The sequence below is a fragment of the Fluviibacter sp. genome (genome assembly GCF_057744235.1).
In genome coordinates this window covers 169,890-225,120 of record NZ_JBIJFP010000002.1, presented here as the reverse complement: position 1 = coordinate 225,120, position 55,231 = coordinate 169,890, and the positions used below count along the sequence as shown (strand labels likewise).

At 57.3% G+C, this 55,231-nt stretch carries 56 protein-coding genes and 2 tRNA genes (2 of these 58 only partly in view); 33 read left to right on the top strand and 25 right to left on the bottom strand.

Translation table 11 applies throughout. The features are described 5' to 3' along the window. Positions 1-1,688 carry the 3' portion of an aminodeoxychorismate synthase component I gene (gene pabB / locus AC3GOJ_RS02670; protein WP_488235916.1) on the top strand. 217 nt of this gene lie to the left of the window's left edge, so 1,688 of the gene's 1,905 nt are visible here — the last part of the coding sequence; its start codon lies off the left edge, out of view; the stop codon is at positions 1,686-1,688. Position 1,689: 1 nt separating this feature from the next. On the opposite strand, the gene AC3GOJ_RS02665 is transcribed toward pabB, so the two are convergent. Genes AC3GOJ_RS02665 through AC3GOJ_RS02655 form a run of 3 tightly spaced genes read right to left on the bottom strand, consistent with a single transcriptional unit; the run spans position 1,690 to position 6,470 of the window. Next, complete coding sequence (locus AC3GOJ_RS02665) at positions 1,690-4,506, bottom strand: valine--tRNA ligase (RefSeq protein WP_488235915.1); 2,817 nt, start codon at positions 4,504-4,506, stop codon at positions 1,690-1,692. A 20-nt stretch (positions 4,507-4,526) separates the two neighbouring features. Continuing rightward, positions 4,527-4,943 (bottom strand): DNA polymerase III subunit chi, encoded by a 417-nt coding sequence (locus tag AC3GOJ_RS02660; protein ID WP_488235914.1) that lies wholly within the window; start codon positions 4,941-4,943, stop codon positions 4,527-4,529. Between the two features lie 33 nt (positions 4,944-4,976). Then, positions 4,977-6,470 (bottom strand): leucyl aminopeptidase, encoded by a 1,494-nt coding sequence (locus tag AC3GOJ_RS02655; protein ID WP_488235913.1) that lies wholly within the window; start codon positions 6,468-6,470, stop codon positions 4,977-4,979. 149 nt (positions 6,471-6,619) lie between these two features. Here AC3GOJ_RS02655 and lptF point away from each other — a divergent pair, with 149 nt between their 5' ends. Together lptF and lptG are read left to right on the top strand one after the other, a co-directional pair. Continuing rightward, positions 6,620-7,726 (top strand): LPS export ABC transporter permease LptF, encoded by a 1,107-nt coding sequence (gene lptF, locus AC3GOJ_RS02650; RefSeq protein WP_488235912.1) that lies wholly within the window; start codon positions 6,620-6,622, stop codon positions 7,724-7,726. Between the two features lies 1 nt (position 7,727). After that, the gene (gene lptG / locus AC3GOJ_RS02645) at positions 7,728-8,798 is read left to right on the top strand and encodes an LPS export ABC transporter permease LptG (protein WP_488235911.1); all 1,071 of its coding nucleotides are present in this window, start codon (positions 7,728-7,730) and stop codon (positions 8,796-8,798) included. Here the strand turns inward: lptG and AC3GOJ_RS02640 are convergent. From AC3GOJ_RS02640 to AC3GOJ_RS02625, 4 genes are read right to left on the bottom strand one after another with little or no spacing between them, the layout of a single operon-like run. After that, the gene (locus AC3GOJ_RS02640) at positions 8,795-9,238 is read right to left on the bottom strand and encodes an RDD family protein (RefSeq protein WP_488235910.1); all 444 of its coding nucleotides are present in this window, start codon (positions 9,236-9,238) and stop codon (positions 8,795-8,797) included. The two genes, lptG and AC3GOJ_RS02640, sit on opposite strands and share 4 nt — an antisense overlap. Continuing rightward, entirely contained in the window at positions 9,225-9,953 is a 729-nt protein-coding gene (locus AC3GOJ_RS02635; protein WP_488235909.1) for a DUF3106 domain-containing protein, read from the bottom strand. The genes AC3GOJ_RS02640 and AC3GOJ_RS02635 overlap by 14 nt, the downstream gene beginning before the upstream one ends. Then, positions 9,917-10,354 carry a DUF3619 family protein gene (locus AC3GOJ_RS02630; RefSeq protein ID WP_488235908.1) on the bottom strand — a complete coding sequence of 146 codons (438 nt, stop codon included), beginning with the start codon at positions 10,352-10,354 and terminating at the stop codon, positions 9,917-9,919. Before AC3GOJ_RS02630 ends, AC3GOJ_RS02635 begins: the two co-directional genes overlap by 37 nt. Continuing rightward, positions 10,351-10,920 (bottom strand): RNA polymerase sigma factor, encoded by a 570-nt coding sequence (locus AC3GOJ_RS02625; protein ID WP_488235907.1) that lies wholly within the window; start codon positions 10,918-10,920, stop codon positions 10,351-10,353. The genes AC3GOJ_RS02630 and AC3GOJ_RS02625 overlap by 4 nt, the downstream gene beginning before the upstream one ends. A gap of 186 nt (positions 10,921-11,106) precedes the next feature. Between AC3GOJ_RS02625 and AC3GOJ_RS02620 the strand changes: the two genes are divergently transcribed. The 11 genes from AC3GOJ_RS02620 (at position 11,107) to AC3GOJ_RS02570 (ending at position 19,043) form a co-directional block, all read left to right on the top strand. After that, positions 11,107-12,825 carry an acetolactate synthase 3 catalytic subunit gene (locus tag AC3GOJ_RS02620; RefSeq protein ID WP_488235906.1) on the top strand — a complete coding sequence of 573 codons (1,719 nt, stop codon included), beginning with the start codon at positions 11,107-11,109 and terminating at the stop codon, positions 12,823-12,825. A gap of 10 nt (positions 12,826-12,835) precedes the next feature. Then, a complete protein-coding gene (gene ilvN, locus AC3GOJ_RS02615; RefSeq protein WP_488235905.1) occupies positions 12,836-13,327 on the top strand; it encodes an acetolactate synthase small subunit in 492 nt (163 codons plus the stop codon). Between the two features lie 37 nt (positions 13,328-13,364). Further along, a complete protein-coding gene (gene ilvC, locus AC3GOJ_RS02610; RefSeq protein WP_488235904.1) occupies positions 13,365-14,381 on the top strand; it encodes a ketol-acid reductoisomerase in 1,017 nt (338 codons plus the stop codon). A gap of 9 nt (positions 14,382-14,390) precedes the next feature. Continuing rightward, positions 14,391-15,029 (top strand): phosphatidylserine decarboxylase, encoded by a 639-nt coding sequence (locus AC3GOJ_RS02605; RefSeq protein ID WP_488235903.1) that lies wholly within the window; start codon positions 14,391-14,393, stop codon positions 15,027-15,029. A 9-nt stretch (positions 15,030-15,038) separates the two neighbouring features. Further along, on the top strand, positions 15,039-15,797 hold the full coding sequence (gene pssA, locus AC3GOJ_RS02600) for a CDP-diacylglycerol--serine O-phosphatidyltransferase (protein WP_488235902.1): 759 nt from the start codon (positions 15,039-15,041) through the stop codon (positions 15,795-15,797). Position 15,798: 1 nt separating this feature from the next. Continuing rightward, a complete protein-coding gene (locus AC3GOJ_RS02595) occupies positions 15,799-16,236 on the top strand; it encodes a type IV pilin protein (RefSeq protein ID WP_488235901.1) in 438 nt (145 codons plus the stop codon). 6 nt (positions 16,237-16,242) lie between these two features. Continuing rightward, the gene (locus tag AC3GOJ_RS02590) at positions 16,243-16,899 is read left to right on the top strand and encodes a prepilin-type N-terminal cleavage/methylation domain-containing protein (RefSeq protein WP_488235900.1); all 657 of its coding nucleotides are present in this window, start codon (positions 16,243-16,245) and stop codon (positions 16,897-16,899) included. Then, positions 16,896-18,005, top strand: a complete 1,110-nt coding sequence (locus AC3GOJ_RS02585) for a hypothetical protein (RefSeq protein ID WP_488235899.1) — start codon at positions 16,896-16,898, stop codon at positions 18,003-18,005. The genes AC3GOJ_RS02590 and AC3GOJ_RS02585 overlap by 4 nt, the downstream gene beginning before the upstream one ends. Further along, positions 18,002-18,445, top strand: a complete 444-nt coding sequence (locus AC3GOJ_RS02580; protein WP_488235898.1) for a type IV pilus modification PilV family protein — start codon at positions 18,002-18,004, stop codon at positions 18,443-18,445. The genes AC3GOJ_RS02585 and AC3GOJ_RS02580 overlap by 4 nt, the downstream gene beginning before the upstream one ends. A gap of 25 nt (positions 18,446-18,470) precedes the next feature. Continuing rightward, positions 18,471-18,546, top strand: a tRNA-Thr gene (locus tag AC3GOJ_RS02575). A gap of 50 nt (positions 18,547-18,596) precedes the next feature. Continuing rightward, positions 18,597-19,043 carry a YaiI/YqxD family protein gene (locus AC3GOJ_RS02570; RefSeq protein ID WP_488235897.1) on the top strand — a complete coding sequence of 149 codons (447 nt, stop codon included), beginning with the start codon at positions 18,597-18,599 and terminating at the stop codon, positions 19,041-19,043. A 6-nt stretch (positions 19,044-19,049) separates the two neighbouring features. Here AC3GOJ_RS02570 and AC3GOJ_RS02565 read toward each other — a convergent pair whose 3' ends face one another. Further along, entirely contained in the window at positions 19,050-21,035 is a 1,986-nt protein-coding gene (locus AC3GOJ_RS02565; protein WP_488235896.1) for a peptidase U32 family protein, read from the bottom strand. A gap of 38 nt (positions 21,036-21,073) precedes the next feature. On the opposite strand from AC3GOJ_RS02565, the gene AC3GOJ_RS02560 reads away from it, so the two are divergent. After that, positions 21,074-21,388, top strand: a complete 315-nt coding sequence (locus AC3GOJ_RS02560; RefSeq protein WP_488235895.1) for a thioredoxin family protein — start codon at positions 21,074-21,076, stop codon at positions 21,386-21,388. Positions 21,389-21,392: 4 nt separating this feature from the next. Here the strand turns inward: AC3GOJ_RS02560 and AC3GOJ_RS02555 are convergent, their stop codons facing one another. Further along, on the bottom strand, positions 21,393-21,935 hold the full coding sequence (locus AC3GOJ_RS02555; protein WP_488235894.1) for a hydrolase: 543 nt from the start codon (positions 21,933-21,935) through the stop codon (positions 21,393-21,395). A gap of 314 nt (positions 21,936-22,249) precedes the next feature. Here AC3GOJ_RS02555 and AC3GOJ_RS02550 point away from each other — a divergent pair, with 314 nt between their 5' ends. Together AC3GOJ_RS02550 and aroG are read left to right on the top strand one after the other, a co-directional pair. Beyond that, on the top strand, positions 22,250-23,794 hold the full coding sequence (locus tag AC3GOJ_RS02550; protein WP_488235893.1) for a 2-isopropylmalate synthase: 1,545 nt from the start codon (positions 22,250-22,252) through the stop codon (positions 23,792-23,794). 16 nt (positions 23,795-23,810) lie between these two features. Further along, on the top strand, positions 23,811-24,902 hold the full coding sequence (aroG, locus tag AC3GOJ_RS02545) for a 3-deoxy-7-phosphoheptulonate synthase AroG (protein ID WP_488235892.1): 1,092 nt from the start codon (positions 23,811-23,813) through the stop codon (positions 24,900-24,902). 71 nt (positions 24,903-24,973) lie between these two features. Here aroG and AC3GOJ_RS02540 read toward each other — a convergent pair whose 3' ends face one another. Beyond that, entirely contained in the window at positions 24,974-25,534 is a 561-nt protein-coding gene (locus AC3GOJ_RS02540; RefSeq protein ID WP_488235891.1) for a cob(I)yrinic acid a,c-diamide adenosyltransferase, read from the bottom strand. Between the two features lie 10 nt (positions 25,535-25,544). Further along, complete coding sequence (locus AC3GOJ_RS02535) at positions 25,545-27,125, bottom strand: DEAD/DEAH box helicase (RefSeq protein ID WP_488235890.1); 1,581 nt, start codon at positions 27,123-27,125, stop codon at positions 25,545-25,547. Between the two features lie 136 nt (positions 27,126-27,261). Between AC3GOJ_RS02535 and AC3GOJ_RS02530 the strand changes: the two genes are divergently transcribed. The 4 genes from AC3GOJ_RS02530 to AC3GOJ_RS02515 all read left to right on the top strand — a co-directional run bounded on the left by AC3GOJ_RS02530 (position 27,262) and on the right by AC3GOJ_RS02515 (position 32,113). Continuing rightward, a complete protein-coding gene (locus tag AC3GOJ_RS02530) occupies positions 27,262-28,551 on the top strand; it encodes an extracellular solute-binding protein (RefSeq protein WP_488235889.1) in 1,290 nt (429 codons plus the stop codon). Between the two features lie 78 nt (positions 28,552-28,629). Then, positions 28,630-31,254: an alanine--tRNA ligase gene (gene alaS / locus AC3GOJ_RS02525; RefSeq protein ID WP_488235888.1), complete on the top strand. Its 2,625-nt coding sequence runs from the start codon at positions 28,630-28,632 to the stop codon at positions 31,252-31,254. Position 31,255: 1 nt separating this feature from the next. Then, on the top strand, positions 31,256-31,579 hold the full coding sequence (locus tag AC3GOJ_RS02520) for a hypothetical protein (RefSeq protein WP_488235887.1): 324 nt from the start codon (positions 31,256-31,258) through the stop codon (positions 31,577-31,579). A gap of 6 nt (positions 31,580-31,585) precedes the next feature. Beyond that, positions 31,586-32,113, top strand: a complete 528-nt coding sequence (locus AC3GOJ_RS02515; RefSeq protein WP_488235886.1) for a DNA-deoxyinosine glycosylase — start codon at positions 31,586-31,588, stop codon at positions 32,111-32,113. An 8-nt stretch (positions 32,114-32,121) separates the two neighbouring features. On the opposite strand, the gene AC3GOJ_RS02510 is transcribed toward AC3GOJ_RS02515, so the two are convergent. Genes AC3GOJ_RS02510 through AC3GOJ_RS02485 form a run of 6 tightly spaced genes read right to left on the bottom strand, consistent with a single transcriptional unit; the run spans position 32,122 to position 37,287 of the window. After that, the gene (locus AC3GOJ_RS02510; RefSeq protein WP_488235885.1) at positions 32,122-33,519 is read right to left on the bottom strand and encodes a phosphomannomutase/phosphoglucomutase; all 1,398 of its coding nucleotides are present in this window, start codon (positions 33,517-33,519) and stop codon (positions 32,122-32,124) included. A 31-nt stretch (positions 33,520-33,550) separates the two neighbouring features. Beyond that, positions 33,551-34,549: a hydrolase gene (locus AC3GOJ_RS02505; RefSeq protein ID WP_488235884.1), complete on the bottom strand. Its 999-nt coding sequence runs from the start codon at positions 34,547-34,549 to the stop codon at positions 33,551-33,553. Between the two features lie 17 nt (positions 34,550-34,566). After that, the gene (locus AC3GOJ_RS02500) at positions 34,567-35,061 is read right to left on the bottom strand and encodes a YybH family protein (RefSeq protein WP_488235883.1); all 495 of its coding nucleotides are present in this window, start codon (positions 35,059-35,061) and stop codon (positions 34,567-34,569) included. After that, positions 35,058-36,098 carry a lipopolysaccharide heptosyltransferase II gene (waaF, locus tag AC3GOJ_RS02495; RefSeq protein WP_488235882.1) on the bottom strand — a complete coding sequence of 347 codons (1,041 nt, stop codon included), beginning with the start codon at positions 36,096-36,098 and terminating at the stop codon, positions 35,058-35,060. The genes AC3GOJ_RS02500 and waaF overlap by 4 nt, the downstream gene beginning before the upstream one ends. A 33-nt stretch (positions 36,099-36,131) precedes the next feature. Further along, a complete protein-coding gene (locus AC3GOJ_RS02490) occupies positions 36,132-36,338 on the bottom strand; it encodes a zinc-finger domain-containing protein (protein WP_488235881.1) in 207 nt (68 codons plus the stop codon). A gap of 28 nt (positions 36,339-36,366) precedes the next feature. Next, positions 36,367-37,287 (bottom strand): branched-chain amino acid transaminase, encoded by a 921-nt coding sequence (locus tag AC3GOJ_RS02485; RefSeq protein WP_488235880.1) that lies wholly within the window; start codon positions 37,285-37,287, stop codon positions 36,367-36,369. Positions 37,288-37,461: 174 nt separating this feature from the next. Here AC3GOJ_RS02485 and AC3GOJ_RS02480 point away from each other — a divergent pair, with 174 nt between their 5' ends. The 3 genes from AC3GOJ_RS02480 to mnmA are packed head-to-tail and all read left to right on the top strand — an operon-like array spanning position 37,462 to position 39,744. After that, on the top strand, positions 37,462-37,923 hold the full coding sequence (locus tag AC3GOJ_RS02480) for an NUDIX hydrolase (protein WP_488235879.1): 462 nt from the start codon (positions 37,462-37,464) through the stop codon (positions 37,921-37,923). Between the two features lie 4 nt (positions 37,924-37,927). Then, positions 37,928-38,539, top strand: a complete 612-nt coding sequence (locus tag AC3GOJ_RS02475; protein ID WP_488235878.1) for a hypothetical protein — start codon at positions 37,928-37,930, stop codon at positions 38,537-38,539. A gap of 11 nt (positions 38,540-38,550) precedes the next feature. Further along, positions 38,551-39,744, top strand: coding sequence for a tRNA 2-thiouridine(34) synthase MnmA (gene mnmA / locus AC3GOJ_RS02470; protein ID WP_488235877.1), 1,194 nt, complete (start codon positions 38,551-38,553; stop codon positions 39,742-39,744). A gap of 15 nt (positions 39,745-39,759) precedes the next feature. On the opposite strand, the gene AC3GOJ_RS02465 is transcribed toward mnmA, so the two are convergent. Next, positions 39,760-40,374: a glutathione S-transferase N-terminal domain-containing protein gene (locus AC3GOJ_RS02465; RefSeq protein ID WP_488235876.1), complete on the bottom strand. Its 615-nt coding sequence runs from the start codon at positions 40,372-40,374 to the stop codon at positions 39,760-39,762. Positions 40,375-40,505: 131 nt separating this feature from the next. On the opposite strand from AC3GOJ_RS02465, the gene purB reads away from it, so the two are divergent. The 3 genes from purB to AC3GOJ_RS02450 are packed head-to-tail and all read left to right on the top strand — an operon-like array spanning position 40,506 to position 42,814. Further along, positions 40,506-41,879 (top strand): adenylosuccinate lyase, encoded by a 1,374-nt coding sequence (gene purB, locus AC3GOJ_RS02460; protein ID WP_488235875.1) that lies wholly within the window; start codon positions 40,506-40,508, stop codon positions 41,877-41,879. Positions 41,880-41,901: 22 nt separating this feature from the next. Next, positions 41,902-42,240, top strand: coding sequence for a DUF2322 family protein (locus tag AC3GOJ_RS02455; protein ID WP_488235874.1), 339 nt, complete (start codon positions 41,902-41,904; stop codon positions 42,238-42,240). A 37-nt stretch (positions 42,241-42,277) separates the two neighbouring features. Beyond that, the gene (locus tag AC3GOJ_RS02450; RefSeq protein ID WP_488235873.1) at positions 42,278-42,814 is read left to right on the top strand and encodes a glycoside hydrolase family 108 protein; all 537 of its coding nucleotides are present in this window, start codon (positions 42,278-42,280) and stop codon (positions 42,812-42,814) included. Positions 42,815-42,861: 47 nt separating this feature from the next. Here the strand turns inward: AC3GOJ_RS02450 and AC3GOJ_RS02445 are convergent, their stop codons facing one another. Then, positions 42,862-43,608, bottom strand: a complete 747-nt coding sequence (locus AC3GOJ_RS02445; RefSeq protein WP_488235872.1) for a hypothetical protein — start codon at positions 43,606-43,608, stop codon at positions 42,862-42,864. A gap of 138 nt (positions 43,609-43,746) precedes the next feature. On the opposite strand from AC3GOJ_RS02445, the gene AC3GOJ_RS02440 reads away from it, so the two are divergent. The 3 genes from AC3GOJ_RS02440 to brnA are packed head-to-tail and all read left to right on the top strand — an operon-like array spanning position 43,747 to position 44,545. Then, entirely contained in the window at positions 43,747-44,025 is a 279-nt protein-coding gene (locus tag AC3GOJ_RS02440; protein WP_488235871.1) for a helix-turn-helix domain-containing protein, read from the top strand. 42 nt (positions 44,026-44,067) lie between these two features. Next, complete coding sequence (locus AC3GOJ_RS02435) at positions 44,068-44,331, top strand: BrnT family toxin (RefSeq protein WP_488235870.1); 264 nt, start codon at positions 44,068-44,070, stop codon at positions 44,329-44,331. Then, the gene (gene brnA / locus AC3GOJ_RS02430; protein ID WP_488235869.1) at positions 44,321-44,545 is read left to right on the top strand and encodes a type II toxin-antitoxin system BrnA family antitoxin; all 225 of its coding nucleotides are present in this window, start codon (positions 44,321-44,323) and stop codon (positions 44,543-44,545) included. Before AC3GOJ_RS02435 ends, brnA begins: the two co-directional genes overlap by 11 nt. A gap of 65 nt (positions 44,546-44,610) precedes the next feature. On the opposite strand, the gene secF is transcribed toward brnA, so the two are convergent. From secF to AC3GOJ_RS02400, 6 genes are all read right to left on the bottom strand, one after another. Continuing rightward, positions 44,611-45,555 carry a protein translocase subunit SecF gene (secF, locus tag AC3GOJ_RS02425; protein WP_488235868.1) on the bottom strand — a complete coding sequence of 315 codons (945 nt, stop codon included), beginning with the start codon at positions 45,553-45,555 and terminating at the stop codon, positions 44,611-44,613. A gap of 14 nt (positions 45,556-45,569) precedes the next feature. Further along, the gene (gene secD / locus AC3GOJ_RS02420) at positions 45,570-47,450 is read right to left on the bottom strand and encodes a protein translocase subunit SecD (RefSeq protein ID WP_488235867.1); all 1,881 of its coding nucleotides are present in this window, start codon (positions 47,448-47,450) and stop codon (positions 45,570-45,572) included. 76 nt (positions 47,451-47,526) lie between these two features. Next, positions 47,527-47,862, bottom strand: a complete 336-nt coding sequence (yajC, locus tag AC3GOJ_RS02415) for a preprotein translocase subunit YajC (RefSeq protein WP_488235866.1) — start codon at positions 47,860-47,862, stop codon at positions 47,527-47,529. Between the two features lie 67 nt (positions 47,863-47,929). Continuing rightward, positions 47,930-49,039, bottom strand: coding sequence for a tRNA guanosine(34) transglycosylase Tgt (tgt, locus tag AC3GOJ_RS02410; RefSeq protein ID WP_488235865.1), 1,110 nt, complete (start codon positions 49,037-49,039; stop codon positions 47,930-47,932). Further along, positions 49,036-50,124, bottom strand: a complete 1,089-nt coding sequence (queA, locus tag AC3GOJ_RS02405; RefSeq protein ID WP_488235864.1) for a tRNA preQ1(34) S-adenosylmethionine ribosyltransferase-isomerase QueA — start codon at positions 50,122-50,124, stop codon at positions 49,036-49,038. Before queA ends, tgt begins: the two co-directional genes overlap by 4 nt. Positions 50,125-50,172: 48 nt before the next feature. Next, positions 50,173-51,558 (bottom strand): TAXI family TRAP transporter solute-binding subunit, encoded by a 1,386-nt coding sequence (locus AC3GOJ_RS02400; RefSeq protein ID WP_488235863.1) that lies wholly within the window; start codon positions 51,556-51,558, stop codon positions 50,173-50,175. Positions 51,559-51,772: 214 nt separating this feature from the next. Between AC3GOJ_RS02400 and AC3GOJ_RS02395 the strand changes: the two genes are divergently transcribed. The 3 genes from AC3GOJ_RS02395 to AC3GOJ_RS02385 all read left to right on the top strand — a co-directional run. Further along, positions 51,773-53,551, top strand: coding sequence for a carboxylesterase/lipase family protein (locus AC3GOJ_RS02395; protein WP_488235862.1), 1,779 nt, complete (start codon positions 51,773-51,775; stop codon positions 53,549-53,551). Between the two features lie 41 nt (positions 53,552-53,592). Next, positions 53,593-53,677: transfer RNA gene (locus AC3GOJ_RS02390), tRNA-Leu, on the top strand. An 80-nt stretch (positions 53,678-53,757) separates the two neighbouring features. Further along, positions 53,758-55,231, top strand: partial view of an SLC13 family permease gene (locus tag AC3GOJ_RS02385; RefSeq protein ID WP_488235861.1) — the 5' portion only. 365 nt of this gene lie beyond the right edge of the window; 1,474 of the gene's 1,839 nt are visible here — the first part of the coding sequence; its start codon is at positions 53,758-53,760; its stop codon lies off the right edge, out of view.

Genomic DNA, 55,231 nt, shown 5'->3' with positions numbered 1-55,231 from the left:
CGGTTGTAGCTAATGAGGCAGGAGTCCACCAGCCGCTTGGTTATATCTGGGTATTTGATGATGCCGTTTGGCTGACCTGTGCCGAAGCCGATGCGTGGTTGCTGGCCAGGGGTACTCACAGTCTGGAGTCGACAGACCAGGTTGTTGAAGCAGCGGGTTTTGCAGGTTGTCTCCGTGGTCAACCGTCGCTGTCTCCGGCACAGTACGCCGAGAAGGTGGCAGAAATTCGCCAAACTATCGCCGAGGGCGGTGTGTATCAGGTGAATTTTACCTGGCCGCTGGATGTGACCCTGGTTGGCCACCCTGCGCGTGTTTTTCTGAATCTGGCACGGGCGCAGCCCACGTCTAATGCGGTCTATGTCGATCTGCCTGAATGTCAGGCGCTGTCACTATCACCCGAGTTGTTTTTCACGGTTAATGGTGACCAGATCACCGTAAGGCCAATGAAGGGCACCGCCCCACGTGCCGCTGAGGTCGGCGCTGATGTCCGCGCAGCAGCTGCATTGCGTGCCTCTGAAAAAAACCGTGCGGAAAACCTGATGATTGTGGATCTGCTGCGCAATGATCTGGGCCGCGTGGCCGTGCCCGGTTCAGTTCAGGTCGAGACCTTGTTCGAAATCGAACCCTATCCGACGGTGCACCAGATGACCTCGACAATCTCGGCGCAGGCGCAGGATCCCTCCCTGTCTGCGCTCATACCAGCCTTGTTTCCCTGCGGTTCGGTAACGGGGGCGCCGAAAGTCGCCGCCATGCAGAAAATCAATGCGCTGGAAATCGCGCCGCGCGGTTTGTATACAGGGAGCCTGGGCTGGGCGACCCGGGATAGGATTCATGCCAATGTGGCGATCCGCACGCTGGTGCTGGATCCTCCGTTGGATGAGAGAGAATATGAAGCTCGCACAGCGGTTCTCGGTGTCGGTAGCGGCATTGTCTGGGATTCGGATCCCACCGAAGAATATGCCGAATGCCTGCTGAAAAGCGCCTTCATCACGAAGCATGATCCCGGCTTCTCGCTTTTCGAAACCCTACGGCTTGAGCTGCCGGCGGAAGACCTGGCAGCGACCTTGCCGCTAGTTGAGCTCTTTCCACGTTACCGTCTGCATCGGGATCGTTTGCAGGCATCTGCCGCCGCTTTGGGCTTCGGTTATGACGAGGCCGCATTCGAAGCCATCCTCTGGCAAGTGACAGCGGAGATCCGTCAGAAACTGGCCGAGAGTCGGGAGAGCCGGCTTTATCGCGTTCGTGTTGATCTGTCGCATGGTGGCGGCTTGCGTGTCACCTGGTCCGCTTTGCCGCCGTTAGCAGATCGTGTGGCGCTGATCTGGTCAACAGAGGTCCTTGAAGCCACCAATCCGTTACTGCGACATAAAATTTCTGCACGTACCCGCTACGATGCCGCCGTCGATAGGGCCATCAGTCAACAGGCATTTGATGCGCTGTTCTGCAACACCACCGGTCAGGTGTGTGAGGGTGCGCGTAGCAATGTGTTTGTGCGCGAGGGCCAGCGTTTGCTGACACCACCGCTACGCTGTGGCTTGTTGCCGGGTGTGCTGCGCACGGAATTGCTTGCTCGCGGTGCTGCCTGTGAGTCCTTGCTGACGGTGGCGGACGTCAAGGCGGCGTCGCGAGAGGGCCGGCTCCGCGTAGGTAATGCGCTGCGCGGTTTGATGCCGGCCTATCTCAAGTAGCTCATTGCGCCTGGAGTTTGGCCAGTTGGGGCTTCAGGATGCCGAGCGTGTTGCCAAAATCGGCCATGCGCTGACGTTCCTGTTCCACCACCGCCGGCGGCGCACGATCAACAAACGAGGCGTTGCCCAGTTTGCTTTCGGTCTTTCTGATTTCGCCTTCCAGACGGGTAATTTCCTTTTCCAGGCGGGCGATTTCTGCCGGAACATCGATGGCCACTTCCAGCATCAGCTGGATGTTGCCAATCACGGCCACGGGTGCCAGCGCATCCGCCGGCAGTGCTTCAACGAAGCGCACATCCGCCAGTTTGGCCAGCGCCTTGAGGACGGGTGCAGCTTCGCTCAGTGAGGTTTGTTCGGTCAGGCTCGCCGCGATCATCAGCGGTACCTTCGTGGCCGGTGACAGGCTCATCTCACCGCGCAGGTTACGGCAGGCCGAGACCAGGCCCTTCAGGCGTTCGATCTGGGCTTCGGCGGCGGCATCCACGCGCTCTTCATTGCACATGGGGTAGCCGGCCAGCAGAATCGTCTCGTGGGTCTTGCGACCTGCCATCGGCGCTATTGTTTGCCAGAGCTCTTCCGTGATGAACGGTACGAAGGGGTGGGCTAGACGCAGCATGGTTTCGAGCACACGCAGCAGGGTGCGGCGGGTTGTCCGTTGTTCTTCGGGTGTGCCGTTCTGAATCTGGGTCTTGGCGATTTCGAGGTACCAGTCACAGTACTCATCCCACACCAGGTGATAGAGCGCCTGGGCCGCCAGGTCGAAGCGGTATTCATTGAGCTGCTGACCGATTTCGGCTTCGGCACGTTGCAGCAGGCTGATGATCCAGCGATCCGCTGTGGAATAACGCAACTCGCACTCGGCCGCCGCAATGCCGCAGTCCTGATCTTCGGTATTCATCAGTACAAAGCGGGTGGCGTTCCATAGCTTGTTACAGAAGTTGCGATAGCCTTCACAACGCGACAGATCGAATTTGATGTCGCGGCCGGGGCTAGCCAGCGAGGCGAATGTGAAGCGCAGGGCATCGGTGCCAAAGCTCGGAATACCGTCGGGGAACTCTTTGCGCGTTTCTTTTTCGATGCTCTGTGCCTGCTTCGGATTCATCAGGCCGAACGTGCGCTTCTTGACGAGCTCATCCAGCGTGATGCCGTCGATCAGGTCGATAGGATCAAGCACGTTGCCTTTGGACTTGCTCATTTTCTGACCCTTGCTGTCGCGGATCAGGCCATGCACGTAGACGTCTTTAAAGGGAATATGGCCGGTCAGATGCTGGGTCATCATCACCATGCGGGCAACCCAGAAGAAAATGATATCAAAGCCGGTGACGAGCACCGACGAGGGCAGATAGCGCTGTAGTAGCGCATTGGTGGCGTCCTGGCCGGCGTTGCCAGTCCAGTCGAGCGTGGAGAACGGCCACAGGGCGCTGGAGTACCAGGTGTCCAGCACGTCTTCGTCGCGGCGCAGTGCACCGGTGTCGCCGGCGGCCGTGGCTTGTGCTTGCGCTTCAGCTGCATCATGCGCCACATAGACCTTGCCGCTGTCGCTGTACCAGGCCGGAATCTGATGACCCCACCACAGCTGACGCGAGATACACCAGTCCTGGATGTTGTTCAGCCACTGGTTATAAGTGTTGACCCAGTTTTCCGGATGGAAGCGGATCTTGCCGCTGGCCACCACATCCAGTGCCTTTTGCGTGATCGATTTGCCGTCATTGCCGGGTTTGCTCATGGCGACGAACCACTGATCGGTCAGCATGGGTTCAATGACGACACCGGTTCGGTCACCACGTGGTACTTTGAGTTTGTGCTTGTCGGTCTTTTCCAGAAGCCCCAGGGCTTCCAGATCTTCGACGATGGCCTTGCGTGCCTCGAAGCGATCCAGGCCACGGTATTTTTCCGGCGCGTTGTCGTTGATCTTGGCATCCAGCGTCAGGATCGAAATCAGCGGCAGGTTGTGACGCTGGCCAACCGCGTAGTCATTGAAGTCATGCGCGGGGGTGACCTTGACGCAGCCCGTACCGAACTCCAGATCGACGTAGCTGTCGGCAATGATCGGAATCTCACGGTCGGTGAGCGGCAGCTTCACCGTTTTGCCGATGAGGTGCTGATAACGTGGGTCTTCCGGATGCACCATCACGGCCGTGTCGCCCAGCATGGTTTCCGGACGGGTTGTGGCAACAGTCAGTGAACCGCTGCCATCAGCAAGCGGGTAACAAATGTGCCAGAGGAAGCCGTCTTCTTCTTCAGAGAGCACCTCAAGATCAGACACGGCGGTATTCAGTTTCGGATCCCAGTTGACGAGGCGCTTGCCGCGATAGATGAGCCCTTCGTTGTAGAGGCGGACAAAGCTCTCAGTGACCGTTCTCGAGAGGCCGTCATCCATCGTGAAGCGTTCACGTGTCCAGTCGCAAGAGCTGCCCAGACGACGCATCTGCTGCGTGATCGTGCCACCCGAGTAGGCTTTCCACTCCCAGACTTTCTCCAGAAATTTTTCACGGCCCAGGTCGTGGCGCGAAATGCCATCCCGCTCCAGCTGACGTTCCACCACAATCTGCGTGGCGATACCGGCGTGGTCCGTGCCCGGCTGCCACAGCGTGTTGGCACCACGCATCCGGTGATAGCGGGTTAAGGCATCCATCAGTGTCTGGTTGAAACCGTGGCCCATATGCAGCGTGCCGGTCACATTGGGCGGTGGCAGCAGAATGCAGAAAGCCTCTTCCTTGGCGGCATCGTCACCGGCAGCGAAGTAGCCGCTATCTTCCCAGGTCTGGTACCAACGGCGTTCGATTTCGGCGGGTTCAAAGGATTTGGCAAGCGTCATGGTGTTCAATTCAAGCGGGGTTAATTGGATTTGCGATAAGTAATGGGGTAGCCGCGTTCTTTATAGAACGCCATGCGTTCACGTGCGGTGGCTTTGTCAGCATCGTGCTGGCTGACAATTTCGAACAGCCGCTGATAACGGGCGAAACCCGGCGGCACGCCATCGGCCAAATTGACCAGTAGCTCGTCTTGCGGCACGGCCTCCAGATTATCGGTAATGATGATCAGGGTACGGTCCGCTTCGGCGCTGTTCGAGTGACAATGGGGGATGAAAGACTGCGGATCCGTGGTCCACAAAGCCTTATCAAAGGCTTCGGCCCGTGCCGGATCGGGAATATAAAACGTGATGGGTTTGCGGCGCTCCCAGGCAAGCGTCGCCAGCCGGACAGCCTGGGTCAGGCGATCCGGTTGGTCGTGGTAGCAATCGATCTGCGTCACTGGAAAAAAATGAACGGTTTTCGAAGGTGTCCGTTAATCATGTTTTCCGGCGCGTGCCATCAGGAAGCGCGTCAGCAGCGGCACCGGGCGACCCGTGGCACCCTTGTCTTTGCCCTGCACCCAGGCCGTGCCGGCGATGTCCAGGTGGGCCCACGGGTAAGCCTTGGTGAAACGCGACAGGAAGCAGGCGGCCGTGATGGTGCCACCCCAGCGGCCACCGATGTTGGCCATGTCGGCAAAGGGGCTCTTCAGCAGATCCTGATAGTCATCCCACAGTGGCAGCTGCCAGGCGCGATCCATCGTCGCTGTGCCCGCGTTGCGTAGTTCGTCGATCAGCGGGTCGTTGTTACCGAGCAGACCAGTGGCGACCTGGCCCAGAGCCACGACACAGGCGCCAGTCAATGTGGCGACATCCACCACGGCGGCGGGCTTGAATCGCTCGGCGTAGGTCAGGGCGTCGCACAGAATCAGACGGCCTTCGGCGTCGGTATTCAGAATCTCAATCGTCTGGCCCGACATTGAAGTCACAATGTCACCCGGACGGGTGGCGCTGCCACCCGGCATGTTTTCCGTGGTCGGCACAATGACCACCAGATTGATCGGCAGCTTCATGCCGGCCACGGCGCGCAGCGTGCCCAGTACACTGGCAGCGCCGCACATGTCGTATTTCATTTCGTCCATTTCGGCGGCCGGCTTCAGCGAGATGCCGCCGGTGTCGAAGGTGATGCCCTTGCCGACCAGCACGACCGGTTTTTCGGTTTTTTTGCCACCGTTGTATTCCAGCACAATGAACTTCGGCGGCTGGTGTGAGCCTTTGGCCACAGCGAGCAGCGAATGCATGCCCAGCTTTTCCATGGCGGCTTTTTCGAGAATCAGGCACTTCAGGCCAAAGGTCTTGGCCAGTTTTTTGGCCTCATTGGCCAGATACGTCGGTGTGCAGATATTGCCCGGCAGGTTGCCCAGGTCACGCGTCAGATTCATACCGTCAACAATGGCAGCGCCCTGGGCAACGGCATCCTGCGTGGCCTTATTGGCCCTCTCCGCCAGTAGCAGGGTGACGGACTTGAGTTTGACGGGCGTTGCTTTCGGCGTGGTTTTGAAGGTGTCAAAGCGGTAAGTACATTCGCCCGTGAGCACGATGCTCTGGCGGAGCGCAGTAGCGGCCGGCAGGTCTTTGAGGCTGATACTTGCCAGGGTGTTGACGGCATCTGCGGCATTGGTGCCCAGTACGGCCTGGGTGGCTGTCCTGTTGGCCTGTGCCCAGCCTTTGTGGTTCAGTTCATCGGCGCTGCCGAGTCCGACGAGGACCAGACGTGCGGCCTTGATGCCTTCCGGATGTCGCACCACCAGTGTGCTGCCGGGCTTGCCTGTAAAGTCGCCCTGCTTGAGAAGACGGCCGATGAGCCCCTTGGTTGCCTCGTCGATGGCGGCCGTCGCTGCAGGTTGGGCACCCTGTTCAAACACACCCAGAATCAGGGCATCGGTGCTCAAAGACTGGGGGGCGCCGGTTTTTGTGCTAAATTTCATCGGATTCTCCGGAAGGAAATAGAATGCTTAGGGTTTGCACTGCAAACTTTAACCTGTGATTATCCCTGCCGGCAGCGCTTTTCGTCAAAATCTGGAACCGAATTCCCTCGTTACCCTGGCCGCACTGTTTTGAAGCATATTTACCGATCATGATCTTTGCGCGCGCCATGCGGCGGGAATTCGTCCAAAATGCGGTCGCCATTTCGGTGGCCTTGCTGGTCATTCTGTTGACCACGTTTTTGGTGCGCCTGCTTAACGAAGCCACTATTGGCAAGGTATCGGCCGGTGCTGTGGGGCCATTGCTGGGTTTTGCCATCTTCAATTTTTTGCCAATTCTCTTGTCGCTGGCCTGCTTCATGGCGATCCTGCTGACACTGTCACGCTGGTATCGGGATTCCGAAATGACCGTCTGGTTCAGTGCCGGACAGCCACTGACCGCATGGATCCGGCCAGTACTGGTGTTTGCCATTCCGATTATGTTGGTGGTGGGCGCGCTGACCCAGGAACTGGTGCCCTGGGCGCATGGCGAGAGCCTGAAATACCGCAAACAGGTTTCGGACAAGAACGAACTAGGCCTGGTGCGTCCGGGCGTGTTTCGCGAATCAAGCGATGGGCGCCGGATCTTTTTTATCGAGTCCGCCGATAAATCCGGTGACACAGTCCAGAATATTTTTGTCAGCGATAATCAGCCGGATAAGCTGGGCATCACCGTGGCGGAGCGTGGTCGACAGGAAGTGCACGAGAACGGTGACCGCTTCATCGTGCTGGAACAGGGCCATCGATACGAATTGAAGCCGAATTCTCCGGAATTGCGGGAAATGGCCTACGAACAATACGGTTTCCGTGTGGAAACCAAGGCCTCGGACAGCAGCATGCGACATCAGGACAGCACACCGACCCGAGAGCTGCTCATCAATCCGACGCGGGAAAGCCTGGGCGATGTGGTGACACGTGTCGGTACCACGATGATGGTGGTCATGCTGGCGCTGCTGGCGATTCCATTGTCTTACGTCAACCCGCGTGCCGGCCGTTCGGCCAACATGATTCTGGCGTTGCTGGTTTATTTTGTGTATATCAATCTGATGACGATTGCCCGGGCCTGGGTGATTCAGGGACGTTTGCCGTTTGTGGTCGGATTGGTGGTGCCGCATCTGATCATGTTATCGGTACTGGTCTTTGGCTTCTATTACCGCATGACGGCCACCACTCGGGGTTCGCGCCGCCGTCTGCGGGGTACCGCCCGCGCAGGAGCCTGACATGATCTATCGCAAATATGTCGGTCGTGAGGTGTTACTTGCCACACTGCTGATTCTCGGTGCGTTCATGGTGCTCTTTGCGTTCTTCGACCTGATGGGCGAGCTGGGCAAACTGGGCGAGGGCGGTTACAAGCTTTACCAAGCCATTGTGTATGTGGCACTGATCCAGCCGGGCCGGATTTACGAACTCATGCCGATTTGTGTGCTGATTGGCTCGCTCTATGCCTTGTCGAATCTGGCACGGCATTCTGAAATCAACGTATTACGCGTGTCGGGAGTTTCCAGCACGCAGTTGCTGACGACCCTGATGCGTGTTGGATTCTGGCTGGTCCTGGCCACCTTTATCTTGGGCGAGTTTGTCGTGGCGCCAGCCGAACAGAAAGCCCAGGAGTGGCGGGTCAAGGCCATGAGCGGCACCATTACCCAGGGGCTGCAGTCCGGCGTCTGGGTCAAGGATGACAAAACCTTCGCCAATATCAATGCCCTGCGGCCGGACGGTCGTCTGGAATCGGTACGGATTTACCAGTTCCGCAAGGATATGACGCTGGACCGCGTGTCCTATGCCAAATCGGCCACCTTCCAGGCACCGGATACGTGGATGCTGAACGAGGTCTCGGAAACCGTGCTGGATGGCCAGCGTGTCCGTCAGGTGCAGTTGCCCAGCAAGGCCTGGCAATCCGCGATTACCCCGGAAGTCCTGCAGGTACTGTTGGTTCGCCCGCACCTGATGTCGGTGTATGAGCTCTATACCTATATTCAGCATCTCAAGCGTAATGGCCTGGGGAGCGACACCTACGTGATCGCCACCTGGAAAAAGGTGTTTTATCCCCTGTCGATCCTGGTCATGATGGCGCTGGCTTTACCCTTCGCTTACCGCCATGATCGCGTGGGTGGTGTTAGTCTGCGCATTTTTGCCGGGGTGATGATTGGTGCCCTGTTCTACATGCTGAACGGGCTAGTCTCCAGCCTGGGCGCCATTAACAACTGGTCCCCTTTTGTGACCGCGGCGCTGCCGATGATTCTGTTTATGGGGGCTGCGATCGGATTGCTCAAACGCGCCGAGAAACGTTAATCGTTTGAGTGGTTCGGCGGTTTGGGGGTGTACACGATGCGGCTGCCGGCAATGCGGTCGTGCAGAAACTGTCTGTCCGGATCCAGTGCACACCAGAGCACTGCCAGGCCTGTGGGCCAGCAGATCCAGGCCATGCCATACCGCACCAGCGCCTGTAACGGCCGCAGATGGTTGCCCGTTCGCGCATCAACCAGATAAAGCCGCCAGGTTTTCATGGCCAGTGTCTGGCCGGCGCGAACCCAGCACCAGACAAAATAGGTGCCGAGCAGCAGAAAAAGATAAAGCCAGAGCAAACCGGGGCCGGGCATGAGGCGGCTGACACCGGCAAAGAGCGCCAGAGGGAGCAGAAACAGGAAGACCCCCAGTGCCACAATGACCAGGGCTTCATAGAGCAGGCTACCCAGGCGGCGGCCCAGCGGTGCCCGTTCAACGACTGTCATTGCTTGTGGGCTCCACAGCCGCCGGTGCGGCCGGTTCTTCGGGCGGTTTGGCCGGTGCAAAGGTCAGCGGGCTGGCGGGGAGTGCGGGTTTGGGCGGTACGACCTTGACGGCAGAGGGTGCGGTGGCCAGCGTGCCGGCCACGGTGCCGCTGGGCAAGGCGCCTTCTTTGGTGGTGGTTGCCATCGGCTTGCCATCGACGGATGGTGTGCGGGCAGCTCGCTTATTGGCTTTATCCAGTTCGCGGGCTTCTTCTTCCAGGCGGGCGCGCACGCTTTCCGGCAGATTCTGGTAATCCGCCCATTTTTGGGCGAGGGCTTCGCGCTCTTCGGCGTTGGTCTGCCGGCTCAGCTCCCGAAAGCGTTCGCGAGCGGCCTGGCGTTGGGCCGGCGTTAGGCTGGCCCAGGCCTGCATGCGTTCGCGGATCCGTTCCTGTTCGGCCTCGCTCAGATCCGGGTACCGTGCCGCAATTTCCAGCCATTTTTTCCGCCGGAATCGCTCCATGTTGTTCCAGTCTTCTTCCAGCGGTGCCAGAATTGTTTTCTGGTTGATGTTCAGGTCCTTCCAGTCCGGCTGCGGGGCGACGGCAACCCGCACACCACTCGGTGTGTCCTGGTTGGGGCGTACGCGCGGATAGCCCACCACCACCGCAATGATGGTGACGAGTAGCGTCAGCAGAATCAGTCCGTTTCGGCCGGCGATCCGCTGGAAAGCCATGTCTGGAATCCCTTATCGATCAGTGCATGAGGCGGTAGCGCTTCACTCAGCAGGGCGCTGTCTTCGCTAGCCAGGTCTTCGATCTGGCTTTGTGCCTGCCAGAACATGAATACACCCGTCAGTAACAGGATGCCGGCTGATGCGGCCCAGCGGCGCCAGTCCGTCGCAGAGCCAAAGGTGTCACCGAACAGGCTGCCAATGACGCGGTGCGTGCCTTGTCCAGCCAGTTGCAAGGCGCTCTGAAACTGTTTCTGATGGCATAGCGCCTGCTCGCGCATCTGGGCCAGGCGGGCAGTGATGCGGCTGGGTAACACGGCAGTGCTTTGATCCAGCGCCTGCGCCATGGCCTTGGCCAGCAGGTCGTCCTGCGGCGGGGTCGGGTGGTGCGATTCGTGGGTCATAGCTGTATTCCTTTTTCTTTCAGAGCCGCTGCTAGCGCCTGGGTAGCGCGCGAGCAGTGGGTTTTGACGCTGCCCTGGGAGCAACCCATGGCTTCGGCCGTCTCTGCAGTGTCCAATCCTTCCCAATAACGCAGCAGGAAGGCTTCTCGTTGACGTGCTGGCAGCTTGGCCAGTTCATTTTCCAGGATTTCCAGGAGCCGGCGCTGTTCCAGGGCTGTTTCCGGGGTCGCCTGGGGTTCGGCATTCGGGTCACGCAGCCGGTCGATGCGCTCCTGGTCATCCTCATCGTCGTCATTGTTGCCGCCGAGCGCTGAAAAGAGCGTGGTCCAGGTGCTTCTGACTTTGGTCCGTCGGTAGAAATCGCGGATCGTGTTCTGCAAAATCCGCTGGAATAGCGCCGGCAGTTCTTCGGCCGGCCGGTCGCCATAGTTTTCAGCCAGCTTGAGCATGCTGTCCTGCACGATATCGAGGGCATTTTCTTCGTTATGCACGGCAAACCAGGCCGTTTTATAGGCCCGGCGCTCGACATCAGCGAGAAAAGCGTCCAGTTCGCGAGGGGTGGCCAAGCAATCCGCTCCAGTTGCAGGAAAACTCCATCAGTGGGCGCGATTCTAACAAGTCTTGCCCAAAAACGCTCCTGTAGCTATCATTGGCGGTTTTCCCCGTAACCACAACCCTGTTGTCGGAGCCACTCACAAGGTGTGCGCGCCGGATAGGGGCAAGGCGAAGTGACGCTTCGCGAGGAGGTGTGTATGTCAGCAGCAATGAGTGGCGCAGAGATTCTTGTTAAATGTCTGCAGGCTGAAAACGTTGATACGATTTTCGGTTACCCCGGTGGCTCGGTCCTTCATATTTACGACGAGCTCTTCAAGCAGGACACAATCCATCACGTTCTGGTGCGACACGAGCAGGCTGCCGTGCACGCAGCCGATGCCTATTCGCGTTCGTCGCAACGCGTTGGCGTCGCGCTGGTGACCTCGGGCCCCGGTCTGACCAATGCCGTGACCGGTATTGCCACGGCCTATTACGATTCGATTCCGCTGGTCGTGATCAGCGGTCAGGTGCCGACCTTCTACATCGGTCAGGATGCCTTCCAGGAAAGTGATGCCGTCGGCATCACCCGTCCATGCGTCAAGCACAACTTCCTGGTCAAGGACGTCAAGGATCTGGCCGAGACCGTCAAAAAAGCCTTCCATATTGCGCGCAGCGGCCGTCCAGGCCCGGTGCTGATCGATATTCCGAAGGACGTCACGGCGCACAAAACCGAATTCCACTACCCGGACACCGTGAATATCCGCTCGTATAACCCGGTCGTGAAGGGTCATCAGGGCCAGATCAAGAAGGCGGCGCATCTGCTGCTGGAGGCCAAGCGACCGATGATTTACACCGGCGGCGGCGTGATTCTCTCCGATGCTGCCGAACCGCTGACCAAATTGGTGCGTTACCTCGGTTTCCCGATCACCAACACGCTCATGGGTCTCGGTGCCTATCCGGCAACCGACAAACAGTTCATGGGCATGCCCGGCATGCATGGCACGTATGAAGCCAACATGGCCATGCAGCACTGTGATGTGCTGTTAGCGATTGGCGCCCGTTTTGACGACCGTGTGATCGGTAATCCGGAAGACTTCGCTACGCACCCGCGCAAGATCATTCATATCGATATCGACCCATCGTCGATTTCGAAGCGCGTAAAAGTCGATGTGCCCATCGTCGGTAACGTACCGGATGTGCTGGACGAACTGACCAAGCAGCTTGAGGCTATTGGCACCAAGCCGGATGCTGCCGTTGCCCAGTGGTGGGAAACCATCGCCGAATGGCGAGGCCGCGAGAGCCTGAAGTACCGTACCAGCCCGGACAAGATCATGCCGCAGTCGGTGGTTGAAAAGCTGTGGGAAGTGACCAAGGGTGATGCCTTTGTCACATCCGACGTGGGCCAGCATCAGATGTTCGCCGCGCAGTATTACAAATTCGATAAGCCGCGTCGCTGGATCAATTCCGGTGGTCTCGGCACGATGGGTGTGGGCCTGCCGTATGCCATGGGCGTGCGTTATGCCAACCCGGGTGCCACCGTTGCGTGTGTGACCGGTGAAGCGTCGATCCAGATGTGCATTCAGGAACTCTCGACCTGCAAGCAGTACGACGTGCCGGTCAAGATCATCAACCTGAACAACGGTTACCTGGGGATGGTGCGTCAGTGGCAGGAGATGTTTTACGACAACCGCTACTCGCATTCCTACATGTCGTCGCTGCCCGACTTCATGAAGCTGGCCGAGGCCTATGGCCATGTTGGCATGCGCATTGAGCGGCCGGAAGATGTGGGCCCGGCACTCGAGCTGGCATTCTCCGACAAGCATAAGAACGATCTCGTGTTCATGGACTTCATCATCGATCCGACGGCGAACGTCTTCCCGATGGTGTCGGCCGGCAAGGGCCTGACCGATATGGTTCTGGCTGACGATCACCTATAAGGAGCAAGCGATGCGACACATTATTTCCATCCTGCTCGAAAACGAATCGGGTGCCCTGTCCCGTGTGGCCGGTCTGTTCTCGGCGCGCGGCTATAACATCCAGTCGCTGACCGTGGCACCGACGGAAGACCCGTCGCTGTCGCGTATCACGCTGGTGACCTCGGGTAGTGACGATATCGTCGAGCAGATCACCAAGCAGCTCAATAAGCTGGTGGACGTGGTCAAAGTGATTGATCTGTCAGAAGCGCCGCATGTTGAGCGCGAACTGCTCATGATCAAGGTGCGCGCCACCGGTAAGGATCGTGAAGAGATGAAGCGTCTGGCGGACATCTTCCGCGGCAAGATCATTGATGTCACGGACTCTGCCTATGTGATTGAACTGACCGGCACCTCCAACAAGCTGGATTCGTTCATTGCTGCGATCGACCCTGTGCTGATTCTCGAAACTGTCCGCTCAGGCGTTTCGGGTATTGGTCGTGGCGACCGCATGCTGAAGGTTTGATTTTTAATTTTTCTGAATTTTTCCCGAAAGGAACATCATGAAGGTTTATTACGACAAGGACGCCGATCTCTCGCTGATCAAGGGCAAGCAGGTCACCATCGTTGGTTACGGTTCGCAAGGCCACGCACACGCACAGAACCTGCGTGATTCGGGCGTCAACGTGACCGTTGCCCTGCGTAAGGGTGGTGCATCGTGGGCCAAGGCCGAAGCCGCTGGCCTGAAAGTTGAAGAAATCGCTGCAGCCGTCAAGAACGCTGACGTCGTCATGATTCTGTTGCCGGACGAAAACATTCCGGACGTGTACAACAAGGACGTCGCACCGAACATGAAGGCTGGTGCTGCTCTGGCTTTTGCCCATGGTTTCAACGTGCATTACAACCAGGTGGTGCCGCGCGAAGATATCGACGTGATCATGGTTGCCCCGAAAGGCCCGGGCCACACCGTGCGTTCGGAATACCTCAAGGGCGGTGGTGTGCCGTCGCTGATCGCCCTCTACCAGGACAAGTCGGGCAAGGCGCGTGATATCGCCCTGTCGTACGCCGCTGCCAACGGTGGCACCAAGGGTGGCGTGATTGAAACCTCGTTCCGCGAAGAAACCGAAACCGACCTGTTCGGTGAGCAGGCTGTGCTGTGCGGCGGTGCTGTCGAGCTGGTCAAGATGGGTTTCGAAACCCTGACTGAAGCCGGTTACGCGCCGGAAATGGCCTACTTCGAGTGCCTGCATGAACTGAAGCTGATCGTCGACCTGATGTACGAAGGTGGCATCGCCAACATGAACTACTCGATCTCGAACAACGCCGAGTACGGTGAGTATGTTACCGGCCAGCGCGTGATCGCCGAGCAGGCTCGTGAAGGCATGCGTGAGTGCCTGCGCAACATCCAGAACGGTGAATACGCCAAGCGCTTCATCCTGGAAGGCCGCACCAACTATCCGGAAATGACGGCCCGTCGTCGTTTGAACGCCGCTCATCCGATCGAAGTGGTCGGTGCCCAGCTGCGCGCCATGATGCCATGGATTGCCAAGAACAAGCTCGTTGACCAAACCAAGAACTAAGGATCAGTGATGAACTACCCGCATCCATTGTTAGCCAAAGAAGGCTGGCCTTTTATTGGCCTAGCACTGGGTGCGGCCGTTCTGGCATCGATCCTTGATAGCGGTCTGGCCTGGTTGCTCTGGCCGATCGCCATCTTCGTGGTGCAGTTTTTCCGTGATCCACCGCGGGTGGTTGCCGGTGGTCCGAACAGTGTGGTGTCGTCTGCGGATGGCCGCGTCATTGTGGTGGCCGAAGCGGATGACCCCTGGCTGAATCGTCGTGCGCTCAAGGTTAGCGTTTTCATGAACGTGTTCAACGTGCATTCGAACCGTATTCCGACGACCTGCGAGGTGGTGGGCAAGTGGTATGTCGCGGGGAGCTTCCTCAATGCGGCACTCGACAAAGCCTCCGAACATAACGAACGTTGTGCATTGCATTTGCGCACCCCGGCGGGACAGGATATTACCTGTGTGCAGATTGCCGGCCTGGTGGCTCGCCGCATTCTGAACTACGCCAACGTCGGCGATCGTTATAACCCGGGTGAGCGTTACGGTTTTATCCGTTTCGGTTCCCGCGTTGATTTCTACCTGCCGCTGGATGCCAAAGTTAAAGTCAGCATCGGCGAGAAGGTGTATGCTTCATCCACGGTAATCGCCGAACTGGATTAAGCTGACCGCATGTTCCCTGAAAAAAAGCCGCGTAAAGCCCTGTTTAACCCCGAGGTCAAACGTCGGGGTATCTACATTCTGCCGAACCTGTTTACAACGGGGGCGCTGTTTGCTGGGTTCTATGCCATTGTTCAGGCAATGAATGGCGCGTATGAGCAGGCCGCCGTGGCGGTGTTTGTCGCTATGGTCCTCGATGGCCTCGATGGGCGCGTGGCCCGTATGACCAAAACCCAAAGCGCCTTCGGTGCCGAATATGACTCCCTCTCCGACATGGTGTCGTTTGGTGCTGCACCGGCCCTGATTGTGTACGAATGGGCTTTGCGTGGCATGGGCAAGTTCGGCTGGATGGCAGCTTTTCTTTACTGTGCGGGCGCTGCTTTGCGTCTGGCGCGCTTTAATACCAGCCTGGAAGTCGTCGATAAGCGTTATTTCCAGGGGCTACCGAGCCCAGCCGCAGCCTCACTGGTCGTCGGCTTTATCTGGGTGATGGGTGATCTGGGGGTGGCCGGGCCGGATGTCTCCTGGCTGGCGGCCGCAGTCACGATCTTTGCCGGTGTCACCATGGTGACCAATGTCCGGTTTTACTCGTTCAAAGACATCAACCTGCGTAAGAGTGTCCCGTTTGTGGTGGTTGCCGCCTTTGCGCTGGCACTGGTGTTGATCTCCAGCTACCCGCCGGGTTGGTTGTTCGGCATCTTCCTGGTCTACGCCCTATCGGGCTATGTCATGACCATTCTGCCGAAGCGGCAGCGTCGTCCCCAGGTCTGACATGTTCACGCCCGGATGTTCCGCCAGGCAGCGGCAACCGGGCTTTACCCTGATTGAGCTCCTTATCGTTCTGGTCGTCGTAGGCCTGCTGGCGGGGGTTGCCTATCCGACCTACAGCAATTACCTGAAGCGGAGCGCCCGAGCCGATGCCCGGGCCGAATTGCTGCGTATGCAGCTAGCCGTTGAAAAACAACGTGTGGCAAAGATGGGTGCATCGCCCGCGCTGCCCAGTGCCTGGAGCACCACAGCAGCGGTTGCCAAACATTATCAGCTCTCATTGCAGCCTGCTGGGGCACAAGATTACCAACTGATCGCGCAGGCGCTCGCCGGTGATGCTCAGGTCAGCGATGAGCAGTCGGGTGTCTCCTGCAGTAGACTCATGCTTCTCGTCAAAGGGCTGGATACGCGTTATGAACCCGCCGCTTGCTGGCAACAGTGATCGGCGATGAGCCGGCCCCGATTCGCTGCACCGTGCTCGCCACTGCGTGATCGGCAGCAAGGTATTTCGATCCTCGAACTGCTGATTGCCATGGTGCTCGGTCTGACCGTGCTCGCCGGGGTGCTGCAAATGACGTCCTTGCTGATGGAAAGCAATCGCAGCACGCTGCAAGTTACACGGCTGGAGCAGGATTTACGAACGGTGATGGACATCATGGTGCAGGATATCCGCCGTGCCGGTGGCTTTCCTGCAGCCGCGGCTGATCTGGGGCAACCGGCACGTTTTATGCAAAATCAGCCAGCGCCACCCATGATTGACGGCGAAGGATTTCGCGAGGGTCTCTCGGGCGCCTCCATCAGCTACGGCTATCGCGAGTCTGATGGCAAACTGACCAGCGGTCGTTTCACTCATGATGCCAAAGCCGGTACGGTGCTCATGCACACCGGTACGGCAGCAGCGCCGGAAACCATTACAGATCCGGCCTTCATGCACGTGAGCACGGTACAGTTTCAGGCCGATGTCATGAGTGTGAGCCGAGGCGATTTGACGCTGATATTGCCGGCAGTGCATATCACGCTGACGGGGCATCTTAAAACCGCCCCGGACATCGAGCGGCACCTCGAAAGTCGGGTGACCTGGCGTAATCCCCAGGCCATGCCATGAGCCGCCCAGTGCGTCAGTTTTCTAGAGCCGCCAGCGTGGGGCAGCGCGGTGCTGGAGTCCTACCGGTGGCTTTAATCTTGCTGGCAGCTGCAGCGCTTGTCCTGCTTTTTACGCAGCGTAATCTGCTGCTGGATTGGCGCATGACCCATCAGGGATATACGCACCGGCTTGCCTATGCCGCAGCAGAATCGGGCCTGGCGGTGGTGATCACCAAGCTCAATGATCCGGTGCAGCGAGCGCTGATTCTGGCCGACAAAAAAGGGGCAGGTACCTACGATACGGTGCTGGTGCCTGTGCATCAGGTGCCGGTTGGTGCATCGCTATCGGCCAGCGTCAGTATCAAAGGCCTGAGTCTGGGCCAGTCAGATATCCGGTTGCAATTGCAGAGTAACGGGTGCGTGGCCGATTGTACCCAAGGCCGTGCCATTGTCAGCCAGGCATTGGCCATGCGTGGCGGTATTCACCGCATTCCCTATGCACTCATGAGTACACGCGGTGCGCTGACCGCCACCGGATCTGCCACGCTGACGAATCAGAGTGCTGCCGTGCGGGGTATGTTGCTGCATACCGGCAAAGAGGCCGTGGTTGACGACAGCGTCATCCAGATGACGGTGCCTGGTCAAGAGCCGGGGGCGGCACGGGTTCTATCAGACAAAGGTTTTGCCAACATGTCGGCCAGCCAGTTTTTTCAATACTGGTTCGGTGCCGACAAAACGGCCATTCAGAATACGGCTACCCGGGTACGCTGTAATGGTGAATGTGCCGCCACACTCGCTGCTGCCGGTAGCCGGGTACTCTGGATCGATGGCAATGCCCGGCTGTCTTCGGGTGTGATTGGTAGCGCATCGGCACCTGTCGTCATTATTGCCAGTGGCGCTCTGGAAATTACCGGAGGCGCCAGAGTCACGGGCGTGGTCTACAGTATGGCCCCACAGACGCGCTTGTCGGTCACGCAAGGTGGCGTCGAAGGCGCGGTGATCGCCGAGCAGGATCTGCGTATCGAAACGGCCGGCTCCTATCGTTACAACCCCGTCGTTTTGCAGATCGCTCAAACGCGATTGGGCCGTTTTGTACCCATTCCCGGCAGCTGGAGTGACGGCGAATGAGGCGGGACGTTCACAACACGCAGGATGGCTTCAGCCTGATTGAAGTGCTCATCGCGTTACTGATTCTTGCCGGTGGCTTCGTTGGCTTGGCTCGCCTTCAAATGGGGATGCTTACTCAGACGTCGGCCAGCGTCCTTAACGACACGGCAATCCGTCTGGCGGAGGATAAGCTGGCGTCATTGCGGTTCGATCTGGCGGCTGGGCGCCCCATCGGATCGGGTAATGACGCCCTTTTGGTTCATGGCATGGTGCTGCAGCGCTCATGGACCTGGGGCGTAGTCGGTGAGCTGGCCGAGACTGAAATTACCCTCCGCTGGCATGAGCCTAGCTCAGATGATGCGCGCTCCCTCGATTTGCCGGCCAAACTACTGCTACCGGATCTGGGTGCTCAGGCATGGCTGATTCAGTCTGGTCCGCCGACACGGGAAACATTGCCGTAAATTTTGTTATAATGCGCGACTTGGAGCCGACGTAGCTCAGTTGGTAGAGCAGCGCATTCGTAATGCGAAGGTCGTCAGTTCGATTCCGATCGTCGGCACCATCTCCATTCAAAGCCTCGGCACTTGCCGGGGCTTTTTCATTAGGCCGCTTATGAAAATCTGGGTTGATGCAGACGCTTGTCCGGTTGCCATTAAGGAAGTGCTGTATCGGGCAGCGAATCGGGCTAAAGTATCCGTGACTTTAATCGCCAACCAGATGTTGCGCGTACCGCCATCGCCCTGGATCAGAGCGTTGCAGGTGCCAGCCGGTTTTGATGTGGCGGACCAGCGGATTGTGCAGGAGGCTGGCCAGGGTGACCTGGTGGTTACCGCAGATATCCCGCTGGCGGCGCAGGTGATTGCCAAAGGCGCTCATGTGATTGATCCGCGAGGTGAACTACTCAATCAGCACAATATTGATGGGCGGCTCACGATGCGGAACTTCATGGAAGGGCTGCGCAGTAGTGGTGTGGATACCGGCGGTCCGGCTGGGCTATCCAAATCGGATATTCAGGCGTTCGCCAACCAGCTAGACCAGTTGCTGGCGAAGCGCCCATAGTTTCAGCTAGTGCGCGCCCTTGGCATCTGGCCGGGTTCTATAAAAAGTAAGAGGGCTGGTTGCGGCCGTTTTGAGCACACTTTGCTTGATCTTACCCATCACATGCATCTCGCAGGGTTTGCAATCAAAGCGGAGTGTGAGCTTCTCTTTACCGTTGATTAGTTGAAGCGGCTCGGCACGTACTGTGCCTTGAACACCCGTCACTCCTTTGGCCTGTTTGGGGCAAAGGTTCAGCGAGAAGCGTACACAGTGCTTGGTGATCATTAGGCTGACTTCGCCCGCTTCTTCGTGCGATTCGTAAGCGGCATCAATCACTTTGACGCCATGTTTGGCATAGAAGTTATGTGCCTTTTCGTTAAAGACATTGGCCAGGTAGCTGAGCGAGTCTTCCGGGTAAGCCACCGGAGGTGAAACCGGGGTGGCGCGGGGCAGTCGATGCCAGGCATTTGTTCTCGCTGTTTCGAGGGCTTCAACAGCCGATCGTCGCAAGGCATTGAGTTGCGAGGCCGGTATAAACCAGGGCTGCGACAGGTTGATTGTGACGCTCACCGGGTTGAAAATCGTATCGCCCAGACGCTGCAGGCCATCGCGTAGTTTGGTTTCAGATTGCATCGGATCGTTGGCAACCTGAAAATGACCATCAAGCGTGGCGCTGCCGCTATGGCCATCTGCATCCATCAGTTCTAGTGTCAGGCCTTGCCCATCGTCGCGTAGCGCAATGTACAGATCGATCAGGCGTTCCGCGGATTTCTTATCCAGCGTGCGCGTCCACTGCATGTCGCGGTTACGGTTGATTTGCACCTCAGCGCGTAAATCTTTGAAGCTGGCGATGGGATCTTTGGGCCAGAGTTTCCAGATGCCGGACTGTGCGGTAGCTTCTGCTCTATTGATCTGCAGGCCGACTAAGGTTTTCTGTAGGTCGTAATAACAAAGCCCGTCACCATTGTTCAGTTGGGTATCGGGTTGGTCGGTGGTGAGCTCCAGATGATCTGTCCGCACTTTGCTAATCCAGCCTATCGGCTGCCCCGGGTTCTTGGGCGTATCAAAGGCACCAATGTCTTCCTTGCGACCCTGGACAAAGTAATCGGTAAATTCGCGATTGAAATTTTGATTGGGGTCGGGGGTAAAGCTGAAGGTGCTGTGACCGCTGGAGCTGCGGGCCAGTTCCGGGCGCTCATCCAGAATCTCGTCAAGTAGAAGGCGGTAGTGTGCCGTGATGTTTTTGACGTAGGCCATATCTTTGTAACGGCCTTCAATCTTGAAGCTGCGGATGCCGGCGTCAATGAGCGCGCGCAGATTGTCGCTCTGGTTGTTGTCTTTCATTGATAGCACGTGTTTGTCGTGCGCAACGATACGGCCCTGAGCGTCTTTCACTTCATAAGGCAGGCGGCAGGCCTGCGAACAATCACCCCGGTTGGCGCTGCGCCCAGTATGGGCGTGGCTGATGTAGCAGAGGCCACTGTAGGCAACGCAGAGTGCGCCATGAATAAAGAATTCGAGTGCCGCCCGGTTTGTTGCATTCCGCGGCCCGAGGGCGGAGTCGATAGCATCAATCTGCTCGAGGGTCAGTTCGCGCGCCAGTACGATCTGGGATAGACCGCAGTCCTGCATGAAGCGGGCTTTTTCCGGGGTACGGATATCGGTCTGGGTACTGGCATGCAGCTGGATTGGCGGTAGGTCAATTTCCAGCAGGCCCATGTCCTGAATGATCAGCGCATCGACACCGGCATCGTAAAGTTGCCAGGCCAGTTTACGCGCCGGTTCCAGTTCGTCGTCGCGCAGAATGGTGTTGAGCGTGACGAAGATGCGACTGTTGAAGCGGTGGGCAAACTTTGCCAGACGGGCTATTTCCTGCACGCTGTTATCGGCAGCGGCGCGTGCACCAAACGAGGGGCCGCCAATATAAACGGCGTCAGCGCCATGTAGTACGGCTTCGATACCGATGTCGGCATCACGGGCGGGGGCAAGAAGCTCTAGATGATGTGGCAGCATGGGCGCTATGATAGCGCTACCTTGTTTAGGAGTGCGCCATGCCCCCTGTTCCTTTTACGCCAGAACCGACGCGCGCAGATGTCGATGCCCTGCGTGGCCCTGTGCTGCTGGAGTTCGGTATTAACGAATGCCCACATTGTCAGGCAGTGCAGCCGCTGGTGGCTGATGCTCTGCAGCGCCACCCGAATGTCCGCCATTTGCGGATCGAAGATGGTAAGGGGCGTCGCTTAGGGAGAACGTTCAGCGTGAAACTCTGGCCGGCGCTGATTTTTATGCAGGACGGTCAGGAAGTCGCACGTGTTATCCGGGCGACGACCCCGTCTGAAGTTGATGCGGGCTTCAGTGCTTTGTGAGTGATCATCGAATATAAGTTTTGAGAATGGTCCGAAAAAGCGCGGTATCAGCTCGGTGCAGCCATTCAAATGCCACCATTTCCCGAGAAACAATCTGAGCCCCCAACTGACGCATCCGTTCGAGCGCCAAGGCCTTGTCTGAGGCTTTACGGGAGCCGACGGCTTCTTCAACGACAGCCACCTCCCTGCCGGCGGCCAGAAGGTCAAGCACGGTCTGCTGGACACAGACATGGGATTCCGTACCACAGACGACCCATTGTTGTCGTTGCCCGCCCGCGTGGCTGAGCAAATTGCCTTCGGCAACGGCTGAAAAATGAATTTTTTCAACCCGTTCGTTTGGGGTGGTCAGGTCGCGTATGCTTTCCGTCGTGGGGCCGACCCCTTTGATGTAGTGCTCGGTCAAAATAATCGGGACGCTGATTGCTCGGGCGACCCCGGCCAGCCATCGGGTGTTTTCGACAACACTTTCGGCACCCTCGATTACGGGCAATAGGCCATCCTGCAGGTCGACGATGAGCAGGACTGACCGCTTAGCATCAAGCTTCATGGGTGCTCCTTCTTTGCACAGAAGGTTCAAGAGCGAACCTATTGAAGTTATAGGAAAAAACAATTGCCAGCTGCGCTTCTAGGCCTTATATTACAGGTCATGTCTGCAATGTTCACGATACTTCTCGCTCAAAAGGCCACCTCGGGTGGTCGGGCGACGTATTGGCTGCATCTGCTGCTGGGTGCTCGGCCGCTGCTGCGCGTGGCGCGCACAGACTAAACACCCCCTTCGCAGCCAAGACGATTCCGGTACTTACCGGACCTCATACCGATTTCAGGTTGGGTCATCAGAGACCCGGCCTTCAGGAGCCTGACATGAAAAAAGACCAATTGATTATTTTTGATACCACCTTGCGTGATGGCGAACAGAGCCCGGGTGCGTCGATGACCAAGGACGAAAAGATCCGCGTGGCCCGTCAACTGGAGCGTATGCGCGTGGACGTCATCGAAGCCGGCTTTGCCGCAGCGTCGCCGGGCGACTTTGATGCAATCAATTCGATTGCCCAGGTGGTGCGTGAATCAACCGTCTGTTCCCTGGCCCGTGCCAACGAAAATGATATTCGTCGTGCGGGTGAGGCGATTGCCCCGGCACCGCGCAAGCGTGTGCATACCTTTATCGCCACCAGTCCGATCCATATGGAAAAGAAACTCCGTATGACACCGGATCAGGTGGTCGAGCAGGCCGTCAAGGCCATCGGCTGGGCCCGTCAGTACACGGATGATGTGGAGTTTTCGGCGGAAGATGCCGGTCGATCGGACATTGACTTTCTTTGCCGTGTATTCGAGGCCGTGATCAAGGCCGGTGCTACAACGCTCAATGTGCCGGACACGGTGGGTTACACCCTGCCCAGCCAGTACGGCGAGATTATCCGTCAGCTCATCGAGCGCGTGCCGGGCTCCGATAAAGTCATTTGGTCGGTACATTGCCACAATGACCTCGGCTTGGCCGTAGCGAACTCGTTGTCCGCGGTGATGGCCGGGGCGCGGCAGGTGGAATGTACGGTTAACGGCCTCGGTGAGCGCGCCGGGAATGCCTCGCTCGAAGAAGTGGTGATGGCGGTGCGTACCCGTGCCGATATCTTCCCGGTAGAAACCGGGATCGATGCCACGCAGATCGTGCCGGCCTCGAAGCTTATTTCGCAGATCACCGGTTATCCGGTGCAGCCGAACAAGGCCATTGTCGGTGCCAATGCCTTTGCCCATGAGTCCGGTATTCACCAGGATGGCGTGCTCAAGCATCGCGAAACCTACGAGATCATGCGCGCAGAAGATGTGGGCTGGTCCCAGAACAAGCTGGTGCTCGGCAAACACTCCGGCCGCAACGCGTTCAAATCACGTTTGAACGAGTTGGGCGTGGTGCTCGACAGCGAAGAAGCCTTGAATTCGGCGTTTGCCAAGTTCAAGGAGCTCGCCGACAAGAAGCATGAGATTTTTGACGAAGACCTTCAGGCCCTGTTGTCGGATGAAGCCGTGACGCCGGAAACGGAGCACTACAAGCTGACCTACTCGCAAGTGACGTCGGAAACGGGCGAAACCCCGTTAGCCCGTTTGACGCTGTCGGTGGGCGGTGAAGAGAAACAGGGAGAGTCGACAGGCTCCGGCCCGGTGGATGCCACCTTCAAAGCCATTGAGTCCGTGCTCAACAGCGGTAGCGAACTCCTGCTCTATTCGGTTAACAACATCACTTCCGGCACGGATGCTCAGGGCGATGTGACGGTGCGTTTGTCCAAAGGCGGCCGTGTGGTTAACGGTAGCGGTGCAGACACCGATATCGTGATTGCATCGGTCAAGGCGTATCTGAATGCATTGAACCGCTTGCACAACGAACCGGCCAAGCTCAATCCGCAAGAAGGCATTTGAGAACTCAGGGAAAATCATGGTTGAAACACAGAATAAACACGTGGCTGGCAATACGGATGATGTACGTATTGCTGCGATAAGTGAGCTAGCACCACCGGCTAGTGTGCTGGGCGCATTTCCAGTCAGTCCGGCCGTTGCACAGCGGGTTACCGCCGCCCGTAAGGGTATTCACCGGGTGCTGCACGGTGCCGATGACCGTCTGGTGGTTGTGATCGGCCCGTGTTCCGTACATGACAACGAGATGGCGTTGGACTACGCACGTCGCATGGTACAGGAGGCCGATCGCCTGTCGGACGATCTGCTGATCGTGATGCGCGTCTACTTCGAGAAGCCGCGTACGACGGTGGGTTGGAAAGGATTGATCAACGATCCTCATCTGGACAACAGCTTTGACATCAACGAAGGCCTGCGTCGTGCGCGCAAGCTGCTGCTGGATGTCAACACGATCGGTCTGCCGTGTGCCACCGAGTTCCTTGATATGATCACGCCGCAGTATGTGGCGGATCTGATCAGCTGGGGTGCCATTGGTGCACGTACTACAGAATCGCAGGTGCACCGCGAGCTGGCGTCGGGTTTGTCGTGCCCAGTCGGCTTTAAAAATGGTACCGACGGTAACGTGCGTATTGCCATGGATGCCATTCGTTCGGCGCAGTCACCACATCACTTCCTGTCGGTGACTAAATCCGGCCATGCCGCCATTGTGCAGACCGTCGGCAACGAAGACTGTCATGTGATTCTGCGGGGAGGTAAAGAACCGAACTATGATGCCGCCAGTATTGATGCCGCCTGCACGGAAATGGCTAAATCCGGTGTGGCAGGCCGCGTGATGATTGATTTCTCTCATGGCAACAGCCGCAAGGAATATCAGCGCCAGATGGAAGTGGCCACGGATGTGGCCGGTCAGCTGGCTGCCGGTGAAGAGCGCATCATGGGCGTGATGGTGGAATCGCACATCAATGCGGGCCGCCAGGATCTGGTGGCGGGTAAGCCGCTGGCGTATGGCGTAAGCATTACCGATGCCTGTATCAACTGGGAAGATAGTGTGACGCTGCTCAACCAGCTAGCAGAGGGCGTACGCCAGCGTCGTCTGGTACTAGCCGATAAATAGGTCCGCCTATCAATGAAAAAGCCCGGGCAGTCATGAAGACTGTGCCGGGCTTTTTCATGGGTGGTAGCGTTTTATTTGGCGCGGTTGTGCAGCCAGAGAATGTCGCCATGGCCACCCAGTTTGTTGAGTGTCCGCCCGATCACGAACAGCAGGTCTGACAAGCGGTTCAGGTACTGACGGGCGTGGTCTGAAACGGCTTCGTTGTGGCCCAGGTGCACGATGGAGCGTTCGGCACGACGGCAAATGGTGCGTGCCAGATGCGCCAGCGCTGCGGGTCGAGTACCGCCGGGTAGGATGAATTCCTTGAGCGGGGTGAGTTGTTCGTTGTAAGCCTCTGCCCAGCCTTCCAGTTGGGCGACATGATCTTCGCCAATACACTTGTGACCGGGTATGCAGATTTCGCCACCCAGATCGAAGAGATGGTTCTGCACGGTCAGCAGCGCTTCACGGATGTTGGCGCAGGCAGCCGGAAATTCTTCGGCCAGCAGTACACCGATGGCTGAATTGAGCTCGTCAATTTCGCCGAGCGTATCAATGCGCGGACTGTCTTTGCCAACGCGCGAGCCATCGCCCAGGCCGGTGGTGCCGCTGTCACCCGTGCGGGTGACGATTTTACTCAGTCGATTACCCATGCTGATCTCCTCAGGCGGTCGTATTTTTCTTTAATCCACCCAGCAGGGCCGCGACCATCCGGGTCGGGCGCCGCGGGGCAGTCGTGGCTGTGGTGGCCTGCGTGGCAGACTGGTCTGCTATGCCACCCGCTTCGTAAGGTTTGGTGAAGTCAAAGCCATCGGCCGCGACTTTGGTCAGGCGCGGCGGCGTGTAACCGGGTGCCGGACGGCGTCGATTGTAGACATCACGATCGCCCCGTTCTCCTCGCTCGGCGCGGGGTTCACGTTCGCGGCGTGCTTCGCCGTCACGACGATCTGTACGATCCCCGCGGGTTTCACGTTGTGGCCTATCCGTGGACCTGTCCTGCGGGCGTTGCGTGTTCAGGGCGCTGCGCACGCGCTTCTTGCCGGAGGGCGGATATTCCCAATCCTCTTCGGGTTCGAAGCCGGGCACGATGCTCTGAATGATCGATTTGTTGATGAGTTTTTCAATATCTGACAGGTAGCCGATTTCGTCGGTGCAGACCAGCGATACGGCGTTGCCCAGGTTGCCGGCACGGCCAGTGCGGCCGATGCGATGGACGTAGTCTTCCGGGGTGTGTGGGAGCTCATAATTGACGACAAAAGGCAGTTCGTCGATATCGATACCGCGGGCAGCCACATCCGTGGCGACCAGGGTTTGAATATTGCCATCCTTGAACGCGTTCAGTGCCTTCATGCGTTCCGACTGGGATTTGTCCCCGTGGATCGAATCTGCCTTGATGCCGGCGTGACTGAGGGCACGCGCCAGACGGCTACAGCCCTGTTTGGTCCGTACAAAGACCAGGACCTGGGTCAGCTGGCCAGTGCGTAGCAGGTTGACCAGCAGCGGCAGTTTGCGGTGCTCGGCCACCGGGTGCACCTGGTGGGTGATGGTGTCCGACACGCTGTTGCGTTTGGCGACCTCAATGAATTCCGGTTGCTGCAGCATGGTGTCGGCCAGCTTCTGGATCTCGGCCGAGAAGGTGGCCGAGAACAGCAGACCCTGGCGGGTCTTGGGCAGCATATTGATGATGCGCTGGATGTCCGGGATAAAGCCCATGTCCAGCATGCGGTCCGCTTCATCCAGAACCAGTGCCTGCACGGAATGCAGGCTGACGGCTTTCTGTTCTACCAGGTCGAGGAAACGGCCGGGCGTGGCCACCAGAAATTCAACGCCGAGCTTCAGTTCGGCGATCTGCGGTTTGATGTCCGTCCCGCCGTAGACGCAAGCAATGCGGTAGGGCAGGTGTTTGCCGTAAGTTTTGAGGTTGTCGTAGACCTGAATCGCCAGTTCGCGGGTCGGTGTCAGAATCAGGGCCCGCACCGGGTGCTTGGCTGGCGATGTGCTGCTGTTGGCATGCGGCAGCAGACGTTGCAGCAGCGGCAGGCTGAACGCGGCAGTTTTACCCGTGCCCGTCTGGGCGCAGGCCTTGAGATCCCGTCCCTGCATCACTGCAGGAATGGCCGCCGCCTGAATGGGCGTTGGTATGGTGTAACCGGTTTCGGTAATGGCTCGTACAATCGCCGGGTCGAGGCCTAGTTCGGCGAAAGTGGGAATAGGCGGTGCTGTGTCCGCAGTCAAATCAGTCATGTGCCGATTATACACAGCCAAAATGCCAGAATTAGGGTTTAAATCCGTATAATTCAGGGTTTTGGCGCAGATCCCCCATGCTTGTTTGGAGGGCGTCTCGCGTTACACTCAAAAGCATATTAAAAGGATTATGACCATGCTGCAGGCTGCTTCCTCCGCCTTTGTCCGTCGCTCTTCGCTGCTGTTAGCCCTGATGTTCCCGATGGCCGGTGCTTTTGCCAAAACCGAACTGACACTGGCACACCAGCTGGATGCGCCGACCGAGCGTGAATTGGCGGAACTGGTCAGCCGCTTTAATAGCAGCAGCAAGGATATTGAAGTTCGTCTGGTACAGCGTGCGCCGAATGGCAAACCCGCGGTACTGAACCTGGCGACCCGTGCTGATCTGGCCAAATATCTGGCCAAGTCGGATGCCTATGTGCCGGCTGAAAAGCTGTTGGCAGACAATAAGGTCAAATTCAACCCCAAATCGATTCCCGAACCGCTGCGCAATGCCGTGACTTTTAATGGCCAGGTGCAGGCGCTGCCGGTGGCATTCACGACACCTCTGTTGTTCTGGAACAAGGAACTGTTCAAGAAGGCCGGTCTGGATCCGAACAAAGGCCCAAAGACCTGGGAAGAAATGCAGGACATGACCGGCAAGATCGTCGATGCCCGCATCAACTGTAGTTATACGACGTCGTGGCCGGTCTGGGTGCACATTGATAACGTGTCGGCCTGGGCGGGTTCGTCGACCGTTAGCACCGATGGCAAGCTGGCCTTTAACTCCTTAATCCAGGTACGTCACCTGGCCCGACTGACCTCCTGGTACAAAACCGAATACTTCACCAGCTACGGCCATGAAAACGAAGCCGATGCCCATTTCGTGAATGGCGAGTGCGCCATGATCACGACCAACAGCGACATCGTTGCCCATCTGCAAAGCAGCAAGAAGTTTGATTTCGGTGTGGCGCCGCTGCCCGTTATTGATGACAACACCGGCGCACCCTTCAATACACTGGCCGCTGGTGGTGCTCTGTGGGTCGGCCAGGGGCATAGCAAAGACGAATACAAGGCCGCCGCCAAGTTCCTCGAGTTCACGCTGACGCCCGAAACCCAGCTGACAATTTCGCGTGTGGGCGGTTTCCTGCCGCTGACGCCGGCCGCCCAGGCGGGTGCACAGAGCAAACTGCTGCGTGACGAACTGAAGTCGCAGGATCTGGGGCTGGCGAATGTGATGAAAGCCGGTGCACCGGGTGCCACCGTCGGCTGGATCTCGTTCAATCCGCAGTTGCGTCAGATCGTGAACGAAGAAATGGATGCCGTGTTCATGGGTAAGAAGTCGGCCAAGACCGCACTGGATACGGCGGTTGCCCGTGGCCAAGCCGTGTACAACCCGCTGCCGACCGTGCCGACCAAAGCTTCGGGCAAGAAAGCCCGCAAGTAATTTTTGCCGACGGCTCAGACACGCGGCTCTATTGATCATAAGCCACTGCATTAGAACCAGAATTAGGACACACCCGTTATGAAAAGCGCTGAAATCCGGGACAAGTTTCTCCGTTTCTTTGAATCCAAAGGGCATACCATTGTGCCTTCCAGCTCACTGGTCCCCGGTAACGACCCGACCCTGCTTTTCACCAACTCGGGCATGGTCCAGTTTAAGGATGTCTTTCTGGGGCAGGACAAGCGGCCGTATTCGCGTGCGACATCCTCGCAGCGTAGCGTGCGGGCTGGCGGTAAGCATAACGATCTGGAAAACGTCGGCTATACGGCGCGCCACCACACCTTTTTCGAAATGCTGGGTAACTTCAGCTTCGGTGACTATTTCAAGCGGGACGCCATCAACTTCGCCTGGGAACTGCTGACCGGCGTTTATGGCCTGCCGAAAGAGAAGCTGTGGGTCACGGTGTATCAGGAAGACGACGAAGCCTACGATATCTGGTCAAAAGAAGTGGGCGTCCCTGCCGAGCGCATCATCCGCATTGGTGATAACAAGGGCGCCCGTTACGCCTCAGATAACTTCTGGCAGATGGCCGATACCGGCCCGTGTGGCCCATGTACCGAGATTTTCTATGACCATGGTGCCGATATCTGGGGTGGTCCGCCGGGGTCGCCAGAAGAAGACGGTGATCGTTACATCGAAATCTGGAACCTGGTGTTCATGCAGTACAACCGGGACGAAGCCGGCGTGCTGCATCCGCTGCCGCGTCCCTGTGTGGATACCGGCATGGGCCTGGAGCGTATTGCCGCCGTGCTGCAGCACGTGCACAGCAACTACGAAATCGATCTCTTCCAGAATCTGATCGCTGCGGCTCAGAAGGCCGTTCATGTGTCTGGTGGTGAAGCCGCCATTGATGCGGCATCGCTGAAGGTGATCGCCGACCATATCCGCGCCTGTGCCTTCCTCATCGTGGACGGTGTGATTCCCGGCAATGAGGGTCGAGGCTATGTGCTACGCCGGATTGTCCGTCGCGCCATTCGTCATGGCTACAAGCTGGGAGCCCGTACCCCGTTCTTCAATACGCTGGTGTCTGCCCTGGTGGCGGAGATGGGTGAAGCCTACCCGGAGCTGGCCCGTGCTGAAGCCCGCGTCACCGATATTCTGCGCCTCGAAGAAGAGCGCTTCTTCGAAACCATCGCCCACGGCATGGAAATCCTCGACGGCGCACTGGCCAACCTGCCGGCTGGTGGCGTGCTCGATGGTGATCTGGCCTTCAAGCTGCACGATACTTACGGCTTTCCGCTCGACCTGACCGCCGATGTCTGTCGTGAGCGCGAGCTGAATGTCGATGAGACCGGCTTTGATGCGGCCATGACGCGTCAGCGCGAACAGGCCCGCGCCGCGGGTAAGTTTCATTCCGCCGCTGCCCTGGCCTATGAAGGCCCGGCGACGCAGTTTGAAGGTTATGAATTGCTGGCGACCGAATCGAACATCATCGCCCTGTATAAGGACGGTGTGGCGGTCAACAGCCTGGCTGCCGGTGATACCGGTGTGGTCGTTCTAGATAAAACGCCGTTCTACGCCGAGTCCGGTGGTCAGGTCGGCGACGACGGTGTGCTGACGTCCGTGCATGGCGAGTTCCTCGTGGAAGACACCCAGAAGATTCAGGCCCAGGTATTCGGTCATCACGGCACGCTGCGCCAGGGGTCACTCACGGTCGGTAATACGGTCGAAGCGCGCGTCAATGTGCTGGACCGTGAGCGCACGATGCGTAACCACTCGGCCACCCACCTGATGCATAAAGCCCTGCGTGAAGTGCTGGGCGAGCATGTGCAACAGAAAGGTTCGCTGGTCGATGCCGAGAAAACCCGCTTCGACTTTGCCCATAATGCACCCATGACGCTGGAGCAGATCTGTGCCGTGGAAGACATCGTCAACCGCGAAATCATGCGCAACCTGCCGACCGAAGCCCGCGAAATGGCCATTGAAGATGCGCAGAAACTGGGCGCGATGATGCTCTTTGGCGAAAAGTATGGTGACAAGGTGCGTGTGCTGAATATTGGCACCTCGCGTGAGCTGTGTGGTGGTACGCACGTGGCGCGTACGGGGGATATCGGCCTGTTTACGATTCTGGCGGAATCCGGTGTCGCTGCCGGTGTGCGTCGCCTCGAAGCCCTGACCGGCGATTATGCGTTGGCCGCCGTGCAGTTCCGCCGTCAGGCACTCAACGAAGTGGCGGGTCTGGTGAAATGCAAGCCGGCCGAATTGCCGACGCGCGTCAACGCCATGATCGAAGGCCAGAAGGCGCAGGAGAAGGAAATCAATCGCCTGCAATCCAAACTGGTGGCTGCCCAGGGAGGGGATCTGGCTGGTCAGGCCAAAGTGGTGAATGGCGTTGCCGTGCTGTCCGTCAAACTGGAAGGGGTGAGTGGTTCGGCGCTGCGTGAAACGCTGGATCAGCTCAAAGGTCAGCTCAAGTCGGGCGTCATTGTGCTGGGTGTTGCGGAGGGCGATAAAGTCTCGCTGATCGCGGGTGTGACCGCTGATCTGACAACGCGTTTCAAGGCCGGTGAACTGGTCAACCATGTTGCCTCGCAAGTGGGCGGTAAGGGCGGCGGCCGCCCGGATATGGCACAGGCAGGCGGTACGCAGCCCGCCAATCTGCTCAATGCCCTGGAATCCGTCAACGCCTGGGTTGCCGAGCGTTAAGATGACACGGGCGCAGCTTCTGCGATGGATGCTTTACAGCCTGCTGGCCCTGAGTGGCCAGCAGGTGTTGGCCGATATTGCGGATGCGCCGGATCGCACGCCCATTGCCGGCAAAACGGCGAAGGGTGAGGATGTGTTGCTATTTCCGAACGGCCGTTGGGAATATGTGAATACCGCCAAAGCGGTAGAGGCCAAAAAAGTGGCCGACCAGTTCCCTGAAAATAAACTACGCCCGGAAGGGGCGCAGGGAGGCCTGTTCGGTGTTGGCCGTTACATCATGCCGGGTGACAAAGACTACAACCGTCGCAGTCTGAGCGGCAAATAACGCGCTGTGTCCGTGGCACAGGGGCTGATTGTCCGGAGCTTTCCGCCCATTGCCCGGCCTGATGCCCGTTGTTTGATTCTTGGCAGCATGCCCGGTGTGGCGTCACTCAACGCTGGCCAGTACTACGCGCATCCACAGAACCGGTTCTGGCCGATCATGGGGTGTTTGCTGGGTTTTGATGTGGCGCAGATGTCTTACCATCAACGCGTTACGCGCCTGCAGCAGGCCGGGATTGCCGTGTGGGATGTGCTGCAATCCTGCGAGCGCGCCGGTAGTCTGGATGCCGATATCCGCCGGGAAACACAGGTGGTTAATGCGTTTCCGACATTCTTTGCAGGGCATCCGTTGATCACACGCGTGTACTTCAATGGGGGGCATGCCGAGCAGGTCTTCAATCGGTGGGTGCTTCCTACCTTATCTGACGCGGCACATCTCCGGAGGGTTCGGCTACCATCCACGAGCCCGGCACACGCCAGCCTCTCATTGGAGGACAAGCTGGCAGCCTGGCGGCAGGTGGTGCCGCCGCCGGCTTGACGGCCCAGTTAGAACGGTAGGGGCAGACCCGGGCGGGCCTGATGGAGCACCCGGCGGAATTCAGATTGAATGCGAGAGAGCGCCGCTTCGTTATCCGCCTCAAAACGCAACACCACCACTGGTGTCGTGTTCGACGGGCGGGCCAGACCGAAACCATCGGCATATTCCACGCGCAGTCCATCAATGGTGATCACATCACGTGCGCCGGGAAAGTCCGGTGCGATAGCCAGTTCGGCCATCAGAGCATGCGGTTCGCCTTCCTTCATGCTGATATTCAGTTCCGGGGTGCTCTGGCTATTGGGTAGGCCGGTCAGGACGGGGTTGGCATCCGGTGCGCGCGACAGAATTTCCAGCAGACGAGCACCGGTGTATAAACCATCGTCAAAACCAAACCAGCGTTCTTTGAAAAAGACGTGGCCGCTCATCTCGCCGGCCAGCGGGGCACCGGTTTCCTTGAGTTTGGCCTTGATGAGCGCATGGCCGGTTTTCCACATCAGCGGTTGACCGCCAGCCGCTCGGATCTCGTCACCGAGCAGACGCGAACACTTCACGTCGAAAATGATGGGCGCGCCGGGGCAACGGCTCAGGACATCACGGGCAAACAGCATCATCTGGCGATCCGGGAAGATCACTTCGCCGTCCTTGGTCACGACGCCCAGGCGATCACCGTCACCATCAAAGGCTAGGCCGATCTCGGCATCCGTCTTTTTCAGCGCGGCGATTAGGTCTTCCAGGTTTTCGGGTTTGGAAGGGTCCGGGTGATGGTTCGGGAAGGTCCCGTCGATGTCGCAATACATGGGGATGACCTTGCAACCCATGCGGCGGAAGAGCTCCGGTGCCAGTTCACCGGCCACGCCGTTGCCGCAATCGACGGCAATGGTCATCGGGCGAGCCAGTTTGACGTCGCCGACAATGTGGTCCAGATAGGCGGCTTTAACATCGGCGGCGTGCATCTGTCCCGGCTGATCGGCCCAGTGGACGTCGCCGGCTTCAATCCGTTTTTTCAAGGCCTGAATGGCATCACCCGCCAGCGTGTCACCGGCGATGACCATCTTCAGACCGTTATAATCCGGCGGGTTATGGCTACCCGTGACCGAGACGCAGGCGTATGTTTCCAGCTGGAAACCAGCGAAGTAAGTCACCGGTGTCGGCACGCAGCCGACATCAATCGCATCGACGCCGGCAGCGACGATACCTTCCTGCAACGCGAGCGATAGGCTCGGACCCGACAGACGGCCATCCCGACCCACCGCAATGGCTTTCACGCCTTTTTCTCGCGCCAGTGTGCCGAGGCCTAGGCCGACAGCACGCACCACTTCCGGCGTCAGGGTATCGTCCACGATCCCACGGATGTCATAGGCTTTAAAAATCGAGGCGGGCAGGGCGGGAATGGCAAAACGGGACATGGTCGTTCTCGTCGTTAGGCTCGGTGTGATCTCAGTTCAGGTCGAGCGTTTGTGCAAAGAAGTTAATTATACGGGTAGGCAGCCATAGATCACGTTGTGTCCCTGAGCCACCACTAAAACCCACGTGGCCACCGCTTGCCGGTGTTTCGAGGGTGAGCACCGACGGGCACTGCGCGGGTGCCGGATAACAGACGGCAGTGAGAAACGGATCATTGCGCGGCATGAGCAAGAGCGTTGGCAAGGCAATATTGCCGAGCACAGGTAGGGCCGAGGCCCGCTGCCAGTAGTCATCCACGTTTTTGAACCCATGCAGGGGTGCGGTGACCGTGTCATCAAATTCCCGTAGGGTGCTGGCGCAGCGCATGCGTGCTGCATCAAATAACCCCGGGAAGCGGGCCAGTCGTGCCTCGCTCTGCAGCTTCATGGTGCGCAGAAAATGCTGGGTGTAGACCTTCTGATTGGCGCCCTGGTCTAGCCAGGCACCACAGGCGGCCACATCCATGGGTGGAGAGATGGCGGCTGCGGCATCGATGACGGCGCTGGCGGCGGTACCCTGCTCACCCAGCCATTTCATCAGGGCATTGCCGCCCAGTGAAACACCCGCCGCACATATCGGGCGATTGGGAAAGCGCACTCGGAAGCGATGCAGGATCCAGTCGATTTCGGTGGCATCCCCGGAGTGATAAGCGCGGGGTAGGGTATTCAGCTCGCCGCTACAGCCGCGAAAATGCGGCACAAAACCCACCCAGCCGATCTGTTGCAGCACAGTGGCCATATTGCGGGCGTAGTGGGATTGGGCGTTGCCTTCCAGGCCATGAAACAGGATGACGACGGGTGCGTTGCTTTCGAGTGTGGGGTTGGCCTCCGGACTGATGCAATCCACATCGATAAAGTCCCCGTCGGGGGTATCCCAGCGTTCGCGTGGCCATCCGATGGGCGCCTGTCGCAGATTGCGCCAGACCGGCCAGAGCGTCTGCAAGTGCCCGTTAAACAGAAAGAACGGGGCTCGATAGGGCGCAAGCGGAAGCATTCAACGTCTGTCTGAATTTAGTGCAGGGTATGTGTTGCAGCGCTCGTGATTTGTGTTTCAACGTCCGCCAGCTGTGCCGTTGCCTGATGGCATACGAGGCGCCAGCCGTTGCCACCCCGGACATAGACATTCATCGCGGTGGTGACGCCATTACGGCGAACGAGCGTGTTCGGATGTTCGGGGTCCGTGAGTTCTTCAGGGACGCTGAACAGGGTGATGCTTTCCTGGACCAGATGAATGGCGACCAGGCCACTCTGCCAGCGCATAATGTTCATCACTTCGATTTCCAGATGATGACAGCCGCTGAAAATCGATTGCCAGCCCTGGCGAATCGCCGCGTGACCGGCAGCACGTCGCCCATCCGGATCGACGCAGACAATTTCGTCTTCGTCGGCCCAGATGGCCATCAGCGCGTCCAGATTGGCTTGCGCAATGCTTTCGTAAAAACCGCGCTCGGCATCATCGGGGGTGGCGCAGTTGGGCACTGGGGCCGAGGGCGGTGGCAGGCTCATGGGGTGGGGCTTTCGGAAAGGGGCATCATGGCAAGCGTGGCCGTGAGAACGGTCTCTGGCGTGAGCTTGTTCAGACAATCCAGATGGCCGTAACGACAGGTTCTGGCAAAACAGGGACTGCATGGCACCGGGTGCTGCAGAATGCGCACCTGTTTGGCAAGCGGCGGGGTAAAGACCGGGGATGATGAGCCAAACAGCGCCACGAGCGGGCGATCCAGCGCTGCGGCGACGTGCATGAGACCGGAATCGTTGGAAATTACCACCGATGCGCCGCTTAACAAATCAATGGCTTCTGCCAGCTGCGTGCGTCCACACAGATTGATGGCCGCGCCATGGCTTAAGCTTTCAATGGCGTTACCGATGGCCTGATCTTTGCCGGAGCCCAGCGTGCAGACCGTAAAGCCCGCTTGCTGCAGGGCGGTTGCCAGTTGTGCGAAGTGGGCTTCCGGCCAGCGCTTGGCCGGACCGTATTCGGCACCCGGGCAGAGGATCGCCAATGGGCGGCTCTGGCCAGTCGTTAAACCCAGCGTGTCACATAGTGCGGTAAAGGCGCCGGGGCGCGCCGTCAGGCGGGGGATGTCGAGATCCGGGGCTTGGGCGGCGGATGAGCTTGCCGGGGCCAGTGCCAGAAAGCGGTCCACCATGCGTGGTAACGCCTGTTGATCCAGGGGCTGGCGTCGGTTAACAAGACCGTAGCGGCATTCCCCGGTAAAACCGATGCGATTCTGGATGCCGGCAAAAAACGTGGGCAGGGCCGATTTCAGCGAGTTGGGCAGCAGGTAGGCATTTTGGTAGCCATGGGTGCCGAGGTGGCGACCCAGCGCCCAACGGGCTTTGAGGTCTAGGCGACCATGGGCAAAGGGTGCAGGGATGACCTGGCCGACATTAGGCATCCGCTCGTAGAGCGGTGCCACCCAGGGAGGGGCCAGAACATCAACGGGTTTCTGGTCGTGGTCGGCAATCTGCCGGATGAGCGGTTCGCTCATCACGGCGTCGCCCACCCAGGCCGGTGCGACAAGCAGGGAGACTGCGTTCATCAATGGGGCAGCCTGCCTGCGTACTGTCCCGGATTAGTGGCCGTGCGGTTGCGGACCGGAAAACGTGTAATGCGTGCCGCAGTATGGACACTTCACTTCGCCGGTTTTCAGAACATCGAGGTAAACGCGCGGGTGACCTGACCACAGTTGCACACCCTGGGGCGGGCAATGCAGGGGCAAATCATCCGCTGTGACGGTCAGTGCTTTGGCCGACAGCGTGTTTTCAAGCGGTGCAGTCATCAGTAAAGCCTCGGAAAGTGGGTCTGGATTAGATAAAGCTCAGCCAGTCTTCATGCTTCGGATTGCGGCCATTGACCGCATCGAAGTAGGCCGACTGAATACGTTCGGTGACCGGGCCACGGCTGCCGATACCGATCTTGCGGTTATCGAGCTCGCGGATCGGGGTGACTTCAGCAGCGGTACCTGTGAAAAAGGCTTCGTCAGCGCAGTAGACTTCATCGCGGGTAATCCGCTTTTCTTCGATTGAAATGCCCAGTTCACGCGCCAGCGTGACCACGCTGTCACGGGTGATACCTTCCAGGCACGACGACAGTTCGGGCGTGTAGACCTTACCATTCTTGATGATGAACAGGTTTTCGCCAGCGCCTTCCGAAACATAGCCTTCGGTATCCAGCAGCAGGGCTTCGTCGTAACCATCGGCGACGGCCTCGTTGTTGGCCAGAATCGAGTTCACATAGTGGCCGCTGGCCTTGGCGCGAACCATCGACACGTTCACATGGTGACGCGTGTACGACGAGGTTTTGACGCGAATGCCTTTCTTTAGGCCGTCTTCGCCCAGATACGCACCCCAGGCCCAGGCACCGATGGCCACGTGGACCTTGGCACCCTTCGGTGACACGCCCATCTTTTCCGACCCGTAGTACACCAGCGGGCGGATGTAGGCGCTTTCCAGATTGTTGGCTCGCACGACTTCCTTGTGCGCTTCGTTGATGGTTGCTTCATCGTAAGGCACTTCCATCTGGAAGATGTGTGCCGAATTGAACAGGCGACGCGTGTGATCCTGCAGGCGGAAAATCGAGGTGCCGCGGCCGGTGTCGTAAGCACGGACGCCTTCAAACACACTCATGCCGTAATGCAGTGAGTGCGTCAGCACGTGCGTATTGGCGTCACGCCAGGGAACCAGCTTGCCATCCAGCCAGATAAAACCGTCGCGGTCGGACATCGACATGATGTGAATCCTTTGTTCAATCGTCTTAGTGGGGTCGCAGCATGGCGACCGGATCGCGTGATTTTAGCTGATTTCTGCCTCAAAATCAGGAATGGCAACAAGGGTGACGGCCAGGATTTTGCATTGGACCGTGCCGGCGCTGCCGAAATAGCCTCTTTCGGTAAAATGATATGTATGAATAGCCAAAAACATCGTTGGAAACCCAGCGTCACGGTTGCTGCCCTGGTTGAACGCAACGGTCGCTTTCTCGTGGTGGAAGAAGAAACCTCGACCGGCCTGCGTTTTAACCAGCCGGCAGGGCATCTGGACGAAGGCGAATCGTTGATTGCCGCTTGTGCCCGAGAAGCGCTGGAAGAAACCGGTTGCCACGTCACGCCAGAAGCCCTGGTCGGGGTGTACCAGTGGACGGTGCCGGCCGGTGATATCACCTACCTGCGCTTTGCCTTTGCCTGTCGGCTGGACCAGATTGAAGCAAATCCGAAACTGGATGACGGCATCATTGCGGCCCACTGGCTGACGCTGGAAGCGTTGCGCGCGTCGCAGACGCGCCATCGCAGTCCATTGGTACTGCAATGTGTCGAAGACTGGGTATCCGGTCGGCGTTTGCCGCTGGATAGTATTACCCACTACGATTGACGTGATGACGGTCCGCGCAGTCTTGCTGGCATGTTGCCTGGCACTCAGCGCGTCGCAGGCGCTGGCCGATGGTCTGGTGCGCTTCTGTTATGACTGGAGCTGTAAAACACCCGGTGTCGTCAGTTATTCGGAGCCCTGGCTCAAAAAGATGCTCGTACCATTGCGCCAGGCGAAAACACCGGAGGCCGAGCGGCTTGCTGTGGCCGAGGTGGTTAGCCGATTTTACACAACGGCCGCCGAGCAGATCCCGATTGGCGCGGATGAACCCGGCAACGAAGAAGATGAGACCGTCGTCGGTCGTATGGATTGTATTGACCACTCATCCAGCACGCGCAACATCCTCTCGTTTCTGGCGCATCGGCAGGCATTGCGTTGGCACCGGGTTGGGCCCTATGCCCACCGGACCCTGTTTCTGGATTCCCATTACAGTGCCACGCTGATCGCCACGGCTGCCGATGTCGAAGATGATAGCGGGATTTACACCGTGGACCCCTGGTTCGTGGAACAGGGCAGCTTGCCGCCGGTGCAGCCCGTGAGAGAATGGGCGTCTTACCGCTTTTATAGCCTGGAAACGCAACACCATACGGCTGCCGCAACATCATCGGCAGGCCGCTGAGGAATAAGTTCATGTCATCTTTGTCTGTTAAAACTGCAAAGACTGTCGTCGTCGGTCTGTCCGGCGGTGTCGATTCATCGGTCGCTGCCTTATTGCTCAAGGAGCAGGGCTACCGTGTGATCGGCCTGTTCATGAAAAACTGGGAAGACGACGACACCGACGAATACTGCAGCACGCGTCAGGATCTGATTGACGTGATGAGTGTCACCGATATTCTGGGGATCGACGTGGAAATCGTGAACTTCGCCAAGGAATATCGGGACCGCGTGTTTTCTACTTTCCTGCAGGAATACAACGCCGGCCGCACGCCCAACCCCGATGTGCTGTGTAACTCGGAAATCAAATTTGCCGCTTTTCTTGAGCACGCCATCAGCTTGGGCGCGGATTACATTGCCACCGGCCATTACGCCGGGCTGCAGTATTTTGACGGCAAACAGCAGCTGCTGAAGGCCGAAGATGGCAACAAGGACCAGAGCTATTTCCTGTATCGCCTGAATCAGACGCAGCTCAAACCGGCGCTGTTTCCGCTGGCCGGCTGGCTGAAGCCGGAAGTGCGCGCCAAGGCCGAGGCTGCTGGGTTACCGGTCGCCAGGAAAAAAGATTCCACAGGCATCTGCTTTATCGGTGAGCGCCCGTTCAATGATTTTCTGCAGCGCTATGTGCCGCAAAACCCCGGTGAGATTCGGGATCTGGATTCCGGCAAACTGCTGGGCACCCATCAGGGTTTGGCGTTCCATACCCTGGGGCAGCGTAAAGGCCTGCATATTGGTGGCGTGAAGGGCAACGATCATGGGAGCGGCGAGCATGATGCCTGGTACGTGGCGCGTAAAGACCTGGCAGCCAATGTGCTCTATGTGGTTGCCGGTCACGATCACCCGGCGCTATACGTGGATGAAGTCACCATCACCGATATGAACTGGGTTTCGGGGGAGCTGCCGCACACGCACTGGGTGTACACGGCTAAAACCCGTTATCGTTCGCCCGATGCGCCCTGTGAAATTGAACGTATCGACGCCGAACGTGCCGTCATCCGTTTTGCCTCACCGCAGTGGGCCGTCACGCCCGGTCAATCGCTGGTCATGTACGAAAGCCGGGTCTGCCTCGGGGGCGGCATCATCGAATCGGCCCGCATGGGCGGTCAGCCGGTCGTGACCGCCGACCTGCAATCGCTGGCTGATTCATGCGCCGATAAATCCCCCGCGTAATTTTTACATGCCCGGTTAAGCCTGTTCGGCCAGTGAGGCCTGCGCGCTGGGGCGTGCCGCCATACGGTCAAACAAAAAGGCGAGGTTCGGATGGGGGGGGCGCCAGTCACGTTCCGGCTGACGTAGGTCCAGATACACCAGCGTGCTGAACAGGGCCAGATCGCCCAGTGAGAGGCTTTCACCGTTGGTCCAGGTGTCATTACCCAGACTCACACTGGCAAAATCCAGCGCACGGCTGATGGCGCCGTTATGCAGTGTGATGTTGCCAGGTTCTTGTTTTTCTTCCGGGCGGATGCGTTCGTTGCGCACAGCAATGGCCGAATCCATGATGCCATCGGCCAGGGCTTCCCAGCGTTTTACCCGCATGCGGGCCAGGGCGTTGTCGCGGGGGATCAGAACCGGGGTGTCATTCAGACTGTCAACATACTCGGCAATCACCGGCGAGTCGAAGACGCAGATTTCATCATCCAGAATCAGCGCCGGAATACGGCCCAGCGGGTTAACGCGAACAACCAGACTGCCGGGCTCGCGCGGCGGATCAATCAGGTATTCGTGAGGGATGTTCTTTTCCAGCAGCATCAGGCGCACCTTGCGCACATAAGGGCTGGTAGGGGTGCCTAGCAATTTCATGGGGGGCTCCGGTCAACAGAAATCAGCCCATACCCTACACCGAACTCGGGATGTCGCCCAGTCTTAGTGGGTCAGCCGGGCGGGCGGATGATAAAATCGCTGTTTCGATTTTCCGTATTCAGGAGCTTCAGATGTCTCAAAATCTTGGTGCGTTGACAGCACTTTCGCCGCTGGATGGCCGTTATGCTGCCAAAGTTGACCCGCTGCGCCCGCATTTCTCCGAATACGGTCTGATCCGCGCCCGTCTGCGCGTGGAGATCGAATGGCTCAAGGCACTGGCCGCTGAGCCGCATTTTGCCGAAATTCCTGCCTTCTCGCCGGCCACGATTGCCGAGCTGGATGCCCTGGTGAACAACTTTACTGAGGGCGATGCTGCAGAAGTCAAAGGCATCGAAGCCACCACCAACCACGACGTCAAGGCGCTGGAATACTGGATCAAAGACAAAACCCAGGCCAATGCCGAAGTCACCAAGGTCAGCGAATTCATCCATTTCGCCTGCACCTCGGAAGACATCAACAACCTGTCGCATGCCCTCATGTGCCAGGGCGCTCGTAAAGACGTGATGTTGCCGACGCTGGATCGTGTCATCGCCAAGCTCACGGAGATGGCGCATGCCTACGCCGAAGTGCCGATGATGAGTCGCACCCACGGCCAGCCAGCGACGCCATCAACCATGGGCAAAGAAGTGGCCAACGTCGCCTACCGCCTGCAGCGCGCCCGCGTGCGCATTGCCCAGGTCGAACTGCTGGGCAAGATCAATGGTGCGGTCGGCAACTACAACGCCCACCTGGCTGCATACCCCGGTTACGACTGGGAAGGCTTTGCCAAGCGCTTCGTTGAATCGCTGGGCCTGACCTTCAACCCGTACACCATCCAGATCGAGCCGCACGATGCGCTGGCTGAGCTGTTTGATGCGTTCGCCCGCGTCAACGGTATCCTGATCGATCTCGACCGTGACGTCTGGGGTTACATCTCGCTGGGCTTCTTCAAGCAGAAGGTCAAGGCCGGTGAAGTCGGTTCGTCAACCATGCCGCACAAGGTGAACCCCATCGACTTTGAAAACTCCGAAGGCAACCTGGGCCTGGCGAATGCCATGCTCAAGCACCTGGCAGAGAAACTCCCGATCTCGCGCTGGCAGCGTGACCTCACCGACTCCACCGTGCTGCGTAATATGGGTGTGGGCCTGGGCTACACGTTGCTCGGTTACGACTCGCTGCTCAAAGGACTGGGCAAGCTGGAACTCAATGCCGACCTCATGAAGGCGGATCTGGATGCCAACTGGGAACTCCTCGCCGAGCCAATCCAGACCGTCATGCGCCGCTTTGGCATTGCTAATCCCTACGAGAAGCTCAAAGAGCTGACGCGCGGCACGCGTGTCTCGCGGGAGGGCATGCAGGCCTTTGTGAACACGCTGGATATTCCGGCCGATGCCAAAAAGGCGCTGCTAGAGCTGACCCCGTGGGGCTACACCGGCAAAGCCGCCGAGCTCGCCAAGCGTATCTAAGAACATTGAAGGAACAAGCAACATGGCATTCGCGGATAACCTGAAAAAACTGCCCGGCATCTCGCATCTGGCTGCTCTTGAACTGCGCGATAGCGAGGGCAACCTGGCCGGTATCATTGAAAACAAAGCCGGTAGCCAGGGTTCGCTCACGGTCTACAACCATCTGGCCCAGGTTTGGGGTTCGATCAATCAGGAAGCCGCCAAGCAGGGGCTGGAAGTTTTTGCCGAACACACGGCGGATGCGCGCTCTAACCTGGGTAAGCACCCGAACATTGATCGCCTGCTGGCGATTGCTGAAAACGGTGCAGCACCCCTACGGGTGAAGCATGTGTTCGCAGAGGTAGAGGACCTGCCTGCCTGAATGGCCGGAAATCAGCCGCACACCCATCGCCAGCGCCATGGAACGTAATTTTCCCGCGGCGCTGGCGCATACCCTCAAGCATGAGGGTGGGTGGGCTAACCACCCGAACGACCCGGGTGGTGCCACCATGAAGGGCGTCACACACAAAACCTATGCCCACTATCTCGGCCGTGATGTTACGCACGATGAATTACGCGCCATCTCCGACGAGCACTTGGCCGAGATCTATCGCAAGCGCTATTGGAACGCCTGTCATTGTGATGAATTGCCAGACGGCCTTGATCTTGCCGTGTTCGATACAGCGGTAAATACCGGGCCAGCCCAGGCGGCGCGGCTATTGCAGAGATTAGTCGGTGCGCCGGCCGATGGCGCTATTGGCTCGAAGACCCTAGCTGCCGTGAATGACTACGTCGCAGAGCATGGACTGCATGCGCTCATTGAGGCGTATACCGAGGCGCGACAAAATTTCTATCAGATGTTGCCCACTTACGTGCATTTCGGGGAGGGCTGGCGTAAGCGGGCTGAGCAAGTCGCACATACCGCGCGCAGTTTGAGTCAGCAGCCTGAAGCCTGAAAGTAAAACGCCACCCGAAGGTGGCGTTGGTCTTGCTTATCTCAATTTTATTGCTTTCGGCCTATCCAGAAGAAACCGTTAGTTTTGGATGGATTTAGGCCTGCTGTATAGAGGTAGGTTACCCCGTTAATGACATTAAGAATGCCGACGCCAGATGCGCTTCCTTGACCCGGTGCGCACTGACTTCCGGAGAAATTGAGCGCTGCGTTATAGACATTCTTACCAGTTGGTCTTGGAGTCACTGAGCCGGTGATAATACAATTTGTCGAGCTACCGCTGACAACCCCGTTGGATGAAATCGAAAGGCTGACTGGAGCACCCGTGTAATAGTTTCCTGCATAAACGCCTGTAATAGCGCTCAGGCTAGCCGGTGTGTCATAGCTTGTATTGTATGTCGTGGTAAAAGCTGTAGTTACGCCGTTGGTATATCTCGTAGTGCCTTGCAGGGTGGCCTTGGGTGAAAATGTTGCGGAAATAGAACCAGCAACTACAGAATTTGTAGGAATATAAAACTCCTGCAGGCTTCCGTTTATGGATGTGCCGGATACTGTACCTGTGCCGTAATCAACCCCATAAGCAACACCATTCTGAGAAAACATACTGTAGAACTCACCGTTCTCCAAGACTATTGCACCAAGGTTAAAAGTACCTGCAGGACTACCCGACGAAGTGCCGGTCCAGAATCCCTGCGGATCTTGGTTAGCAACTGGCTGGCTGCCGCCACCACCGCTACCCCCGCCGCAGGCGGTTAATAACGCAATGGATGTGAGTGTTACGATGGCTTTCAGTTTCATAGCAAACTCCTGTACGTAAATTAAGTATCTATTAATGCTGTGATCAAGAATAGCATAAAAATACCTATAGACCGCGAACTTATAAACCGTGTACCTTTCAGCCGTGGTGCTTTCGTCTCCAAAACGGGAGCATTAGCTATGGCAAAAAACACGGCAAAGCCTCCGATCCTGGTTGCCTTTGGGCATTTGGTCCGTCAACAGCGGAAGGCGAAAGGCTATTCACAGGAAGCATTCGCAGACCTCTGCGATATTGACCGTTCGTATATGGGCGGCGTTGAGCGAGGGGAGCGCAATCTGGCTTTGGTTAATATTGAGCGGATCGTGGCTGCGTTAGAGATCAAACCTTCTCTGTTTTTTCAACATTTAGATGAGCATTGGGTAAAGCAGTCGTCAGATGTTGATAACAGAGAAAAGTAAACGCCTTGAAATCCTGCTGAATTAAGGTATATTTTCTATACCATGATCGAGTTTGAGTTCGATACATTAAAAAGCCGAACAAATCTTCTAAAGCACGGCATAAGCTTTGAAGATGCTCAGCGGCTATGGGAAGACTCTAGATTGCTGGAAGTGCCAGCAAGAACGGCAGATGAGCCACGATTTCTGGTGATTGGATGCATTGACCGGAAATATTGGTCGGCAGTGATTACCTATCGAAACAGCACGATCCGGATCATTTCTGTGAGACGTGCACGCAGTGAGGAGGTTGAAATTTATGAAAGCTAAAGAATTTGATCAGGCATTCGATAATGGTGGCGACATCATGTCATCGCTTGACCTGAAAAATGCACGGCGGGTTCGTCAGGAGCAACGCCGGGTCAATGTTGACTTTCCAACCTGGATGATTGACTCACTAGATCGTGAAGCAGACAAACTTGGCGTTACCCGGCAATCGATCATTAAGGTATGGATTGCTGAGCGTTTAGAGAAAGCAGCTTGATACGTCGAGGCTTCGAATGAAAAACGCCACCCGAGGGTGGCGTTTAAGCGTTAGCTTAGTTTAGATCAAACACAAGCACCATCGGCGTTGGCCGAGTCGATCTTTTTCACGGGTTTGATGAACTGCTCTTTGGATACGCCCAGCCACATAACCAGCGGGCTGGCGACGAGCACTGAAGAGTAGATGCCGAACAGAATGCCGATGGTAAGCGCCAGCGCAAAGTAGTGCAGGGCATCGCCGCCAAACACCAGCATCGAGAGCACCATCATTTCGGTGGCGCCGTGGGTGATGATGGTGCGGGAGATGGTGCTGGTAATGGCATGGTCCAGAATCTGCGGGGTGGTCATGCCCCGTTTCTTGCGGAAGGTTTCGCGCACGCGGTCAAACACCACCACCGATTCGTTGACCGAGTAGCCCAACACGGCTAGTACAGCGGCTAGTACGGGGAGCGAGAATTCCCACTGGAAGAAGGCGAAGAAGCCCAGAATGATGATCACATCGTGCAGGTTGGCAATAATAGCCGATAGGGCGAAGCGCCACTCGAAACGCAGCGCCAGGTAGATCATGATGCCGATAATCACCAGCAGCAGGGCCAGACCGCCATCGTGGGCGAGTTCTTCACCGACCTGCGGGCCGACGAACTCCACACGTTGCAGTTGGGCGCCGGGGGCGTTGGCATCGAGTGCTTCCATCACGCCGGTACCGATGGCCGCCGTGCTTTGCGACGGCTTGAGCGGCAGGCGGATCAGAACGTCACGGCTGGAGCCGAAGTTCTGGACGGTGTAGTCCTGGAAGTTGGCTTTGGCCAGGCCGCCGCGAATCGATTCCAGATCGGCCGCCTGTTTGTACTGCACTTCGACCAGCGTACCGCCGGTAAATTCCACCGAGAAGTGCAGGCCACGCGTTGCCAGAAAGAATACGGCCAGCAGGAAAGTGAGCAACGAAATGATGTTGAACACCAGCGCATGGCGCATGAAGGGAATATCTTTGCGGATGCGGAAAAGTTCCATGATGTCGCTCCCGGTCAGGCGTTCGTTGAGTTGTTGGCGTCGGTTTCAGGCTTCCAGACCTGACCGATGGAGATTTTGGTGAGGCGTTTCTGCCGACCGTAGATGATGTTGACTAAGGCGCGTGAAACGACCACCGCGCTGAAGATCGAGGTCAGGATGCCCAGGCAGTGCACCACGGCGAAGCCACGTACCGGGCCCGAGCCGAAAATCAGCAGGGCCAGACCAGCGATGAGGGTGGTGATGTTGGAGTCCAGAATGGTGTCGAAAGCACGCTCGTAGCCAGCCGAAATGGCGGCTTGCGGTGTTGAGCCGTTGCGCAGCTCTTCGCGGATCCGTTCGTTGATCAGCACGTTGGCGTCAATCGCCATACCCAGCGCCAGCGCAATGGCGGCGATGCCGGGAAGGGTGAGCGTGGCTTGCAGCAGCGAGAGAATGGCCACCAGGAATAGTAGGTTCGCCGACAGGGCAACGACAGAGATTACCCCGAACATGCCGTAGTAGATGATCATGAAGACCGCGATAGCGGCAAAGCCCCAGAGGGTGGCATGGAAGCCGCGCGAGATGTTTTCGGCACCGAGCGATGGGCCGACGGTACGCTCTTCGATGATATCCATCGGTGCCGCCAGCGAACCGGCACGCAGCAGTAGGGCGGTTTCATTGGCTTCCACGGTGGTCATGCGGCCGGAGATCTGCACCTTGCCGCCGCCGATTTCGCTACGGATCACCGGTGCAGTAATCACTTCACCTTTGCCCTTTTCGATGAGCAGGATGGCCATGCGCTTGCCGACATTGTCACGGGTGATGTCGCGGAAGATGCGTGAACCGGCCGCATCTAACGTGAGGTGAACGGCCGGTTCCTGGGTCTGGCTGTCGAAACCGGGTTGGGCATCGTTGAGGCGTTCGCCGGTCAGGACGACTACTTTCTTGACGAGAATCGGGCTGCCGCCACGCTCGGTGTAAAGTTCGGCGGTGGCCGGTACGTTACCGTTGAGCGAGGATTCCAGTGCGCCCGGTGTGTCGTCGACCATGCGGATTTCCAGCGTGGCGGTACGACCCAGAATGTCTTTGGCTTTGGCCGTATCCTGCACGCCGGGCAGCTGCACTACGATGCGGTCCGGGCCGGATTGCTGGATGATCGGTTCAGCCACGCCCAGTTCGTTAATACGGTTGTGCAGGGTGGTGATGTTCTGCTTGACGGCAAATTCCTGAATGCGCTTGATGGCTTCCGGCTTGAAATTGCCAACCAGTGCTGGGTCACCGCTCACGGTTTGCTCGACAAAGTTCAGATCGGCCTGGCTATCCATCAGGGCGGCACGAGCCTGGCTGCGGTAATCGTTTTCGCGGAAGCGAATGACTAGACGCTGGTCTTCACGGCCAATGCCGGCATGGCGAATGTTTTTGTCGCGCAGCAGGGTGCGGATGTCTGCTGAGGTGGCGTCCAGTCGCTTGGTGAGTGCGCCTTGCAGATCGACCTGCAGCAGGAAGTGCACGCCACCCCGTAGGTCGAGACCCAGGTACATCGGCAGGGCATGGATCGAAGTCAGCCACTTCGGTGACGCCGACAGCAGATTCAGGGCCACCACGTACTGGGCGTCATCCGCCTTGGGGTTGAAGGCATGTTCGAGCACATCGCGTGCCTTCAGCTGGGTATCGGTGTCCGGCAGGCGGACTTTGACGCCGTTGGTATCTAGGAAAGCGCCGGCACTGGAGATGCCGTTCTTATCGAGAACGGCCGCAACCTGTTGCAGCAGCTTGTCGTCAGACTTGATGGTGGCGCGGATCGGCGACACCTGTACGGCCGGTGTTTCACCAAAAAAGTTGGGCAGTGTGTAGAGCACCCCGATAACCAGGGCAACGGCAACGACAATGTACTTCCAGAGCGGGTAGCGATTCATGACAGGTCACAGAAAAGTCAAACGGGGGCCGAAGCCCCCGGGTCGAACGTGCACGGTGTTGTGCAGATCCGGTTGATTACAGCGAGCCTAGCGTGCCCTTCGGCAGCACGATGCCGATGGCCGGACGCTGCACGGTGATTTCGACCGGGCCACCGTTGTTGGTGCCAATTTCGATCTTGATGTAGTTGTCACCGATGGCGGTCACCTTGCCGGTCAGGCCACCCTGGGTGATGACTTCGTCACCCTTTTGCAGGCCGGCCACCAGCGCCTTGTGTTCTTTGGCCTTTTTCATCTGCGGGCGAATCATCAGGAAGTACAGAATCGCAAACATGGCGATCAGAGGCAGGAACTGGCTCAGGGCGTCTTGAGTGCTTGTAGCGCCAGCGGCTTGGGCGAATGCGGGGCTGATCACGTGGGGGTCTCCGGCGGATAGTTAACTAAAGCGTTGATTCTAGCACTTTTCAGGGGCGACCCGACGTCTACACGCCGCGTTGCCGATCAGCTCTCAGCGCACTAAGTTGGGCCGCAAACTGGCCCTTTTCAATGGCGCTGCGCATTTCTGCCATGAGGGTCTGGTAAAAGTGCAGGTTGTGGATGGTATTCAGTATGCTCGAGAGGATTTCGCCAGTCCGGAACAGATGGTGCAGATAGGCGCGGCTGAAGTTCTGGCAGGTATAGCAGGTACAGGTGGGGTCCAGCGGCCCGGTGTCGGTTTTGAAGCGGGCGTTCTTAATCTTTACGTCGCCGAAACGGGTAAAAAGATGGCCGTTGCGGGCGTTGCGCGTTGGCATCACACAATCAAACATATCGATGCCCTGTTCCACAGAATCCATCAGATCTTCCGGGGTGCCCACGCCCATCAGATAGCGGGGTTTATCGGTAGGTAACTGGGGTGCTGTGTGCGCCAGAATGCGCATCATGTCGTCTTTGGGTTCGCCGACGGACAGTCCGCCAATGGCGAAGCCGTTGAAATTAATGTCTTTCAGGCCGGCCAGAGATTCGTCACGCAGGGCTTCATGCATGCCGCCCTGCACAATGCCGAAGAGGGCGTTGGTGTTTTCCAGGCGGTCGTGTTCATCACGCGAGCGACGTGCCCAGCGCAGTGACAGACGCATCGACTCGGCCGCCGTTTTGTAATCGGCCGGGTAGGGCGTGCATTCGTCGAAGATCATGACGATGTCGCTGTTCAGATCTTTCTGGATCTGCATCGAGATCTCGGGCGTCAGGAACAGTCGGGCACCATCAATGGGCGACGCAAACTTGACGCCTTCTTCGGTGATCTTGCGTAGATCACCTAACGAAAACACCTGAAAACCGCCAGAGTCCGTCAGAATGGGTTTGTCCCAGTTCATGAATTTGTGCAGGCCACCGAACTGTTTGATCACGTCCATGCCCGGTCGCAGCCAGAGGTGGAATGTGTTGCCAAGGCAGATCTGGGCGCCGGTGTTGGCCAGCGCTTCGGGCGTCATCGCCTTGACGGTACCGTAAGTGCCAACCGGCATAAAAGCGGGGGTATCTACCTGGCCGTGTGCCAGGGTCAGGCGACCGCGGCGGGCGGCACCATCGGTGGTGATCAGATCAAATTTCATAAGGCGTTTTCAACTCGGGTTAACAGCATGGCATCGCCATAACTGAAAAAGCGGTACTGCTGTTCAATGGCGTGCTGGTAAGCCGTGCGCATGGTGTTGTAACCCGCAAAGGCAGACACCAACATGAGTAGGGTGGATTTGGGCAAGTGAAAGTTGGTGATCAGCCTATCCACCACTTTGAAGGTATAGCCGGGGCGGATAAACAAATCAGTTTCCCGGCTATCGGGCTGCAACAAGCCGCCGGACAAAATGTTCTGATGTTTCGCAGCAGATTCCAATGCGCGTAGGGAGGTGGTGCCCACCGCAACGACTTTACCGCCACGGGCACGGCAGGCAGCAATCGCTTGAACCGTGGCTTCCGGCAGGTGATACCACTCATGGTGCATCACGTGTTCGTCGAGGTTCTCGGCACGCACCGGCTGGAAGGTACCGGCACCCACATGCAACGTCAGCGTCGCGGTTTCAATGCCCATGGTCTTGAGACGAATCAGCATGGGCTCATCAAAGTGCAAACCCGCCGTTGGCGCAGCAACCGCACCGGGGTTTCTGGCGTAAACGGTTTGGTAGCGGGTTTCGTCATCGGTGCCGGGGGTATGCGTAATATAAGGCGGTAGTGGCAGCAGGCCGTGTGCTTCCGTCAGTTGCCAGAAATCTTGCGTTTCTTCTGTGGGTAGCGCGAGCACAAAGAACTCGCCATCTCGTCCCGTTACTTCAACATGAAAGGCATCGGCTAAATGTAAGCGTGTGCCCGGCTTGGGCGATTTGCTGGCGCGAATCTGGGCGCGGGCTTCACGACCAGCTGCTCCGGTAATCCGCTCGATCAGTACTTCAACCTGGCCGCCAGTGTCCTTCTGGCCAAAAAAGCGGGCACGTAATACGCGCGTATCGTTCATGACCAGCAGATCTCCGGCATTCAGGAGATCCGGCAACTGATTGAACTGTCGGTCTTCCACATGAGGCGGGTTGACCAATAGCAGCCGGCTGGCCGAACGCTCGTCGGCCGGGTGCTGGGCGATCAACGACTCGGGCAGATCAAAGTCGTAATCGCTCAGGCGGGATAGAGGGGTTGCTACAGTCGTGCTCATGGGGCGCAAGTATAAAGGGTGATTGGCTACGCCAAAACGCCCTGATGATCAACCTTTACCCAGCGGTTGATTCGTTGCAAGGCGGACTTGGGCCCGCTCCAACCGTATCCGAAATAATTCCATGGCATTGCAAAAGATGAAGTATTTTTCTTTGGCACCAGAGGGTACCCAGGTTTCAGCAATACGCTGCTCAAGCATCCGGAAATCGCTCCAGATAACTTCAAAGTCTTGAGCCGTCTGGGCCTCGTACATGGCATTTTCCAATCGCATGAGGTCGATGTATCGATCATCGAGATCGTATTTAAAGTGAAATTTTCTGTACTGAGGCACCATTTGGGTCAATGGGTAGGCAACAGCAATCAATGCAGCCAGCAAAAGCCAGATACGGTCGATAAAACTCGCGACCCAGAATGGAAGGGTGTGCTCGAATCCACTGGGGCCGACGTTGATATATTTTTGTGCTATCGGACTTTGAGGAATGCTGGCTTCTGTAAAGGCGGGAAAACCCCCTGGCCGTGGAAAGTACACATGAGTCTGGCGATAGAACTCCGTTGACGCCATCATGAAAAGGTACTGGATTGCGGGATGCAGTTTTTTGTGGGTCAGAATAGTCGTGGTTGTTGCAACCAGCTCTTTCTCCTGCGATGGCCGAACTGGTGCCAGGCTGAAAGACCCGGCAGGCAGACTCACAGCAGTGAGGTAGGGAATCTTGCTGGCAATGGCACGAGCGGTTTTGAAGTCCCACAAATGAACGTCCGCAACGTTCACGAGTTGTGTTAAATCTTTCGACTCCGTATTGGCAAGCAGAAACATCCCGTCGATTCGACGGTCAAGGAGTGCCCGGACACTATCACTGGCATTCATTACGACGAGATTTGTTCTGTCTTCATCTTTCAATTCATGCTGGTTGATAAGATCGAGAACAAACGCCCGGGTGCCGCTTTTTTCTGCACCAATAGACAACTTGCTGTTCTTGAGAAAACCAAGGGGGTCTGACCCCTTGAATTCAGACCCGCGGTACACCAGCCAGAGCGGCTCGTATTGAATGCTACCCAAGGAGACTGCATCTGTGCCTTTGGGGAGCGCTATGCCACCTTGAGAAAAAACAACATCTACCTCTGCATCATGCAGCATCTGGAGGTTCTCCACCGCACCATCCGTTTGTTTTCTAACGAGCGTAACACCATGTCGAGCGAAGTACTGCTCATACCATTCTCCTAAGTCTTCATATGTCGAATTAGGCTGCCCGGTAGCAATCGTGATAGTACGTGGCGGAAACGGTCTGATTTCGTGAACAAACACGGCTAAGCCGATGAAGGTCAGGATGACCCATTTCCATTGAAATCGTAAAAAAGCCGCCAATGCCCTCAGCTCATCCCGGATAGTCATCCGTAGCTGATATTCAAAGTTAGGTTTTTTGATCGGATTTGGCATAACAAGGGATCTGTTCAGGGAGTGGCTATGATAACGAAGCGCCTTTGGAATGCGACGGTTAAATCATTCGTTATGTTGTGGCCTTTGATTTGAATTGTCGGAATTTGTCGGTTTCGTGGTCGTTTTCAACGCGGGTAATTCAGTACACTAGGGTTTCTATTGATTGCTATACGAGCAGTCACTTTAAATATCTTATACGTGACCAGGCTTTTTCATGAGTACTAAATTGAAGACTCTGTCCAGGAGACTTTTGTTACTGGCAACGCCCATGGTGTTGGCAATTCTGGTTGCATCGTGTTCCGGTGGGGGAAGTAACAGTCAGGCACTGGCACCGGTTGTTCAAACGCAGCTGGGCCCTGTACAGGGTATGGTGAGAAATGGCGCGAATGAATATCGGGGCATGCCTTATGCCCTGGCACCCACGGGGAACCTGCGTTGGTCGTTGCCCCAGCCGGTGACTGCGTCTTGGTCGAATGTGTTTCAGGCTTATGATTTTGGTCCGGCCTGCCCTCAGGCGGCCCGCAATGGCTTAACCGAAGGCAGTGTTGACGAAAATTGCCTCAGCATTAATGTGAGTGTTCCAGCAGACATGAAACCGGGTGAAAAGCTGCCGGTAATGTTCTGGATACACGGCGGCGCTTTTGTAGGTGGCTCATCTAATTTGTACCGCCTGGATAAATTGGCGCGTGAAGGTCGTTTGGTCGTTGTTTCGGCCAACTACCGTTTGGGTGCGCTGGGCTTTATGCCTAATCCGGCGTTTGCCTCTAATGGCTATAACGGCAACTACGGTCTGGAAGACCAGCGTTTGGCCATGAAGTGGGTGCAGGACAATATTGAAGCGTTTGGTGGTGATAAAACTAACGTCACTATTATTGGTGAGTCCGCAGGTGCAGGCTCGGTCTGTATGCATTTGGCGTCACCGGATCAGGTTGTGGCGGGCACGCAGATAAAAGTGAAAGATCTCTTCCAGAAAGCGATTACCGAGAGCGCTGCTTGCATGCAGCCGTTGCCCACGGTTGTACAAGGTGAGGCAAAAGCCAGCGCCAGCATCCAAGCGGCGCTTTGTCCGACTGCAAGCACCAATGCCGATGTGCTGGCATGTATGCGCAATCAACCGGTTGCGCAACTCCTGGCACAGCAAGAAGCTTATTCTGAAGCGCATGCAACCGATGTCACGGCTTTTTCCCCGGTTATTGGCGATAGAACAGTGCCGTTGTCATTCAAAGATGCCGCCGCCGCAGATGTTCTCGTTAACGTTCCTATGATGATGGGCGGCACCAGGAGTGAGCTTGTGTTGTATGCAGGGTATTTTTGGCAGGACAGCGTAAAAACAGTCAACCCAGGTTACCCACTTAATGCATCTACCATAAGTTCCATCTGGCTCCCGGCCTTTTATAGCAACCCAAGCCCGGTGGGTGGCCTCTCAGCAATTACCGCGCAGTACCCCGGTTTACTGAGTACGGATAGCAACGTCGTTGCTGAAACTTATGGTCAAGCGCTTTCAGACTTTAACCCGCAGTTGGGTATTAACAACTGCCTGTTTTTGCGTACATCTGACGTTGTCTTGAATACGGCATCAAGAAATAACAAACCTATCTACCAGTTTGAGTTCGCTGACCAAGCGGCGCCTGTTTGCGGTGTCAGCATCGCCGATCCTTGTCCGCCGTTTCCCATGGGGCCCGTACATTCGGCAGAGCTGAACTACCTGTTCCCGAATTTTTCGAACACGACTAAAATAAATGCCCCTAATTTGGCACCGGCATCTCAAACGCTCGCGAATCAGATGGTGGCTTATTGGGCAAAGTTTGCTTATACCGGTGCGCCCGAAGTGACAGGGCTGCCTAGTTGGCCGCAATACGCGGGTAGAACCACGCCATTTGGCGGATCAAGTGTGTTGTTACTGGATCCGGGTAACGTTGGCGTCTTTAACGCGGATGCTCAGCACAACTGTAGTTCGTTTTGGAAAAATCAGTACCCAACGAGACTCCAGTGATGAGCCCCCAAGCTTCTCTCCGTGTATAATGCGGTTCGCGTGCCTCGGTGGTGGAACTGGTAGACGCGCCGGACTCAAAATCCGGTTCCGAAAGGAGTGTCGGTTCGATTCCGACCCGAGGCACCAATACTGACAAATATCATGGTGTCTGCACTGCTCGCCGCAACTTCACATAGCGGCGCGAGATTGGTGTCGTAGAGACGCATATGACTAACACGAATCAGTCTATTCTCAATGTATTGCAGGCAGACCCGCTTTTTGCGCGTTTGTCTTCGGCGGAGCTTGCCAAACTGGCTGGGGCCGCCGAGATCGTCAGCTATGCCGCTGGCGAAACGGTCTTTAGCCATGGAACAGTGGCAACTGCCTGCTATTTACTGTTGTCGGGCGACGTGCAGGTGGTGTCTGAAGATGGAACTGCATGTGTGATTGAAGGCCGTGTTTTTGGCGAGGAAGCCGTTAACCTTGAGTCCTACATCACCACAGCAAATGCGCTATCGGAATCGACGCTTTTCTGCATCAATCGGAACACCTTAAATGCGCTTAAGGGGCAGAGCCCGGGCTTTGCAACACATGCGAGTTTGATATTGGTTGAACGTTTTTCGGGAACCCGGTTAAAACTTGGGAAGCCTTCTCAACCAAAGGCAGAATCGGTGCTCTCCGCAAAGGAAAAGTTGGGTTGGCTGCTGACGACATTGGTCCCGGTTTTGTTGTATTTTTTGGCAGAGTCAAAAGGCTTTACGGACTACGCCGCCATTTTTATGGCGATTGGTAGCGCGGTCGTTCTGATGTGGGCGTTCTCGATAGTTGATGAGTTTGTACCGCCGGTCATTGCTGTGGTGGCTTGTGTTTTTATTGGGTTGGCACCCACCTCTGTGGCCTTGTCGGGTTTTTCAACGCCGAGTTTGTTGACCTTGCTGGGGGTGTACGCCCTTGCAGCCACGGTGATGAAGTCCGGGTTGAGTTACCGAGTCGTGCTGTTGTTGCTCAAAACCTTACCGAGCAGCGCGTTCAGTAACCAGCTCGTGCTGCTGCTGACGGGTTACCTGCTGTCGTTTGTTACCCCCTCCGGTAATAACCGCATATCCTTGTTGTTGCCGATCTACAAAGACATGGCTTCCAGTCTCAAACTGGAAAAGCAGGGGCCTGCCGCTACGGGGCTGATGGCAGCGACCTTTGGCGGGGCAATGCTTTTTTCACCCATGTTGGCTATCAGCAAAAGTGCCAACATCACGGCGGTCACATTTTTGCCTGACTTTATCCAGGAAAAGTTTCTCGGATTTTATTGGTTGTATGCAGCATTTTTTTGCGCGCTGGGTATTACTCTTTTTCATCTCATTGCGGTGCGTCGGTGTTTTCCCATTCACAATGAACGTGTTGTCGATAGACAAGTGGTTGATACCCAACTCATGTGTCTTGGCCCGATGTCTCTGGCGGAGAAGGTTGCCGCCTTTGGCTTTGCCGCTTTTGTCCTGTTGTGCTCAACGTATTCTGTGCATCATGTCGAGCCTTCAGTTATTGCGGGGTTGATATTGGTTCTGTTTTTATTGTTTGGTGCTTTTACGAAAGTTGACTTTAAAAATCAGACAGATTGGCCGATGATCTTTTTCCTACTGGGCATTGATAGTCTGATGACGATCATGGCCTATCTGGGGCTGGATCAATCCTTAGCGGCTTCAGTAC

Excerpts from the sequence above, each read along its gene's own strand:
- AC3GOJ_RS02665 (WP_488235915.1), bottom strand. The coding sequence starts at position 4,506 with ATGACGCTTGCCAAATCCTTTGAACCCGCCGAAATCGAACGCCGTTGG.
- AC3GOJ_RS02655 (WP_488235913.1), bottom strand. The coding sequence starts at position 6,470 with ATGAAATTTAGCACAAAAACCGGCGCCCCCCAGTCTTTGAGCACCGAT.
- lptF (WP_488235912.1), top strand. The coding sequence starts at position 6,620 with ATGATCTTTGCGCGCGCCATGCGGCGGGAATTCGTCCAAAATGCGGTC.
- lptG (WP_488235911.1), top strand. The coding sequence starts at position 7,728 with ATGATCTATCGCAAATATGTCGGTCGTGAGGTGTTACTTGCCACACTG.
- AC3GOJ_RS02640 (WP_488235910.1), bottom strand. The coding sequence starts at position 9,238 with ATGACAGTCGTTGAACGGGCACCGCTGGGCCGCCGCCTGGGTAGCCTG.
- AC3GOJ_RS02635 (WP_488235909.1), bottom strand. The coding sequence starts at position 9,953 with ATGGCTTTCCAGCGGATCGCCGGCCGAAACGGACTGATTCTGCTGACG.
- AC3GOJ_RS02630 (WP_488235908.1), bottom strand. The coding sequence starts at position 10,354 with ATGACCCACGAATCGCACCACCCGACCCCGCCGCAGGACGACCTGCTG.
- AC3GOJ_RS02620 (WP_488235906.1), top strand. The coding sequence starts at position 11,107 with ATGTCAGCAGCAATGAGTGGCGCAGAGATTCTTGTTAAATGTCTGCAG.
- ilvN (WP_488235905.1), top strand. The coding sequence starts at position 12,836 with ATGCGACACATTATTTCCATCCTGCTCGAAAACGAATCGGGTGCCCTG.
- ilvC (WP_488235904.1), top strand. The coding sequence starts at position 13,365 with ATGAAGGTTTATTACGACAAGGACGCCGATCTCTCGCTGATCAAGGGC.
- AC3GOJ_RS02605 (WP_488235903.1), top strand. The coding sequence starts at position 14,391 with ATGAACTACCCGCATCCATTGTTAGCCAAAGAAGGCTGGCCTTTTATT.
- pssA (WP_488235902.1), top strand. The coding sequence starts at position 15,039 with ATGTTCCCTGAAAAAAAGCCGCGTAAAGCCCTGTTTAACCCCGAGGTC.
- AC3GOJ_RS02595 (WP_488235901.1), top strand. The coding sequence starts at position 15,799 with ATGTTCACGCCCGGATGTTCCGCCAGGCAGCGGCAACCGGGCTTTACC.
- AC3GOJ_RS02590 (WP_488235900.1), top strand. The coding sequence starts at position 16,243 with ATGAGCCGGCCCCGATTCGCTGCACCGTGCTCGCCACTGCGTGATCGG.
- AC3GOJ_RS02585 (WP_488235899.1), top strand. The coding sequence starts at position 16,896 with ATGAGCCGCCCAGTGCGTCAGTTTTCTAGAGCCGCCAGCGTGGGGCAG.
- AC3GOJ_RS02580 (WP_488235898.1), top strand. The coding sequence starts at position 18,002 with ATGAGGCGGGACGTTCACAACACGCAGGATGGCTTCAGCCTGATTGAA.
- AC3GOJ_RS02570 (WP_488235897.1), top strand. The coding sequence starts at position 18,597 with ATGAAAATCTGGGTTGATGCAGACGCTTGTCCGGTTGCCATTAAGGAA.
- AC3GOJ_RS02565 (WP_488235896.1), bottom strand. The coding sequence starts at position 21,035 with ATGCTGCCACATCATCTAGAGCTTCTTGCCCCCGCCCGTGATGCCGAC.
- AC3GOJ_RS02560 (WP_488235895.1), top strand. The coding sequence starts at position 21,074 with ATGCCCCCTGTTCCTTTTACGCCAGAACCGACGCGCGCAGATGTCGAT.
- AC3GOJ_RS02555 (WP_488235894.1), bottom strand. The coding sequence starts at position 21,935 with ATGAAGCTTGATGCTAAGCGGTCAGTCCTGCTCATCGTCGACCTGCAG.
- AC3GOJ_RS02550 (WP_488235893.1), top strand. The coding sequence starts at position 22,250 with ATGAAAAAAGACCAATTGATTATTTTTGATACCACCTTGCGTGATGGC.
- aroG (WP_488235892.1), top strand. The coding sequence starts at position 23,811 with ATGGTTGAAACACAGAATAAACACGTGGCTGGCAATACGGATGATGTA.
- AC3GOJ_RS02540 (WP_488235891.1), bottom strand. The coding sequence starts at position 25,534 with ATGGGTAATCGACTGAGTAAAATCGTCACCCGCACGGGTGACAGCGGC.
- AC3GOJ_RS02535 (WP_488235890.1), bottom strand. The coding sequence starts at position 27,125 with ATGACTGATTTGACTGCGGACACAGCACCGCCTATTCCCACTTTCGCC.
- AC3GOJ_RS02530 (WP_488235889.1), top strand. The coding sequence starts at position 27,262 with ATGCTGCAGGCTGCTTCCTCCGCCTTTGTCCGTCGCTCTTCGCTGCTG.
- alaS (WP_488235888.1), top strand. The coding sequence starts at position 28,630 with ATGAAAAGCGCTGAAATCCGGGACAAGTTTCTCCGTTTCTTTGAATCC.
- AC3GOJ_RS02520 (WP_488235887.1), top strand. The coding sequence starts at position 31,256 with ATGACACGGGCGCAGCTTCTGCGATGGATGCTTTACAGCCTGCTGGCC.
- AC3GOJ_RS02510 (WP_488235885.1), bottom strand. The coding sequence starts at position 33,519 with ATGTCCCGTTTTGCCATTCCCGCCCTGCCCGCCTCGATTTTTAAAGCC.
- AC3GOJ_RS02505 (WP_488235884.1), bottom strand. The coding sequence starts at position 34,549 with ATGCTTCCGCTTGCGCCCTATCGAGCCCCGTTCTTTCTGTTTAACGGG.
- AC3GOJ_RS02500 (WP_488235883.1), bottom strand. The coding sequence starts at position 35,061 with ATGAGCCTGCCACCGCCCTCGGCCCCAGTGCCCAACTGCGCCACCCCC.
- waaF (WP_488235882.1), bottom strand. The coding sequence starts at position 36,098 with ATGAACGCAGTCTCCCTGCTTGTCGCACCGGCCTGGGTGGGCGACGCC.
- AC3GOJ_RS02490 (WP_488235881.1), bottom strand. The coding sequence starts at position 36,338 with ATGACTGCACCGCTTGAAAACACGCTGTCGGCCAAAGCACTGACCGTC.
- AC3GOJ_RS02485 (WP_488235880.1), bottom strand. The coding sequence starts at position 37,287 with ATGTCGATGTCCGACCGCGACGGTTTTATCTGGCTGGATGGCAAGCTG.
- AC3GOJ_RS02480 (WP_488235879.1), top strand. The coding sequence starts at position 37,462 with ATGAATAGCCAAAAACATCGTTGGAAACCCAGCGTCACGGTTGCTGCC.
- AC3GOJ_RS02475 (WP_488235878.1), top strand. The coding sequence starts at position 37,928 with ATGACGGTCCGCGCAGTCTTGCTGGCATGTTGCCTGGCACTCAGCGCG.
- mnmA (WP_488235877.1), top strand. The coding sequence starts at position 38,551 with ATGTCATCTTTGTCTGTTAAAACTGCAAAGACTGTCGTCGTCGGTCTG.
- AC3GOJ_RS02465 (WP_488235876.1), bottom strand. The coding sequence starts at position 40,374 with ATGAAATTGCTAGGCACCCCTACCAGCCCTTATGTGCGCAAGGTGCGC.
- purB (WP_488235875.1), top strand. The coding sequence starts at position 40,506 with ATGTCTCAAAATCTTGGTGCGTTGACAGCACTTTCGCCGCTGGATGGC.
- AC3GOJ_RS02455 (WP_488235874.1), top strand. The coding sequence starts at position 41,902 with ATGGCATTCGCGGATAACCTGAAAAAACTGCCCGGCATCTCGCATCTG.
- AC3GOJ_RS02450 (WP_488235873.1), top strand. The coding sequence starts at position 42,278 with ATGGAACGTAATTTTCCCGCGGCGCTGGCGCATACCCTCAAGCATGAG.
- AC3GOJ_RS02445 (WP_488235872.1), bottom strand. The coding sequence starts at position 43,608 with ATGAAACTGAAAGCCATCGTAACACTCACATCCATTGCGTTATTAACC.
- AC3GOJ_RS02440 (WP_488235871.1), top strand. The coding sequence starts at position 43,747 with ATGGCAAAAAACACGGCAAAGCCTCCGATCCTGGTTGCCTTTGGGCAT.
- AC3GOJ_RS02435 (WP_488235870.1), top strand. The coding sequence starts at position 44,068 with ATGATCGAGTTTGAGTTCGATACATTAAAAAGCCGAACAAATCTTCTA.
- brnA (WP_488235869.1), top strand. The coding sequence starts at position 44,321 with ATGAAAGCTAAAGAATTTGATCAGGCATTCGATAATGGTGGCGACATC.
- secF (WP_488235868.1), bottom strand. The coding sequence starts at position 45,555 with ATGGAACTTTTCCGCATCCGCAAAGATATTCCCTTCATGCGCCATGCG.
- secD (WP_488235867.1), bottom strand. The coding sequence starts at position 47,450 with ATGAATCGCTACCCGCTCTGGAAGTACATTGTCGTTGCCGTTGCCCTG.
- tgt (WP_488235865.1), bottom strand. The coding sequence starts at position 49,039 with ATGAAATTTGATCTGATCACCACCGATGGTGCCGCCCGCCGCGGTCGC.
- queA (WP_488235864.1), bottom strand. The coding sequence starts at position 50,124 with ATGAGCACGACTGTAGCAACCCCTCTATCCCGCCTGAGCGATTACGAC.
- AC3GOJ_RS02400 (WP_488235863.1), bottom strand. The coding sequence starts at position 51,558 with ATGCCAAATCCGATCAAAAAACCTAACTTTGAATATCAGCTACGGATG.
- AC3GOJ_RS02395 (WP_488235862.1), top strand. The coding sequence starts at position 51,773 with ATGAGTACTAAATTGAAGACTCTGTCCAGGAGACTTTTGTTACTGGCA.